This is a genomic window from Streptomyces atroolivaceus, assembly GCF_000717025.1.
In the GTDB taxonomy this organism is placed as follows: domain Bacteria; phylum Actinomycetota; class Actinomycetes; order Streptomycetales; family Streptomycetaceae; genus Streptomyces; species Streptomyces atroolivaceus.
In genome coordinates, this window is the sequence record NZ_JNXG01000004.1 from 338,862 (window position 1) to 383,338 (window position 44,477).

The 44,477-nt window shown below is 71.5% G+C and carries 38 protein-coding genes and 1 pseudogene (1 of these 39 only partly in view); 15 read left to right on the forward strand and 24 right to left on the reverse strand.

The window, feature by feature from the left end; genetic code table 11:
* Positions 1-874, forward strand: partial view of a choline/carnitine O-acyltransferase gene (locus OO67_RS13120; protein WP_244300165.1) — the 3' portion only. The gene continues 875 nt to the left of window position 1, outside the view; 874 of the gene's 1,749 nt are visible here — the last part of the coding sequence; the start codon falls outside the window, past its left edge; its stop codon occupies positions 872-874.
* 99 nt (positions 875-973) lie between these two features.
* On the opposite strand, the gene glnA is transcribed toward OO67_RS13120, so the two are convergent.
* Positions 974-2,383: a type I glutamate--ammonia ligase gene (glnA, locus tag OO67_RS13125; RefSeq protein ID WP_033299922.1), complete on the reverse strand. Its 1,410-nt coding sequence runs from the start codon at positions 2,381-2,383 to the stop codon at positions 974-976.
* Between the two features lie 222 nt (positions 2,384-2,605).
* Here glnA and OO67_RS13130 point away from each other — a divergent pair, with 222 nt between their 5' ends.
* Positions 2,606-3,073, forward strand: coding sequence for an RDD family protein (locus OO67_RS13130; protein WP_078597872.1), 468 nt, complete (start codon positions 2,606-2,608; stop codon positions 3,071-3,073).
* Positions 3,074-3,200: 127 nt separating this feature from the next.
* Here OO67_RS13130 and OO67_RS13135 read toward each other — a convergent pair whose 3' ends face one another.
* From OO67_RS13135 to lipB, 4 genes are all read right to left on the reverse strand, one after another.
* The gene (locus OO67_RS13135) at positions 3,201-3,908 is read right to left on the reverse strand and encodes a DUF4191 domain-containing protein (protein ID WP_033299925.1); all 708 of its coding nucleotides are present in this window, start codon (positions 3,906-3,908) and stop codon (positions 3,201-3,203) included.
* Positions 3,909-3,938: 30 nt separating this feature from the next.
* Complete coding sequence (locus OO67_RS13140) at positions 3,939-4,139, reverse strand: SCO2195 family GlnR-regulated protein (protein WP_033299926.1); 201 nt, start codon at positions 4,137-4,139, stop codon at positions 3,939-3,941.
* A 270-nt stretch (positions 4,140-4,409) separates the two neighbouring features.
* Positions 4,410-5,378, reverse strand: a complete 969-nt coding sequence (lipA, locus tag OO67_RS13145; RefSeq protein ID WP_033299928.1) for a lipoyl synthase — start codon at positions 5,376-5,378, stop codon at positions 4,410-4,412.
* A gap of 130 nt (positions 5,379-5,508) precedes the next feature.
* A complete protein-coding gene (gene lipB / locus OO67_RS13150) occupies positions 5,509-6,327 on the reverse strand; it encodes a lipoyl(octanoyl) transferase LipB (protein WP_033299929.1) in 819 nt (272 codons plus the stop codon).
* Positions 6,328-6,638: 311 nt separating this feature from the next.
* Between lipB and OO67_RS13155 the strand changes: the two genes are divergently transcribed.
* A complete protein-coding gene (locus tag OO67_RS13155) occupies positions 6,639-8,267 on the forward strand; it encodes an NsdA family TPR-like regulatory protein (protein ID WP_033299931.1) in 1,629 nt (542 codons plus the stop codon).
* Positions 8,268-8,315: 48 nt separating this feature from the next.
* Here the strand turns inward: OO67_RS13155 and OO67_RS13160 are convergent, their stop codons facing one another.
* Positions 8,316-9,635, reverse strand: coding sequence for an NAD(P)/FAD-dependent oxidoreductase (locus OO67_RS13160; protein WP_033299933.1), 1,320 nt, complete (start codon positions 9,633-9,635; stop codon positions 8,316-8,318).
* A gap of 185 nt (positions 9,636-9,820) precedes the next feature.
* Positions 9,821-10,720, reverse strand: a complete 900-nt coding sequence (locus tag OO67_RS13165) for a TIGR01777 family oxidoreductase (RefSeq protein ID WP_033299935.1) — start codon at positions 10,718-10,720, stop codon at positions 9,821-9,823.
* A gap of 81 nt (positions 10,721-10,801) precedes the next feature.
* Here OO67_RS13165 and OO67_RS13170 point away from each other — a divergent pair, with 81 nt between their 5' ends.
* On the forward strand, positions 10,802-11,329 hold the full coding sequence (locus OO67_RS13170; protein WP_033299937.1) for a GNAT family N-acetyltransferase: 528 nt from the start codon (positions 10,802-10,804) through the stop codon (positions 11,327-11,329).
* 35 nt (positions 11,330-11,364) lie between these two features.
* Here the strand turns inward: OO67_RS13170 and OO67_RS13175 are convergent, their stop codons facing one another.
* From OO67_RS13175 to OO67_RS13210, 8 genes are all read right to left on the reverse strand, one after another.
* Complete coding sequence (locus tag OO67_RS13175) at positions 11,365-11,886, reverse strand: DUF4240 domain-containing protein (RefSeq protein ID WP_033299939.1); 522 nt, start codon at positions 11,884-11,886, stop codon at positions 11,365-11,367.
* 83 nt (positions 11,887-11,969) lie between these two features.
* Positions 11,970-12,938: a helix-turn-helix transcriptional regulator gene (locus tag OO67_RS13180; RefSeq protein ID WP_033300034.1), complete on the reverse strand. Its 969-nt coding sequence runs from the start codon at positions 12,936-12,938 to the stop codon at positions 11,970-11,972.
* A 78-nt stretch (positions 12,939-13,016) separates the two neighbouring features.
* A complete protein-coding gene (gene aceE, locus OO67_RS13185; RefSeq protein WP_033299940.1) occupies positions 13,017-15,686 on the reverse strand; it encodes a pyruvate dehydrogenase (acetyl-transferring), homodimeric type in 2,670 nt (889 codons plus the stop codon).
* A 270-nt stretch (positions 15,687-15,956) separates the two neighbouring features.
* The gene (locus OO67_RS13190) at positions 15,957-16,580 is read right to left on the reverse strand and encodes a GntR family transcriptional regulator (RefSeq protein WP_033299941.1); all 624 of its coding nucleotides are present in this window, start codon (positions 16,578-16,580) and stop codon (positions 15,957-15,959) included.
* A gap of 148 nt (positions 16,581-16,728) precedes the next feature.
* On the reverse strand, positions 16,729-18,531 hold the full coding sequence (gene sucB, locus OO67_RS13195) for a 2-oxoglutarate dehydrogenase, E2 component, dihydrolipoamide succinyltransferase (RefSeq protein WP_033299942.1): 1,803 nt from the start codon (positions 18,529-18,531) through the stop codon (positions 16,729-16,731).
* Between the two features lie 56 nt (positions 18,532-18,587).
* The gene (gene lpdA / locus OO67_RS13200; protein WP_033299943.1) at positions 18,588-19,976 is read right to left on the reverse strand and encodes a dihydrolipoyl dehydrogenase; all 1,389 of its coding nucleotides are present in this window, start codon (positions 19,974-19,976) and stop codon (positions 18,588-18,590) included.
* 342 nt (positions 19,977-20,318) lie between these two features.
* Positions 20,319-21,866, reverse strand: coding sequence for a leucyl aminopeptidase (locus tag OO67_RS13205; protein ID WP_033299945.1), 1,548 nt, complete (start codon positions 21,864-21,866; stop codon positions 20,319-20,321).
* A 182-nt stretch (positions 21,867-22,048) separates the two neighbouring features.
* The gene (locus OO67_RS13210; RefSeq protein ID WP_033299946.1) at positions 22,049-22,837 is read right to left on the reverse strand and encodes an adenosylcobinamide-GDP ribazoletransferase; all 789 of its coding nucleotides are present in this window, start codon (positions 22,835-22,837) and stop codon (positions 22,049-22,051) included.
* Between the two features lie 87 nt (positions 22,838-22,924).
* On the opposite strand from OO67_RS13210, the gene OO67_RS13215 reads away from it, so the two are divergent.
* A complete protein-coding gene (locus OO67_RS13215; protein WP_033299947.1) occupies positions 22,925-23,698 on the forward strand; it encodes a hypothetical protein in 774 nt (257 codons plus the stop codon).
* Between the two features lie 4 nt (positions 23,699-23,702).
* On the opposite strand, the gene cobT is transcribed toward OO67_RS13215, so the two are convergent.
* Positions 23,703-24,806 (reverse strand): nicotinate-nucleotide--dimethylbenzimidazole phosphoribosyltransferase, encoded by a 1,104-nt coding sequence (gene cobT / locus OO67_RS13220; RefSeq protein ID WP_033299948.1) that lies wholly within the window; start codon positions 24,804-24,806, stop codon positions 23,703-23,705.
* A 148-nt stretch (positions 24,807-24,954) separates the two neighbouring features.
* Complete coding sequence (locus tag OO67_RS13225) at positions 24,955-26,157, reverse strand: bifunctional adenosylcobinamide kinase/adenosylcobinamide-phosphate guanylyltransferase (protein ID WP_033299950.1); 1,203 nt, start codon at positions 26,155-26,157, stop codon at positions 24,955-24,957.
* An 86-nt stretch (positions 26,158-26,243) separates the two neighbouring features.
* Here OO67_RS13225 and OO67_RS13230 point away from each other — a divergent pair, with 86 nt between their 5' ends.
* A complete protein-coding gene (locus OO67_RS13230) occupies positions 26,244-26,447 on the forward strand; it encodes a hypothetical protein (protein WP_033300039.1) in 204 nt (67 codons plus the stop codon).
* A gap of 86 nt (positions 26,448-26,533) precedes the next feature.
* Here OO67_RS13230 and OO67_RS13235 read toward each other — a convergent pair whose 3' ends face one another.
* The 3 genes from OO67_RS13235 to OO67_RS13245 all read right to left on the reverse strand — a co-directional run bounded on the left by OO67_RS13235 (position 26,534) and on the right by OO67_RS13245 (position 29,074).
* Complete coding sequence (locus OO67_RS13235) at positions 26,534-27,607, reverse strand: S1C family serine protease (RefSeq protein WP_033299952.1); 1,074 nt, start codon at positions 27,605-27,607, stop codon at positions 26,534-26,536.
* Positions 27,608-27,680: 73 nt separating this feature from the next.
* Positions 27,681-28,415, reverse strand: a complete 735-nt coding sequence (locus OO67_RS13240; RefSeq protein ID WP_033300040.1) for a class I SAM-dependent methyltransferase — start codon at positions 28,413-28,415, stop codon at positions 27,681-27,683.
* Between the two features lie 59 nt (positions 28,416-28,474).
* Complete coding sequence (locus OO67_RS13245) at positions 28,475-29,074, reverse strand: DUF3043 domain-containing protein (RefSeq protein WP_033299954.1); 600 nt, start codon at positions 29,072-29,074, stop codon at positions 28,475-28,477.
* A 295-nt stretch (positions 29,075-29,369) separates the two neighbouring features.
* Here OO67_RS13245 and OO67_RS13250 point away from each other — a divergent pair, with 295 nt between their 5' ends.
* The 5 genes from OO67_RS13250 to OO67_RS13270 all read left to right on the forward strand — a co-directional run bounded on the left by OO67_RS13250 (position 29,370) and on the right by OO67_RS13270 (position 35,894).
* Entirely contained in the window at positions 29,370-30,152 is a 783-nt protein-coding gene (locus OO67_RS13250; protein ID WP_033300042.1) for a PspA/IM30 family protein, read from the forward strand.
* A gap of 10 nt (positions 30,153-30,162) precedes the next feature.
* Positions 30,163-30,441, forward strand: a complete 279-nt coding sequence (gene pspAA / locus OO67_RS13255; protein ID WP_033299956.1) for a PspA-associated protein PspAA — start codon at positions 30,163-30,165, stop codon at positions 30,439-30,441.
* 138 nt (positions 30,442-30,579) lie between these two features.
* Positions 30,580-31,845, forward strand: coding sequence for a sensor histidine kinase (locus OO67_RS13260; protein WP_033299957.1), 1,266 nt, complete (start codon positions 30,580-30,582; stop codon positions 31,843-31,845).
* Positions 31,842-32,531, forward strand: a complete 690-nt coding sequence (locus OO67_RS13265) for a response regulator (protein ID WP_033300044.1) — start codon at positions 31,842-31,844, stop codon at positions 32,529-32,531. The genes OO67_RS13260 and OO67_RS13265 overlap by 4 nt, the downstream gene beginning before the upstream one ends.
* A 207-nt stretch (positions 32,532-32,738) precedes the next feature.
* Positions 32,739-35,894, forward strand: a complete 3,156-nt coding sequence (locus OO67_RS13270; protein WP_033299959.1) for an efflux RND transporter permease subunit — start codon at positions 32,739-32,741, stop codon at positions 35,892-35,894.
* A 100-nt stretch (positions 35,895-35,994) separates the two neighbouring features.
* Here OO67_RS13270 and nadA read toward each other — a convergent pair whose 3' ends face one another.
* Positions 35,995-37,182, reverse strand: coding sequence for a quinolinate synthase NadA (gene nadA / locus OO67_RS13275; protein ID WP_033299960.1), 1,188 nt, complete (start codon positions 37,180-37,182; stop codon positions 35,995-35,997).
* Between the two features lie 221 nt (positions 37,183-37,403).
* On the opposite strand from nadA, the gene erpA reads away from it, so the two are divergent.
* Complete coding sequence (gene erpA, locus OO67_RS13280; protein WP_033299961.1) at positions 37,404-37,760, forward strand: iron-sulfur cluster insertion protein ErpA; 357 nt, start codon at positions 37,404-37,406, stop codon at positions 37,758-37,760.
* Positions 37,761-37,864: 104 nt separating this feature from the next.
* Here erpA and OO67_RS13285 read toward each other — a convergent pair whose 3' ends face one another.
* Entirely contained in the window at positions 37,865-39,313 is a 1,449-nt protein-coding gene (locus tag OO67_RS13285) for a hypothetical protein (protein ID WP_033299962.1), read from the reverse strand.
* A 129-nt stretch (positions 39,314-39,442) separates the two neighbouring features.
* Positions 39,443-39,640: a hypothetical protein gene (locus tag OO67_RS13290; RefSeq protein ID WP_033299963.1), complete on the reverse strand. Its 198-nt coding sequence runs from the start codon at positions 39,638-39,640 to the stop codon at positions 39,443-39,445.
* A gap of 157 nt (positions 39,641-39,797) precedes the next feature.
* Here OO67_RS13290 and OO67_RS13295 point away from each other — a divergent pair, with 157 nt between their 5' ends.
* Positions 39,798-40,772: a carbohydrate kinase family protein gene (locus tag OO67_RS13295; protein ID WP_033299964.1), complete on the forward strand. Its 975-nt coding sequence runs from the start codon at positions 39,798-39,800 to the stop codon at positions 40,770-40,772.
* Between the two features lie 65 nt (positions 40,773-40,837).
* Here the strand turns inward: OO67_RS13295 and OO67_RS13300 are convergent, their stop codons facing one another.
* On the reverse strand, positions 40,838-42,220 hold the full coding sequence (locus tag OO67_RS13300) for a cysteine desulfurase/sulfurtransferase TusA family protein (protein WP_033299966.1): 1,383 nt from the start codon (positions 42,218-42,220) through the stop codon (positions 40,838-40,840).
* Positions 42,221-42,492: 272 nt separating this feature from the next.
* On the opposite strand from OO67_RS13300, the gene ctaC reads away from it, so the two are divergent.
* Positions 42,493-43,461 carry an aa3-type cytochrome oxidase subunit II gene (gene ctaC, locus OO67_RS13305; protein WP_033299967.1) on the forward strand — a complete coding sequence of 323 codons (969 nt, stop codon included), beginning with the start codon at positions 42,493-42,495 and terminating at the stop codon, positions 43,459-43,461.
* Positions 43,458-44,477 (forward strand): annotated as a pseudogene (locus OO67_RS13310) (cytochrome c oxidase subunit I); the annotation flags it as partial. The gene ctaC and the pseudogene OO67_RS13310, both read left to right, overlap by 4 nt.

Below are 44,477 nucleotides of genomic sequence, written 5' to 3' on the forward strand. Positions count from 1 at the left end.
GGCCGGCATCAACGTCGAGCACTGCGAGCTGGACGGGACGACCATCCTCAGCTTCACCGACGCGCTGCTCGGCACTTCGCCGGAGGAGCACTCCCGCCGGTCCGGAGCGCGTTCCCAGGGCGAGCCGGTGCCGCACCCCCTGGCCTTCGAGCTGGACGCGTCCCTGCGCTCGCGGGTGCGTTCCGCAGCCGAGGAGTTCGCCGCGTACGGGAGGGACACCGCCACCCGCACCGTGTCGTTCGACGACTTCGGCAGCACGGCCGCCAAGGCGCTCGGAGTGTCCCCGGACGCCTTCGTCCAGGCCGCGTACCAGCTCGCCCACCAGCGGGCCAAGGGCCACCTGGGAGCCACGTACGAGTCGATCGCCACCCGCCAGTACCGGCACGGCCGCACCGAGGCCATGCGCGTCGTCACCCCCGAGATGCCGGCCTTCGTCGCGGCGATGGACGACCCCGCAGCCGACCGCGACACCCGTCGCGCCGCCTTCCGGGCCGCCGCCGCGGCCCATGTGGCGCGGGCGAAGGAGTGCCAGGCGGGCGAGGCCCCCGAGCAGCACCTCTGGGAACTGGAACTGATCCAGCGCCGCCGCGGCGACGAACTCGGCGTGCGTGAACAGCCCGCGCTGTACCGCTCCCCGGGCTGGCTCACCATGCGGGACGACTACCTGAGCACGAGCTCGGCGCCGTCCGAGAACATCCAGTACTTCGGCTTCGGCTCCACGAGCAGCCGCTGCATCGGCGTCGCCTACGTCCTGCTGCCGGACCGCTTCAACCTCTACCTGAGCACCCCGCGCGCGGTGGCGGACCAGATGCACGCCTTCGCGGAACACCTCCACGAGGCGGTCGCGGAGCTGCGCGGACTGCTGGCGGACTGACCCGCGCACCGCGGATCCTGGGCACGTCGAAGGGCCGCCGCCCCAAGGTCTGGGGCGGCGGCCCTTCCGGCCGCGGGGGAGCCAGGGCTCCCGGACCGGCTAGAGGTCGAAGTACAGCTCGAACTCGTGCGGGTGCGGGCGCAGCTGGATCGGGGCGATCTCGTTGGTGCGCTTGTAGTCGATCCACGTCTCGATCAGGTCGGGCGTGAAGACGCCGCCGGCCTGGAGGTACTCGTGGTCGGCCTCGAGCGCTTCGAGCACCGCCGGGAGCGAGGTCGGGACCTGCTGGACGCCCGCGTGCTCCTCGGGGGCCAGCTCGTAGAGGTCCTTGTCGATCGGCTCCGGGGGCTCGATCTTGTTCTTGACGCCGTCCAGGCCGGCCATCAGCAGGGCCGAGAACGCCAGGTACGGGTTCGAGGACGGGTCGGGGGCGCGGAACTCGACGCGCTTCGCCTTCGGGTTGGAGCCCGTGATCGGGATACGCATCGCGGCGGAGCGGTTGCGCTGCGAGTACACCATGTTGACCGGGGCCTCGAAGCCGGGGACCAGGCGGTGGTAGGAGTTCACCGTGGGGTTGGTGAAGGCCAGCAGCGACGGGGCGTGCTTCAGGATGCCGCCGATGTAGTAGCGCGCCATGTCCGAGAGGCCCGCGTAGCCCTGCTCGTCGTAGAACAGCGGGGAGCCGCCGGACCACAGGGACTGGTGGACGTGCATGCCCGAGCCGTTGTCGCCGAAGATCGGCTTCGGCATGAAGGTCGCGGTCTTGCCGTTGCGCCAGGCGACGTTCTTCACGATGTACTTGAAGAGCATCAGGTCGTCGGCCGCGGCGAGCAGCGTGTTGAACTTGTAGTTGATCTCGGCCTGGCCCGCGGTGCCGACCTCGTGGTGCTGGCGCTCGACCTGGAGGCCGTTCTTGTCCAGCTCCATGGAGATCTCGGCGCGCAGGTCGGCGAAGTGGTCGACCGGCGGGGTCGGGAAGTAGCCGCCCTTGTAGCGGACCTTGTAACCACGGTTGTTCTCGACCGCACCGGTGTTCCAGGCGCCGGCCTCGGAGTCGATGTGGTAGAAGCTCTCGTTCGCCGACGTCTGGAAGCGGACGTTGTCGAAGACGTAGAACTCGGCCTCGGGGCCGAAGTACGCGGTGTCGGCGATGCCGGTCGAGGCGAGGTAGGCCTCGGCCTTCTTGGCCACGTTCCGGGGGTCACGGCTGTACTGCTCGCCGGTGATCGGGTCGTGGATGAAGAAGTTGATGTTCACGGTCTTGTCGCGGCGGAACGGGTCGACCCGGGCCGTCGTCAGGTCCGCGCGGAGCGCCATGTCGGACTCGTGGATGGCCTGGAAGCCGCGGATCGACGAGCCGTCGAAAGCCAGTTCCTCGGCCGGGTCGAAGGACGCCGCCGGGATCGTGAAGTGCTGCATCACACCCGGCAGGTCGCAGAACCGGACGTCGACGAACTTGACGTCGTTGTCGGCGATGTACTTCTGGACTTCGTCGGCGTTCTGGAACATCCAACTCCTCCTACTCCCGACCCGGGAAAGGGCGGGGTTGCAGCTCGTTTGTGTGGCCAGTGCGGTGGCACACGCTGGACCCGACCATAGGCAGACGGGATTTCTCCAGCATGACCCATTTGTTTCGCACAAGTTAACCAGGGTGCCTGTGAGCGGCACCTCGACGACGTGTTCGGTGCCCCGCCCGGCCTGGTGCAAGCACGGGCGCAGTACCGTGGACGGGTGGACAACAGGCAAGCAATCGGATCGTGGCTCTCGGGGCCGCGCGCGGCGGCCGAGCAGATGGGCGCCGACTTCGGTTACCGGGGCGAGCGCCTCGGTCTGCCCCAGGAAGGCCCGGGGTCCGTGGCCCCGCTCGGCCGGCGCTTCGGGGCCCTCTTCATCGACTGGGCCGTGAGCATGGTGATCGCATACGGACTGCTCGCTCGCGGTGACCAGCAGGCGGCCGGGAACTGGGCGCTCGCCGTCTTTCTCGTCATGAGCCTGCTGACGGTCGGAACCGTCGGCTCCACTCCCGGCAAGCGTCTCCTGGGGCTCCGCGTCATCGGTGAGGACGGCGGACGGCTCGGTGTCGTGCGGGTCGTGGTCCGGAGCGTGCTGCTCCTCCTCGTGATTCCCGCCCTCGTCTGGGACCGCGACAGCCGCGGCCTCCACGACCGGCTGGCCCGCGCCGTCCAGGTCCGTAGCTGAGACGCCCTCCGCAGCCGGGGCACCCGGAGAGCTGAGACGCCCTCCGCAGCCGGGGCACCCGGAGAGACGAAGAGAGCGGCCCCGGACGAGTGTGTCGTCCGGGGCCGCTCTCATGGCAGGTGCTCGGTCAGCGCATCTTTCCGCCGCGCGGCATCCGCATGCCCTTCGGCATCGGGCCCTTGGGCAGCGGCATGTTGCTCATCAGGTCGCCCATCGCCCGGAGACGGTCGTTGGCCGCGGTCACCTGCGGGCCGGTGAGGACCCGCGGAAGCTTCAGCATCGTGGTGCGCACCTTCTTCAGCGGCACCTGGCCCTCGCCGTCGCCGACGATGATGTCGTGCACCGGTACGTCGATGACGATGCGGGCCATCCGCCTCTTCTCGGCCGCCAGCAGGCTCTTCACCCGGTTCGGGTTGCCCTCCGCCACCAGGACGATGCCCGCCTTGCCGACCGCCCGGTGGACGACGTCCTGGCTGCGGTTCATCGCGACGGCCGGGGTCGTGGTCCATCCGCGGCCCACCCGGTCCAGCACCGCCGCCGCCGCGCCCGGCTGGCCCTCCATCTGACCGAAGGCCGCGCGCTCGGCACGCCGTCCGAAGATGATCGCCATCGCCAGGAAAGCCAGGACGAAGCCCAGGATGCCCGCGTAGACCGGGTGACCGATCAGGAAGCCGATGGCGAGGAGGACACCGAAGGTGATGATTCCCACACCCGCGACGACAAGACCCACCTTGGGGTCCGACCGCCTGGTCATCTTGTAGGTCAGGGCGATCTGCTTGAGCCGCCCTGCGTTCTCGGCGCTGTCCGCGCCTTCAGTGTTTGCCTTCCTCGCCATGTACCGAAGTTTACGTGGCCCGGGAGTGACCTAGGAACGGTGGTCGGCCACGGCCTTCAGCACATGTTCCGCCTCGACCCGGTCCTGCGCCCTGCGGCGGTCCTCGAGGACCGCCGTCCAGGCGTTGCGACGGGCGGTGCGCTGGCCGCTGCTCATCAGCAGTGACTCGACCGCGCGGAGTGCGGTGGTGACGGTCGGGATGGCGTTGGCTCGTACCGGTGCGGCCTGCATGGCGGGTGTTCCCCCTCGGAGCGGATGCGCGCGCCCGGCGCGCACTGGGTAGCGGGAAGCAATGACGACGGCGGCCGCGGGAGCCACCGTGCATGTACCTAGGGTCACTGCTTGGTGTTACCAGTGCATGACCGGTCGGTCAAACACCAATGAAACTCTGATTTCGGCGCCGCGCACGCCGACGCGGCCCATACGGGCCCCCGACCTGCGGGAGACGTAAGGGCCGCGTCGTTGCGGCTACTACTGCTCAGTATTCTCTTGTGCGCCGATTCACACGGCCGGCGCGGTCGCGGCGGTCGCGCCGCGGCGTTCCATCGCCTGCTGGAAGAGACGTCCCGCGCGGTACGAGGAGCGCACCAGCGGCCCCGACATGACGCCGGAGTAACCGATCGCGTCGGCCTCGTCCTTCAGCTCCACGAACTCATGCGGCTTCACCCAGCGCTCGACCGGGTGGTGCCGCGCGGAGGGCCGCAGGTACTGCGTGATCGTGATGAGCTCGCAACCCGCGTCGTGCAGGTCCTGGAGTGCCTCGCTGACCTCCTCGCGGGTCTCGCCCATGCCGAGGATCAGGTTGGACTTCGTCACCAGGCCGGCCTCCCGGGCCCGCGTGATGACCTCGAGGGAGCGCTCGTAACGGAAACCGGGCCGGATCCGCTTGAAGATCCGCGGCACCGTCTCGACGTTGTGCGCGAGTACCTGCGGGCGCGAGGAGAAGACCTCGGCGAGCTGAGCGGGCTCCGCGTTGAAGTCGGGGATGAGCAGCTCCACCTTCGTGGCGCCGCCCTCCCGCCCCGCGGTCTGGGCGTGGATCTGGCGCACGGTCTCGGCGTACAGCCACGCGCCGCCGTCCTCCAGGTCGTCGCGCGCGACGCCGGTGATCGTGGCGTAGTTCAGGTCCATCGTCACGACGGACTCGCCCACGCGGCGGGGCTCGTCACGGTCCAGCGCCTGCGGCTTCCCCGTGTCGATCTGGCAGAAGTCACAGCGCCGGGTGCACTGGTCGCCGCCGATGAGGAACGTCGCCTCGCGGTCTTCCCAGCATTCGTAGATGTTCGGACAGCCGGCCTCCTGGCACACGGTGTGCAGACCCTCGCCCTTCACGAGCGCCTGCATCTTCGTGTACTCGGGGCCCATCTTCGCCCGGGTTTTGATCCACTCGGGCTTGCGCTCGATGGGGGTCTGGCTGTTTCGGACCTCCAGGCGCAGCATCTTGCGCCCGTCGGGTGCGACACCGGACACTCCGGCACCCCTTTGCTTTCGCTGCATTGGATTCTTCGGCGAACACCAGGGTACGCCCGTGGTTAGAACGGTCTTACGTATGGCCAACCTGTGGCCGACAGGCCCTATTCCGACGGGCCCGCGCGGGGCCTCAGGCGGGGGCCGCGGCCCGCGGGGGCTCCGGGGCCCCGACGGTGCGGGGCGCGAGCTCCGCGTTCTCCAGGACGTCCCTCAGGTGCTTCTCCACGACCGGGAGGACCTCGGCGATCGTGATCTCGCGTCCCAGCTCGTTCGAGAGCGAGGTCACGCCCGCGTCCCGGATGCCGCACGGCACGATCCTGTCGAACCAGGTGTTGTCCGGGTTCACGTTCAGCGCGAAGCCGTGCATGGTCACGCCCTTGGCGACCCGGATGCCGATCGCGGCCAGCTTGCGGTCCTCGCGGCGCTGGCCGGCGTTGGACGGCGCGTACTCGGGGCCGTTCAGCCGGGGGTCGAACTCCTCGTCGTGCAGGCGGGGGTCGAAGTCGAGGGAGAGCCCGCCGAGCGCGGGGCGGTCCCCGACCGGGTCGCCGAGCACCCAGACACCGCTGCGGCCCTCGACCCGGCTGGTCTCCACGCCGAACTCCGCGGCCGCACCGATCAGCGCGTCCTCGAGACGACGGACATGGGCGACCACATCCACCGGGCGGGGCAGCTTCAGGATCGGGTAGCCGACGAGCTGTCCCGGTCCGTGCCAGGTGATCTTCCCGCCGCGGTCGACGTCGACGACGGGGGTGCCGTCCAGCGGGCGTTCGCTCTCCGTGGTGCGGCGCCCCGCCGTGTAGACGGGCGGGTGCTCGAGGAGCAGGCAGGTGTCGGGGACGGCGTCCTCGAACCGGGCGGCGTGCACCTCACGCTGCTTCTGCCAGGCCTCCTGGTAGTCGACCCGTTCCTCACCGAATCCCAGACGGACGAACCGCAGCTCACTCACTCGGGTGCCTCCCTACTCGCGGTGCCGGAGGGCCGGGGGGTTTCCCCGGAGCCGCGTCACCATGCATGTGCGCCCTCAGCCACTGTACGACCGCTCCGGAACACGGGATCCGGCAGGCTGCGCGCGGGCGGATTCCCGTCAGCGATCCGACAATCCTCACACGATCGGATGAATGTGGAGCGAAGGTCGTCGGCGCCACCGCCGGGGCGGTTAAGTTCGCGCCGTTCCATAACGGGCCCGCCCGCTCCCGATCGTGGGAGAGCCCGTAAGGGCTGCCCGCCCGGCGCCGAAGGCAGGAGACCTTACAGCTGATGTCGGAACGACCTCCGCAGCGCACCCCGAACCGACGGCTCGCTGCCCTCATCGCGGAGGCAGGGTTCTCCCATGCGGGCCTGGCCCGCCGGGTGGACCAGCTCGGCCTCGAACACGGGCTCGACCTGCGATACGACAAGACCTCGGTCACCCGCTGGCTGCGTGGCCAGCAGCCCCGGGGCACCACCCCCGCGCTGATCGCCGAGGTCTTCACCAGACGTCTCGGGCGCCGGCTCACCGCGCAGGACCTGGGTCTGGACGCGTGTGCGCCCGTCTACGCCGGCCTGGAGTTCGCGGCCACGCCCGCGGAAGCCGTCGACATCGTCAGCGGGCTGTGGCGCAAGGACTCGGGCAGCCACGCGGAGCTGCGCAAGATCGCGTTCACACCCGCCGGACTGGTCGTCCCCAGCCGGGACTGGCTCATCGGACGGGCCGACGAACGGGTCGGCCGGGGCGCACCGCCGGACCGCGCCGTCGGCACCACGGCCCTGCCCGCCCCGCGCACGTCCGCCGAGCCCCACGTGGCCAGGGCCCCGCACGGCCTCCACCAGGCCAACGGGGCCGGCACACTGCGGGCGCCCGGCGCCCCAGGAGCGACGCACGGAGCGGGCCTCCCGGGAGTCCGGGCCGGCGGCATCCGTGGGCCCGGCTCCTCCCGCCCGCCCGCCCCCGCGGCACCGCCCCCGGGCGTCCCTCGCCAGCGGCAGACCGACCGTGGCACCGGGCAGCGGGTCGGCAGCGGTGACGTCGCCGCCCTGCGCTCGGTGTGCGAGCTCTTCCGCACGCTGGACAACGCCTACGGCGGAGGCCACGCCAGGCAGGCCCTCGTCCGGTACCTGGAACACGAGGCCGAGCCCATGCTCCGCGGCAGCTACGGCGAGGCGCTGGGCCGCCGGCTGTTCTCCGCAGCGGCCGACCTGACCCGGCTGGCCGGATGGACCTCGTACGACATCGCGGCACACGGCCTCGCCCAGCGCTACTTCGTCCAGGCGCTGCGGCTCGCCCAGGCGGCCGGGGACCGGGCGTACGGGGCGTTCGTCCTGATCACGATGAGCAGGCAGGCGGTCTACCTCGGCCACGGCAGGGAGGCCGTCCAGCTCGCACGCGTCGCCCACCAGGGCATCGGCTCCTCCGCGCCGCCCGTCGTCATGGCCCTGCTGCACGCGGTCGAGGCCCGCGGACACGGCGTCCTCGGCGAGACCAGGGCCTGTGTCGCCGCCCTCGTACGGGCGGAACGCGCGCTCGGGGCCTCGCGTCCCGGGGACGACGTGCCGCACTGGGCCCGTTACTTCGACGAGGCCCAGCTGGCCGACGAGTTCGCCCACTGCCACCGCGACCTGCAGCAGTACCGCGTGGCCGCCCAGCACGCCGAGCGGTCACTCCAGCTGCGCGCACCGGCGTACGCCCGGAGCAGACTCTTCTGCCGGGTGGTGCTGGCCTGCTCCCGGCTCGGGCTGGGCGAGCTGGACCAGGCGTGCCTGCTGGGCGCGGAAGCGGCCCAGCAGGCGGTGGAGATGCGTTCGGTGCGCGCGACGGAGTACGTACGGGAGTTCGAGCACCGCCTGGAGCCGTACAGGGACGCCGTCGCCGTGCGGGGATACCGCGACCGGGTCGCCGCGCTGGGCTGACCCGGGACACTTCGTCCGGCCGGGCCGGGCCCGGCCGGGACGGGAGGGCTACGCGGCGGCGGGCAGCTCCGTCCCGTCCGCCTGTCCTGGGCGCACCCCCAGGTCCGTGAGGATCGCCGAGGCGGCGCGCCTGCCCGAGCGCAGTGCTCCCTGGACCGTGCTGGTGTCCCGGTGGTCGCCGCACACGTACAGCCCGGCGAGCAGCCGGACCGGCCGCCGGGGGTCGTGCGGCGGCGGCATGGCGGGGACGGCCTCCGGGTCGTGACGGGCGGCCAGCAGCTCCCAGTCGTCGGTGGGAGTGCCGTACAGCGCGGCGAGGTGCGCGCGCACCTCGCCGTCGAGGTCCCGCGGAGGAGGGCCGAACACCGTGGAGGTGATCAGGGCCCTGCCGCGCGGGGCACGCGAGGGGTCGACCTCGCTCATCACGGCGGTGTGGGCGACCGGCCCCGAGCGGTCCGCGTCCAGCAGCAGACGGCCTCCGGTCGTCGGCGCCGACGCCTCCGGGGCGGTGTGGTGCAGCACGGTCGCCGGGTGGAACGACGGCATCCGCAGGCCCGGCAGCAGTTCGGCGGCGGCTCCGGCGCCGGTGGCCAGCAGGAGCGAACGGCAGCCGAGCTCGCCGTGCTCCTTGGTGCGTACGGAGCTGATGTCGGCGGCCGTCACATGGACCCCGGTGCGTACGGTCCCGGGCGGCAGGGCGGCCGCCAGCAGCTCCGGCAGCGTCGCGGACCCGCGCGAGGGCACACAGAGGCGGCCGCGCGCGTAGTCCCGGAGGGTGAGGTCGGCCACGCGGCTCGACGTGCCGAGCCCGGGGTCGCCGAGCAGCGCCGAGAGCAGGGGGCGCAGGAATCCGTTGACGACCCGTGGTGAGAGGCCGCGCGCCGACAGCGCCCCGAGCGCGGCCTGGTCGGGCCGGGCCAGGATCCGGGACTCCGGAGTGGTGGCGAGGCGGGCCAGCCAGGCACCGAGCCTGGCCTGTTCGATGGCCCCGCCCAAGGGCGCGCGAGGGGCGCTCGACCGGGAGCGCACAGCGCGAAGTGCGCCCCTCGCGCTCCGCACGTCCCCGGCGCGGTACTGCCGCCCCCCGCTGTGGACGAGCACCCCTGGGGCGAAGTCCCGCAGCACCAGTTTGTCGAGCCCCGGGGTGGTCCTCAGCTCCGGATACGCGGAACTGAACAGCGGATTCAGATGATCGAGCCGGAACCCGTCCACCTCGTGGGTGGACATCCGGCCGCCGACGTGCGCGGCGGCCTCCAGGACGCTGACGTCCACTCCCGCGCTGATCAGCTGGTGGGCCGCCGACAGGCCGGCGATCCCGGCCCCGATGATGACCACATCCGCGTGGTCTGCTGTGTCTGCCCTGAGCACGTGCCCCTCCCCGAGTCGGTGCGACTGTGGGGGGCTATTGCCCCCGACAGGCCCCCGGAATGCCCGAGTTCGGGTCGAGGCTAGGCGGATGGCCGAGACAGGCGCAGTCGCGCGCACCCCGGGCACCGGAGCACGGGGTCGCACGGCGGCCCGGCGCCGGGGCCTCCGGGCAGGCCAGGCCGCCGTCAGCGCAGTGCGGCGCGGATGGCGTCGTCGATCCCGGGGAAGGCGAACGCGAAGCCCGAGTCGAGAAGTTGGCCGGGCAGCACCCGCTGGCTGACCAGGACGTCCCCCGCGAATTCCCCGAGCGCGGCCTTCAGCGCGGGCGCCGGCGCGGTGAACAGGGTGGGGCGCCGCAGCACCCGCCCCATCGCGGCCGTCACCTGGCCGTTGGTCACGGGGGAGGGGCCCGTCAGATTCACCGGACCGGACAGCGTCTCCGTGTCCAGGATGTGCCGGAGCGCCGCGATGTGGTCGTGCAGCGCGATGAAGCTCCAGTACTGCCGGCCGTTGCCCATCCGCCCGCCGAGCCCCGCCTTGAACAGCGGGAAGAGCCGCCCCCAGGCCCCGCCCCGCCGGGACACGACCAGACCGGTCCGGGCGTGGACCGTGCGCACGCCCGCCTCCTCGGCGGGAGCGGTGGCCTCCTCCCACTCCACGCACACGGACGGCAGGAAGCCCTCGCCGGGCGGTGCGCCCTCGTCGACGGCGCGGTCGCCGGTGTCCCCGTAGTAGCCGACGGCGGACCCGGACAGCAGCACCTTCGGCGGGGTGTCCAGGGAGGCCACCGCCTCGGCGACGGCCGCCGTGCCGAGCACCCGGCTGTCACGGATCTCCCGCTTGTACGCCTCGGTCCACCGATGGTCCCCGACCCCGGCGCCGGCGAGGTGGACGACCGCGTCGCAGCCGGCCAGGCCCGCCACATCGACGTACTGGCGCTTCGGGTCCCACTCCACCTCGTCGCCGGTGGCGGCCGGGCGGCGCACGAGACGCACCACCTCGTGCCCGTCGGCGCGCAGCGAGCGCACGAGCGCCGCTCCGATGAGTCCGGTCGATCCGCTGACGGCGATTCGGGAGTGCGGCATGCCGCCCATCCTGCCCCATGAGACCCCGGTCACGCGGAAACGGAGGCGGGGAAACAGGCCGCGCGTGGCACAGTGGCGCGCATGTCCGCACCGCAGCTACGGTCCCTCCGCCCCGTCCGTCCCGCCGTGCCCGAGGACGAGACCGCCCTCGGCGAGCTCGACCGGGCCACCTGGTCGACCCTCCACGCCGTGCAGCCGAGGCCGCAGCCGCCCTACGGGCCCTTCTTCGACGACCGGCACCCGCCCGGGGAGTTCCTGGTCGCCGAGGCCGTCACGGGCGCGGGCCCGGTGCGTGCGGCCGGCTACCTCCGGCTGGGCCGTCCCACCCCGCTCGCCTGCAACTCCCACGTCCGCCAGATACAGGGCCTCGCCGTGGCCGACTGGGCGCGGCGCCACGGCGTCGCGCGGGCGCTGCTGCGCGCCTCGTACGCCGAGGCGCGGCGGCAGGGCGCCGGACGGCTCACCCTGCGCGTGCTCGGCCACAACGACGCCGCGCGGGCGCTCTACGCGTCTGAGGGCTTCGCGGTCGAGGGCGTCCTGCCCGGGGAGTTCCTCCTGGGCGGACGGTACGTCGACGACGTCCTGATGGGCCGTTCGCTGACGGCCTGAAATCGGCCCTGGACCGGGTGCCCGCCGCCCGTGGCTCAGACAGGACCGAAGCGTTCCCAGAGCGCGGGGTAACGCTCCGCCAGTGCCGCGTCGTCGTCGAAGCCGAAGGGCGTGCCCACCGGTTCCGCCGGCTGCGGCGGCAGCCCGAGGTCGGGGGTGACCACGCCGGTGAGCTGCTCGTAGGCCTCGTCGGCGGCGTAGCCGAGGTCCTCGCCGTTCCCGTCGAGCTCCTCGTCGAAGTCCTCCAGCAGCTCGGCCAGGCCGTCAGGATCGTGCACCGCGCCTTCGAAGACCTCCCGGCCCTGTGCGATCAGCCAGCAGCGGAAGTCGTCGAACGCGTCGTCACCCGCCCCGCCGAGCAGCACGGCCGCCGCGCCCCACAGGTCCCAGCGGTACGCGCGGTTGTAGCGGGCCTCGAAATGCCTGGCGAAGTCCAGCACGGAGTCGGGATCGAGCTGCACCAGCCGTTCGACGAGCAGGTCGGCGTGGTCCTCGGGGTCGCCCTCGGCGGCCTCGCGGGTGCTGTCGATGATCTCCCAGAACTCCGTCTCGTCCATCACGGGTCCAGCATCTGCCCCGACGGCGGGCGACGCACGCCCAGACACCGAAATGAAGCCTTCGGCATCACTTCCGGGCCACTTCAGTGATAGAGGTCGCGCAGTCGTTCGGCGGTATCGGCAAAACGTTCGCGCAGGGAGGCGGGGGCGAGGACCTCGACGTCGGCGCCGAGGGTCAGCAACTGGCTGTACGCCACCTCCTCGGACTCGACCGGCAGGACGACCGTGCGCCGGCCGTTCCCGTCCGGGTCCGGGGCCCCGGCCAGTGCCTCGTCGGCGGCGGCCCGGTCCACGACGTGCGCCAGCCGCCGTACGCCCTCCTCCGACAGCCGCACGGTCACCTCGGTGCGCAGGATGGACCGGGCGAACTGCGCGGCCCGCTCCTCCCAGAAGCGCGGCAGGTCGAAGTCCTCGTCCCGTACGAAGCGGGTCTCCGTGACGGCGATGCCGGTGAACCGGTCGATCCGGTACACCCGGAAGTCGTCCCCGGCGCGGGCGCACAGGTACCAGACCCCCGCCTTCAGGACGAGTCCGTACGGCGCCAGCTCCCGCTCCACCTCGCCCGACGGCCGGCGGCGGTAGCGGGCCCGCAGCAGGCGGTCGTCCCAGACGGCCTCCGCGACGGCGGGCAGCAGTCCGGGGGCGACCGGGTCGTGGTACCAGCCGGGGGCGTCCAGGTGGAAGCGCTGGGCGGCGGTGTGCGAGGCGTCCCGGAGCGAGGGGAGCAGGGCTGCCGAGACCTTGAGCCGGGCGGCCGAAGCGGCGTCGTCGAGCCCCATCTCGCGCAGGGCGGTGGGCAGCCCGGACAGGAAGAGGGCCTCGGCCTCGTGACGGGCCAGCCCGGTGAGCCGCGTGCGGTAGCCGCCCACGAGGCGGTAGCCCCCGGCCCGGCCGCGGTCGGCGTACACCGGCACGCCCGCCTCGGAGAGCGCCTGGGCGTCCCGGGTCACGGTGCGCTCCGACACCTCCAGCTCGCCGGCCAGTTCGGCGGCGGTCATGGAGGGCCGGGACTGCAGGAGCAGCACCATCTTGATCAGCCGGGCAGCACGCATCCGACCATTGTGCGGCGGGCCCGGCGAGTACGGCGTGGGCGGGTACCGGGCGAACCGGTAGCCGCCCACGCCGTGGACTCACATCCCGTACTTCTCCCGGGCCTCCTTGACCTTCGAGGCCGGGATCTCGCCGCGGCGGGCCAGCTGGGCCAGCGCGGCGACGGCGACGGACCGGGCGTCGACGCCGAAGTGGCGGCGCGCCCCCTCGCGGGTGTCGGAGAGGCCGAAGCCGTCCGTGCCGAGCGAGGACCAGTCCTGCTCGACCCACTGGCTGATCTGGTCCGGGACCGCACGCATCCAGTCGCTGACCGCGAGGACCGGGCCCGGTGCGCCGGAGAGCGCCTGGGTCACGTACGGCACGCGCTCCTCGCCGCGGAGCAGCGCCTCGTCGGACTCCAGCGCGTCACGGCGCAGCTCGCCCCACGAGGTGGCGGACCAGACGTCGGCCGTGACACCCCAGTCGGCGGCCAGCAGCTCCTGGGCCTCCAGGGCCCAGTGGATCGCCGTACCGGAACCGATCAGCTGGAGGCGCGGCGCGTCCGCCTCGGCGGGCGTGCCCTCCTTGAAGCGGTACAGGCCCTTGACGATGCCCTCCTCGACGCCCTCGGGCATCGCGGGCTGCTGCTTCGGCTCGTTGTAGACCGTCAGGTAGTAGAAGACGTCCTCGGCGTCCGGGCCGTACATCCGGCGCAGACCGTCCTTGACGATCACCGCGATCTCGTACGCGAACGCCGGGTCGTAGTTGAGCGACGCCGGGTTCGTGGACGCGATCAGGTGGGAGTGGCCGTCCGCGTGCTGGAGGCCCTCACCCGTCAGGGTCGTACGGCCGGCCGTGGCGCCGACGATGAAGCCCTTGCCGAGCTGGTCGGCGAGCTGCCACATCTGGTCGCCGGTCCGCTGCCAGCCGAACATCGAGTAGAAGATGTAGAACGGGATCATCGTCTCGCCGTGCGTCGCGTACGACGAGGCGGCGGCGATGAAGTCGGCCATGGCCCCGGCCTCGGTGATCCCCTCGTTGAGGATCTGGCCGTCCTTGGCCTCCTTGTAGTACATCAGCTGGTCGCGGTCGACCGGCTCGTACGTCTGGCCGAGCGGGGAGTAGATGCCGGCCGAGGGGAACAGCGACTCCATACCGAAGGTACGGGCCTCGTCCGGGACGATCGGGACCCAGCGCCTGCCGGTCTCCTTGTCCCGCATCAGGTCCTTCACCAGGCGGACGAACGCCATGGTGGTGGCCATCTCCTGCTTGCCGGACCCCTTGTACAGGGCCTTGAAGGCGCGCTCCTCCGGCTGCGGCAGCGCCACCGTGTGCACCCGGCGGGCGGGTGCCGGACCGCCGAGGGCGGCACGGCGCTCCTGGAGGTAGCGGACCTCGGGGGAGTCGGCGCCCGGGTGGCCGTAGGGAACCAGCCCGTCCTCGAAGGCGCTGTCCGGGATCGGGAGGCCGAGCAGCTCGCGCATGCCCTTGAACTCGTCGATCGACAGCTTCTTCATCTGGTGGTTGGCGTTCTTGGACTCGAAGCCCTTGCCGAGCGTGTAGCCCTTGACCGTCTGGGCCAGGATCACGGTCGGCGCGCCCTTGTGCTCGACGGCCGCGCGGTAGGCCGCGTACACCTTGCGGGCCTCGTGGCCGCCGCGGGAGCTGTAGAAACACTCGGCGATCTTCGCGTCGCTCAGCAGCTTCGCCAGCTCGGCGAGCGCGGGCTCGGAGCCGAAGAAGTGCTCGCGGATGTAGGCCACGTCGCGCGTCGCGTACGTCTGGAACTGCGCGTCCGGGACCTCACGGAGCCGGCGGATCAGCGCACCGGTGGTGTCGAGCTGGAACAGCTCGTCCCAGGCGTTGCCCCAGAGCGTCTTGATGACGTTCCAGCCCGCACCGCGGAACGCGCCCTCCAGCTCCTGGACCACGCGGAAGTTGGCGCGGACCGGGCCGTCGAGACGCTGCAGGTTGCAGTTGATGACGAAGGTCAGGTTGTCCAGCTGCTCACGGGCCGCGAGGGCGAGGGCGGCGGTCGACTCGGGCTCGTCCATCTCGCCGTCGCCCAGGAAGGCCCAGACGTGCGAGTTCGACGTGTCCTTGATGCTGCGGTTGGTCAGATAGCGGTTGAAGCGCGCCTGGTAGATCGCCGAGAGCGGGCCGAGACCCATCGACACCGTGGGGAACTCCCACAGCCAGGGCAGCCGCCGCGGGTGGGGGTAGGACGGCAGGCCGTTGCCCCCCGACTCCTGGCGGAAGTTGTCGAGCTGCTGCTCGCTGAGGCGGCCGTCGAGGAAGGCGCGGGCGTAGATGCCGGGCGAGGCGTGGCCCTGGATGTAGAGCTGGTCGCCGGAGCCGTCACCTTCCTTGCCGCGGAAGAAGTGGTTGAAGCCGGTCTCGTACAGCCATGCCGCCGAGGCGAACGTGGCGATGTGGCCTCCGACGCCGTACCGGGCGCCACGGGTGACCATCGCGGCCGCGTTCCAGCGGTTCCACGCGGTGATCTTCGATTCCATCTCCAGGTCGCCGTCGAACTCGGGCTCGGCGGAGGTGGGGATGGTGTTGACGTAATCGCTCTCCAGCAGCTTGGGCAGCGCGATACCGGCGCCCTCCGCGTGCTGGAGCGAACGCCGCATCAGGTACGCGGCGCGGTGCGGGCCCGCTGCCTTGGTGACGGCGTCCAGGGAGGCCGCCCATTCGGCGGTCTCCTCGGGGTCGCGGTCCGGGAGCTGGTCGAGCTCGCTCGGAAGCTTTGCTACGGGGTCGGTCATGATCGCCGCCTTCCGGAGTGGAGGGGGGTGGAGAAGGCCCTGACTGGCAGGACAGGGCGATCGGGCCGGTGGGCCCGCGACTGAACTGTAAGTCGCCGATCGATGATCGATCAAAGGGTGAAGGGCAAAACTTCTCGATATGAAGAAAAGTGGCATGCGGTGCCGCGAAAGAGGGCACGGAGTGACGGGATCAAGGGGGCGAAACGGGCGCTGACCTGCACGGTGGAGCGCCCGGTGACGCAGATGGGCGCGTCTGCCCGAGGGTCGCTCTCAGGCGCGCGGCGCGCACCCGAGGACGTGCTCCTTCACCATCACCGCGATCTGCGGGTCCCGCCGCAGGAACGCCTCGATGAGGGCCTCGTGCTCCTCCGCGTACGACTTCTGCACGGTGCCCAGCCAGCGGATCGACAGGGCGGTGAACACCTCGATGCCCAGGCCCTCCCAGGTGTGCAGCAGGACGGCGTTCCCGGCGGCCCGCACCATCTCCCGGTGGAAGGCCACGGTGTGCCGCACCTGCGCCTCGCCGTCGGCCAGCCGGTCCGCCTCGTACAGTGCCGCCACGTGCGGGGCGAGTGCCGAGCAGTCCTCGGCGAGCGCGGGGGCCGCCAGCTCCGCCGCGATCTGCTCGAGCCCGGCCCGTACGGGGTAGCTCTCCTCCAGATCGGCCGCGGTGAGATTGCGTACCCGGACGCCCTTGTTGGGCGCCGACTCGATCAGCCGCAGTGTCTCCAGCTCCCGCAGCGCCTCCCGTACGGGCGTCTGGCTGACCTCCAGCTCGGTCGCGATACGGCGCTCCACGATCCGCTCACCCGGCTTCCAGCGCCCGCTGACTATCCCTTCCACGATGTGCTCGCGGATCTGCTCGCGCAGCGAGTGGACGACGGGCGGGGTCATGAGTGGCTCCTTCGGGGCGAACCGGTGCTGCCTGCGCCGACACGGCGGCCGGATACGACCGGTGGTGCCTAGACAATACGGCGGCGCCCCCGTCCGGAAGTGTTCCGGACGGGGGCGCCGCTGGTGAGGCTGGTTACAGCTGTACGGCTCAGAGACCGAGCTCGACCTCGAACTCGCCCGCCTCGAGGATCGCCTTGACCGTGGTCAGGTAACGGGCGGCGTCCGCGCCGTCCACCAGACGGTGGTCGTAGGAGAGCGAGAGGTAGGTCATGTCGCGGACGCCGATGACGGTGCCCTCGGCGGTCTCGATGACCGCCGGACGCTTGACCGTGGCACCGATGCCCAGGATGGCCGCCTGGTTCGGCGGCACGATGACCGTGTCGAACAGCGCACCGCGCGAACCGGTGTTGCTGACGGTGAAGGTCGCGCCGGACATGTCGTCCGGGGTGAGGCCGCCACCGCGGGCCTTGCCGGCCAGCTCGGCGGTCTTCTTCGCGATACCGGCGATGTTCAGGTCGCCCGCACCCTTGATGACCGGGGTCATCAGACCCTTCTCGGCGTCCACGGCGATGCCGATGTTCTCCGAGTCGAAGTACGTGATGGTGCCCTCGTCCTCGTTGATCCGGGCGTTGACGACCGGGTGGGCCTTCAGCGCCTGGGCCGCCGCCTTCACGAAGAACGGCATCGGGGACAGCTTGACGCCCTCACGGGCGGCGAAGGACTCCTTCGCCTGGTTGCGCAGCTTCATCAGCCTGGTGATGTCGACCTCGAGGACCGAGGTCAGCTGGGCCTGCGAGTGCAGGGCCTTCATCATGTTGTCGCCGATGACCTTGCGCATGCGGGTCATCTTGACCGTCTGACCGCGCAGCGGGGACGCCTCGACCTTCGGCGCGGCCTTGGCCGCGGGAGCGGCGGCGGCCGGAGCCGGAGCGGCTGCGGCGGCCTTGGCGGCCTCCGCGGCGGCGACGACGTCCTGCTTGCGGATGCGGCCACCGACGCCGGTGCCCTTCACCGCGCCCAGGTCGACGCCGTTCTCGGAGGCGAGCTTGCGGACCAGCGGCGTGACGTACGCGCCGTCGTCACCGGCGGACGCGGCCGGAGCGGCCGGAGCCGGAGCGGCGGGGGCCGGGGCGGCAGCCGGTGCCGGTGCGGCAGGGGCGGGAGCCGGGGCGGCCGGAGCCGGCGCCGGGGCAGCCGGAGCCTCTGCCGGAGCCGGCGCCGGGGCAGCCGGAGCCTCTGCCGGAGCCGGGGCGGCCTCCGCCGGGGCGGCCTCCGCCGGAGCGGCGGCCGGGGCCGGGGCGGCCTCCGCCGGGGCGGAACCCGGAGCACCGATGACGGCGAGCTTGGCGCCCACCTCGGCGGTCTCGTCCTCGCCCACGACGATCTCCAGGAGAACGCCGGCGACCGGCGCGGGGATCTCGGTGTCGACCTTGTCGGTGGAGACCTCGAGCAGGGGCTCGTCCTCCGCGACCTCCTCGCCGACCTCCTTCAGCCAGCGGGTGACGGTGCCCTCGGTGACGCTCTCACCGAGCGCGGGGAGGGTGACGTCGGTGCCGGAGGCGCCACCGGCCGGAGCGGCGGCGGGCGCCTCCTCGGCGGGTGCTTCGGCGGCGGGCGCCTCCGCGGCGGGCGCTTCGGCGGCGGGCGCCGGGGCCTCCTCGGCCGGTGCGGCCTCGGGCTCGGCGGCCGGAGCCGCGGCCTCGGACGCGCCCGAGCCGTCGTCGATGACGGCCAGCTCGGCGCCGACCTCGACGGTCTCGTCCTCGGCGACCTTGATCGACGAGAGAACGCCGGAGGCGGGCGCGGGGATCTCGGTGTCGACCTTGTCGGTCGAGACCTCGAGCAGCGGCTCGTCGGCCTCGACGCGCTCGCCCTCGGCCTTCAGCCAACGGGTGACAGTGCCCTCGGTGACGCTCTCGCCGAGCGCCGGAAGGGTTACGGAAACCGACATGGTTTCAGTTGCTCCTTACAAATGTGCGGAAGTGGTCGGTCGTCCCCGGGACTGGATCAGTCGTGGGAGTGGAGAGGCTTGCCGGCCAGGGCCAGGTGGGCCTCGCCCATCGCCTCGTTCTGCGTCGGGTGGGCGTGGATGAGCTGCGCGACCTCGGCCGGCAGCGCCTCCCAGTTGTAGATCAGCTGGGCTTCGCCGACCTGCTCGCCCATACGGTCACCGACCATGTGGACGCCGACCACGGCGCCGTCCTTGACCTGGACGAGCTTGATCTCGCCCGCGGTCTTCAGGATCTTGCTCTTGCCGTTGCCCGCGAGGTTGTACTTGAGGGCGACGACCTTGTCCGCACCGTAGATCTCCTTGGCCTTGGCCTCGGTGATGCCGACGGAGGCGACCTCGGGGTGGCAGTACGTCACCTTCGGCACGCCGTCGTAGTCGACCGGCACGGTCTTGAGGCCGGCCAGCCGCTCCGCGACCAGGATGCCCTCGGCGAAGCCGACGTGCGCCAGCTGGAGGGTCGGGACCAGGTCGCCGACGGCCGAGATGGTCGGGACGTTGGTCTGCATGTACTCGTCGACGAGGACGTAGCCGCGGTCCATCGCGACACCCGCCTCCTCGTAGCCCAGACCCTGCGAGACCGGGCCGCGGCCGATCGCGACCAGCAGCACCTCCGCCTCGAAGGTCTTGCCGTCGGCGAGGGTCACCCGCACGCCGTCCTGCGTGTACTCGGCCTTGTCGAAGAAGGTGCCGAGGTTGAACTTGATGCCGCGCTTGCGGAAAGCGCGCTCAAGAAGCTTGGAGCTGTTCTCGTCCTCGACCGGGACCAGGTGCTTCAGACCCTCGACGATGGTGACCTCGGTCCCGAAGGACTTCCACGCCGACGCGAACTCGACGCCGATGACGCCGCCGCCCAGGACGATCGCGGACTTCGGGACGCGGTCCAGCTTCAGCGCGTGGTCCGAGGAGATGATCCGGTTGCCGTCGATCTCCAGGCCGGGCAGCGACTTCGGCACGGAGCCGGTCGCCAGCAGCACGTGGCGGCCCTGGACACGCTGGCCGTTGACGTCCACCGAGGTGGCCGACGAAAGGCGGCCCTCACCCTCGATGTAGTGCACCTTGCGCGAGGCGATGAGACCTTGCAGACCCTTGTACAGGCCCGAGATCACGTCGTCCTTGTACTTGTGGACGGCCTCCATGTCGATGCCCTCGAAGGTGGCCTTCACGCCGAACTGCTCGGCCTCGCGGGCCTGGTCGGCGATCTCGCCGGCGTGCAGCAGCGCCTTCGTGGGGATACAGCCGTTGTGCAGGCAGGTGCCGCCGACCTTGCCCTTCTCGATCAGTGCGACGTCCAGGCCCAGCTGAGCTCCGCGCAGGGCCGCGGCGTAACCGCCGCTACCACCGCCGAGGATCACTAGGTCGAAAACGGTGCTGGCGTCGTTCGCCACGTCACGTCCTCCATGCATGTGCGCCGTATGCCGGGCCCCGTCGCTGGGGTGTGACCGGCCGGTCGGCTGGTGTGCGGCCGCTTGCGTTATTCGGCCCTGTGGTGGGGGCCCTGTCCTGCCGAGAACCCATCTTCGCACTTGTTGAGGGCGGACGGGACGCTGGCCCCTGCTCCGGGCCGGACGAAGATCCGGCCCGGCCGGTTACCGATCCGTACAGATGTCCGGAAAAATGCCGGTCGGAGCCACCCGGGTGAACACCCGCGGCCCCGGACGTATGCCCGGGGCCGCGTGCGCCGCGAGCGAACCCCGCGTGAGGGATCCGCGCGGACGCCTGCTCAGGCCTCAGCCGAGGTCGCCGGCCGCGGTGCGCTCCGCGAGCCGCACCAGTGTGCGGACCGCCGAGCCGGTGCCGCCCTTGGGCGTGTAGCCGTACGGCGCGCCCTCGTGGAAGGCCGGGCCCGCGATGTCCAGGTGCGCCCAGGCGATGCCCTCGCCCACGAACTCCTGGAGGAACAGACCGGCCACGAGGCCGCCGCCCATCCGCTCACCCATGTTGGCGATGTCCGCGGTCGGGGAGTCCATGCCCTTGCGCAGGTCGGCGGGGAGCGGCATCGGCCAGGAGGCCTCGCCGACCTCCTCGGCGATCTCGTGGATCGACGTACGGAACGCGTCGTCGTTGGCCATCACGCCGAAGGTGCGGTTGCCCAGGGCCAGGACCATCGCGCCCGTCAGGGTCGCCACGTCGACGATCGCGTCCGGCTTCTCCTCGGAGGCGCGGGTCAGGGCGTCGGCGAGCACGAGCCGGCCCTCGGCGTCGGTGTTCAGCACCTCGACGGTCTTGCCGCTGTACATGCGCAGCACGTCGCCGGGGCGGGTGGCGTTGCCGGAAGGCATGTTCTCGGCCAGGGCCAGCCAGCCGGTGACGTTGACCCGGAGGCCGAGGCGGGAGGCGGAGACGACGGCGGCGAACACGGCGGCGGCACCGCTCATGTCGCACTTCATCGTCTCGTTGTGGCCCGCCGGCTTGAGGGAGATGCCGCCCGAGTCGTAGGTGATGCCCTTGCCGACCAGGGCGAGCGTCTTCTCCGCCTTGGGGTGGGTGTAGGAGAGCCTGACCAGCCGCGGGCCGTGGGTGGAGCCCTGGCCGACGCCGAGCAGGCCGCCGAAGCCGCCCTTGACGAGCGCCTTCTCGTCCAGGACCTGCACCTTGATGCCGTGCTCCTTGCCGGCGGCGCTGGCCACGGCGGCGAAGGACTCGGGGTACAGGTCGTTCGGCGGGGTGTTGACCAGGTCGCGGGCCCGGTTGATCTCCTCCGTGACCGCGACGGCGCGCTCGGCGGCCGCCTTGAAGGCCTTGTCACGCGGCTTGCCGCCGAGCAGGACGACCTCGCCGAGGGGGAGCTTCGCGTCGTTCCCGCCGGCCTTGGCCCCCTTGGGGGCGAGCCTGTTCTCGCCGCCCTGGTAGGCGGTGAAGGCGTAGGCACCCAGCAGGGCGCCCTCCGCGACGGCCCCGGCGTCCTCGGCGGACTCCGTCGGCAGCGCGAAACCGGCCTTCTTCGAACCCTTCAGCGCGCGCCCGGCGCTGCCCGCGGCCCGGCGCAGTGACTCCGCGTCGTACGCGTCGTCCTTCGCGGGGACCGGACCGAGCCCGACCGCGATGACGACCGGGACCTTGAGGCCGGAGGGGGCGGGGAGCTTGGTCACTTCGCCCTCGGCACCGGAGGCGCCGAGGGTCTCCAGGACGGTGGCGAGCTTTCCGTCGAACGCCTTGTCCACGGCCTCGGCGCCCGGTGCGACGACCGGCCCCTTGGCTCCCTTGGCGAGGCCGACGACGAGTGCGTCGGCGCGCAGCGTCGCCGCACCTGAGGTGCTGAGAGTGAGAGCAGTCACGGTGGTGAATTCTCGCTTCCGTTGAGTTGTGTGCCGGTCTGTGTTGGTCGAGAGGGTGGCCGACCGTGCCCGGCGCATCGCAGATGCCGCCGTGATGCGCCGGGCACGAGCCTACGCGCGCCCGTGCTCCCGGTTCACGGGGGCGGGGCCGTCCGGGGAGGAGCGCCGCCGGTGCGGGTCCGCTAGCCCAGGGACAGCGACAGCGCCAGCAGGGCCACCGTGGCGGCCGTCTCCTCCACCGCGCCGAACACGTCGCCGGTCACTCCGCCGAAGCGCCGCACGCAGTGACGCAGCATCACCTGCGCGGCTCCGAGGCCGGCCAGGGCGGCGAGGGCGTGGTGCAGGGCGGCGCCGGATCCGCCCTGCAGCGCACCGGCCGCCGCGCTGCAGGCGACCACCGCGCAGGCCACGGCCGCCGCGCCCCGGGGAGGGACGGTGCCCGCCACCGCCGCGCCGAGGCCCTCCGGCCTGGCCGGCGGGACGCCACGGCGCGAGGCCAGCGTGAGCGCGAGCCGGGCCGTGACGGCGGCGACGACGGTGCCCAGGGCGCCTTCGGCCCAGCCGCGGCCGTACAGCTCGAAGAGCGCGGCGACCTGGGCCAGCAGCACGAACAGCAGGGTGATCACGCCGAACGGGCCGATGTCCGACTGCTTCATGATCCGCAGCGCGTCCTCGGCGGGCTTGGCGCTGCCGAGCCCGTCCGCGGTGTCCGCGAGCCCGTCCAGGTGCAGCCCACGGGTCAGTGCCGCGGGCAGCGCGGCGGAAGCGGCCGCCGCCAACAGGGGGCCGGACCCGCCGAGCAGGAACAGCACTCCGGGGAGGGCCGCGAGCAGCCCCACGGCGAGCCCGGCGAGCGGGGCGCACAGCATGCCGGCGCGGGCGGCCCCGCGGTCCCAGCGGGAGACGTGGACGGGGAGCGCGGTCAGAGTGCCGAAGGCGAATCGCAGGCCGTGGCTGTTCAGGGAGGTCACCGCGCGCAGGCTAGCCGGTGCGGCACCGCGCCGAAGCGGGCAAAGTGGCCCGAAAGCCGTACGGGCGGGTCCTCGGGTGGAGGTGGCATGGGTCACTGGTTCCAGCAGAACATCGTCGAACCGGGCAAGCTCCCGCTCCTGCTCGCCCTGAGCGCCTTCGTGCTCACCTTCGCCGTCACCCGGATGATCACCCGGATGATCAGGGCCGGGAAGGGGCCGTTCCGCAACATCACGCCCGGCGGTGTGCACGTCCATCACGTGGTGCCCGGTGTGGTGCTGTCGGTGGTCGGCGGCTTCGGCGCGGTGGCGAGCGGTCATCACGGTCTCGCCGCGGGGATCTTCGCGGTGGTCTTCGGGGTGGGGGCCGGCCTGGTCCTCGACGAGTTCGCGCTGATCCTGCACCTCGACGACGTGTACTGGACCGAGGAGGGCCGCCAGAGCGTGGAGGTGGTCGTCCTCACCGCCTCCCTGGTCCTGCTCGTGCTCGCCGGATTCTCACCGCTCGGCGTGGACGAGCTGAGCGGCGAGGAACAGCAGAGCAGGCTCGGCGTCGTCCTGACCTACCTCTTCAACTTCGGGCTCGTGCTGATCGCCCTGTTCAAGGGCAAGGCCCGGATGGCGGTGGTCGGCACCCTCATCCCGTTCATCGCGCTCATCGGCGCGATCCGGCTGGCCCGGCCCGCGTCGCTGTGGGCGAAGCGCTTCTACCGCCGGCGCCACCGGGCCCGCGCCAGGGCGGTGCTGAGGGCCTATCACCACGACGTCCGCTGGGCGGGCCCCCGGCGCAGGTTCCAGGACCTGATCGGCGGGGCCCCGGACAGGACCCCGCTGCCGGGCCCGGGCCCCGGCGGGGAGACCTGAGGGCTCAGGCAGTCGCCTCCGCGGGCTCCGCGTCCCCCGGAGGCTCCTCCGCATCCGCCACGGCGGCGTCCGGCGCACGCTCGGGGAGCTCCGCGGCCAGAGCGGCCGCGGCCTGGACGAGCGGCAGAGCCAGCAGGGCCCCGCTTCCCTCGCCCACGGTCACCCCATGGTCCAGCAGAGGGGTCAGGGCCATCCGGTCCAGCGCCTTCAGCTGCGCCGGCTCGCCGCTCACCTGCCCCGCCAGCCACCAGTCCGGCGCACGGAACGCCGCCCGCTGGGCCACCAGCGCGCAGGCCGCCGAGACCACTCCGTCCAGCACCACGGGCATCCGGCGCACCGCGCTCTGCAGCAGGAATCCCGTCATGGCGGCCAGGTCCGCACCGCCCACGGCCGCCAGCAGCTCCAACTGGTCGCCGAGTACCGGCCGGGCCCGCCGCAGCGCGTCCCGGATCGCCGCGCACTTGCGCATCCACGCCAGGTCGTCGATGCCCGCGCCACCGCGCCCGGTCACCACCGAGGCGTCCGTGCCGCACAGGGCCGCGATCAGCGTCGACGCCGCCGTCGTACCGCCGACACTCAGGTCACCCAGCACCACGAGGTCCGTGCCGGAGTCGGCCTCCTCGTCGGCGATGCGCATACCGAGCCGCACGGCCTCCTCGGCCTCCTCGGGCGTCAGGGCGTCCTCGACGTCGATCCGGCCGCTGCCGCGCCGCACCCGGTGGCGTACGACGGCGTCGGGCAGCAGCTCCGGATCGCAGTCCAGACCCGCGTCCACGATCCGCACCGGCACGGAGAAGCGGCGGGCCAGCACGGCGACGGGGCTCGCACCGTCCAGCGCCGCCCGGACGAGCTCGTGGGCGGTCCCGGCAGCCCGGCCGGAGACCTCCAGCTCCGCCACCCCGTGGTCGCCGGCGAACAGGACGACGCGTGGCTGCTCGATCGCCTTGACGGGCACCGACTGCTGGGCGGCCGACAGCCATTCACCCAGCTCGTCGAGCCGGCCGAGCGCGCCGACGGGAACGGTCAGCCGCTCGCGTCGTTCCTCGGCGTCACGCCGCACGCCCCCGTCGGGGCGTTCGATCAGGTCGGAGAAGTCGTCCAGATTCACGGGGGTCTGCCTCGCGGGTCGGCGCTGGGTGGGCCGGAACCCGCCGGAGGGCTCCTGTGCGGAACAGTACCCGGCACTCCCTCCCGCATCCCTGGTGCGCACCCCCCGGCCCGGCCCCGCAGCACCAGGGCCCGCACCCGCCCCCGCCTCAGCCCCGCAGCACCAGCGCCTGCCCCGCCACCACCAGCAGCACCTGCTCGCACTCGGCGGCGAACGCCGCGTTCAACCGGCCCAGTTCGTCCCGGAAACGCCGCCCCGAGGCCGTCGCGGGAACCACGCCCGAGCCGGTCTCGTTGGTCACGGCGACGACCGTACGACGTGTCCCGCGTACCGCGCGGACCAGCTCGGCGACCCGTTCGCGCAGCTTCTCCTCCCCGCCGTCCGCCCACCTGCCGTCGTCCCACGCCTCGACCCGGTCCATCGCGTCCGTCAGCCACAGCGACAGACAGTCGATCAGCAGCGGCGGGCCGTCCTCCGCCAGCAGACCCGCCAGTTCGCAGGTCTCCTCGGTGCGCCACGCGGCCGGCCTGCGCTCCCGGTGCAGCCCGATCCGGGCCGCCCACTCGGCGTCCCCCTCGCGGTGGCCGCCCGTAGCCACGTACACCACCTCGGGAAAGGTCTCCAGGCGCTGCTCCGCCTCCACCGACTTCCCCGACCGGGCCCCGCCCGTGACCAGGGTGCGCCGGGGCACCTCGGCCACCGCGTGGTACGCGCCCACCGGCAGCGTCGTCCCGTCCGGAACCGCTCGCGCCCCGCCGGCCGCGAGCCGGCGGTCGAGCTCGTCACCGGGCGGCGCGTCGTGGTCCAGGTGGACGGCGATCACCTCGGTGGTGGCCACGACGGCCTCGACGGCGCGCAGCCGGGCCACCGCGTCGGGCCGCGTGATCACGTCGCACACGACCATGTCGTACGGCTCCGCCACCCGGTCGGCCAGACCGGCGGGGGAGGCCCCGGGCGGCAGGTAGAGCAGGCGCTCACCCTCCGGCGACGTCACCTCGTAACCCGTACCGGGTGCGTCCATCGCCACGGCCCGGACCCGGTGCCCGCTGATCAGCGTCAGCTCCTGGCCGTCCGGGACCCGCCCGGCGGGCGGGAGCGAGGCGGGCAGCTCCACCGCGGGCCCGTCGTGAGGGTGGGTCAGCAGCACCTGCCGCACGGCGGCGAGCGAGTGACCCGCGCGGGCGGCGGCGAACACGGCGCCCGGGGTGAGGTCCAGCAGCAGCGCGTCGTCCACGAGCAGCGCGGTCGCGGCGCGCGCCCCCACGCCGCGGGAGGACGCGCAGACGGCGCAGGGGCAGTCGGGCCGCGGCAGCCCGTCGGGGGCTCCGGTGCCGAGCAGTGTCAGTTCCACGCTCTGATCCTCCCGTGTCCATGTACCACCTGCGCGCCCGGGACACCCACTAGTCTTCGGGGAGCAACGTGACCCAGGAGGCGGACATGGCGTGGACGTGGCGGTTCGAGAAGTCCGACGGTACGGAGACGGAGCCGGCGCTGCAGCCGGAGGAGTTCACGACCCAGGGCGACGCGGAGTCCTGGATCGGTGAGTTCTGGAAGGAACTCCTCGAAGGCGGCGCGGACCAGGTGACGCTCTTCGAGGACACGACGAAGATCTACGGCCCGATGAGCCTCCAGGCCGACTGAGGCCCGTCGGCCCGCCCGGGCCCCGGCGCCCGGGCGGGTCCTCCTCGCCCGCCGGGCCGCGCGGCCGTTCCGCCGCCGACCGGCTCTCAGATCTCGCCCAGGGTGACCTCGGCGGTCTTCGCCGCGTCCCCCCGCGTGTACGTCACCCTGATCCTCTGGCCCGGCCTGTCGTCCGCCAGGGCCTCCGAGAGCGAGGTGATCGTCGTGACCGGGGTGTCGCCGATCCGGGTGATGACGTCCCCGACGCGCATGCCCGCCTCATCCGCGGCCCCGCCCTCCTGGGCGCTGACGATCGCGACGCCGGCGGGCTGGTACCGGTCGTCGACGACGGTGCGGCCCGTGATGTCCAGCGCCGCCCGGCCCGAGTCGGTGACCTTTCCTGACTCGATGATCTGGTCGGCCACCGTCCGCACCATCGAGACCGGGATGGCGAAACCGATCCCGGGCGCCGCGCTGCCGCCCAGCTGGGGATCGGTGGCCGCGAGGGTCGGGACACCGATCACCTCGCTGTCGAGGTTCACCAGCGCCCCGCCGCTGTTGCCCGGGTTGATGGCCGCCGAGGTCTGCACCATGTCGGCGAGCGTCGCCCCCGTACCGCCGCCCGAGCCGCTCTCGCTGACGGTCCGGCCCACGGCCGAGACGATGCCCTGGGTGACGCTGCTGGACAGGCCGAGCGGTGAGCCCATCGCCAGGACGATCTGACCCACCTCGACCTCGTCGGTGTCGCCGAACTCCGCGGCCCGCAGACCGTCGGGGACGTCGTCGAGCCTGACGACGGCCAGGTCCTGCTCCGGATAGGAGGAGACCAGGGACGCCTTGAGCACCTTCTCGCCGGTGGCGACGCTGACGTCGAAGCTCTTCTCGTCGCCCACGACGTGGGCGTTCGTGACGATGTGGCCCTTGTCGTCGTAGACGATGCCCGAGCCGAGGCCCTCCCCGGCGCCGATCTGCACGACGGAGGGGAGCACGTCCTTGATGACCGCCCGGTACTGATCCTCCAGGTCCCCGGCGGCCCGGGGCACCGCCTGCTGCCGGACCGGTGCGGAGGACGGGGCGGGGCCCGGCCCGGCGCAGCCGCCCGCCAGGGCGATCGCGCAGGCACCGGCGGCCAGGGGCGTGAGCGAGCGGCGTGCCCGGCTGCGGGGATGGGTTGCGTCCATGCCCGGAGTATCGCCAGGGCCGCCCCCGGCGGCCCGTGCTGGTGGGCCGATCAGGCGTACGCCGCCGGAGGCGTCAGCCGCGTACCCCGCACAGGTGCAGCAGCGCCGCGATCCCGCGGTACGGATCGGTGCGCCCGGCCCGGTCCTCGGCGGCGAAGACCCGGGCCAGCTCCTCGGGACCGGGCAGCCCCGCCTCGTTGCTCACGTTGTCCGTGAAGACCCGTACGCCGTACCAGGCGTGCAGCGGGGCGGCGATCCCCGCGAGTGTGGCCCGCAGGGCCTCGAGCCGGTCCGCCCGGACGTCGAGACCGAGCCTGTTCGTGTACGTGTCCGTGTCGAACGCGGCCAGGGCCGCGCCGAAGTCGCCCGCCGTCCCCGGCCGCATCGCGAGCGCGTCCGCGTTCCGTACGAGCAGCGACAGCAGACCGCCGGGCGCCAGCATGCGGGCCAGGCCGGCCAGCATCGGGTCCGGCTCCGGGACGTACATCAGCACCCCGTGGCAGAGCACCACGTCGAAGCTGCCGGGCAGGAAGTGGACCCCGGTGTCCCGGCCGTCGCCCTCGATGAGGCGCACCCGCTCGCGGATGCCCTCGGGCTCGGCGGCGAGGGACTCCCGGGCGGTGTCCAGCATCGCGCCGTCGGACTCCAGGCCGGTCACGGAGTGCCCGGCCCGCGCCAGGCGCAGTGCCTGCGTGCCCTGGCCCATGCCGACGTCGAGCACCCGCAGCCGCTGCCCCACGGGGAAGCGGGCGGCTATCTGCTCGTCGAGCTGCCGGGCGACGAGCTCCTGGCGGACCGTGTTGCGCAGGCCGCCGAGCCCGTCCAGCCACTGGGAGGACACCCCCGTGAAGCCGGGGGTCTCCGTGCTCAGGGCCGCTCTCCCCGCTTGACCTGCGGCTTGGGCAGACGCAGTCGGCGCATCTGGAGCGTACGCATCAGGCCGTAGGCCACCGCGCCGCGCTTGGGAGTGTCCGGGAAGCGCTGGGCCAGCTGCTTCTTGAGGCGGAACCCGAGGCCGATGGAGTCGACGACGATCAGCACGATCACGCCGAGCCAGAGCAGCAGCGAGATGTTCTGGATGTTCTGGACCTGGATGACGCTGAGGATCAGGATGACCACCGCGAGCGGAAGGAAATACTCCGCGATGCAGAAGCGCGAGTCCACGAAGTCACGGACGAAGCGCCGCACCGGCCCCTTGTCACGCACCGGCAGGTAGCGCTCGTCGCCCGATGCGAGCGCCTCCCGCTGCCGGGCCATGTCGGCCCGGCGCGCTTCGCGCTGGCGCTTGGCGGCCTCCTTGCGGTCTGTCGGCGCGCCGCTGGAGGCACGTCGGCGCTGCGTCTGGGCCTCGCTGCGCTTGGGGGTGGGGCGACCCTTGGGAGCCTGGGGGTCGCGGGGCGTCTTGGAGAGGTCCGCCGTCACCTTGCCGGTGGGGGCCTTCTCTTCCTTGGAGCGGCTACGGAACACAAAACCCAAGGGTACGGGGTCGGCCGGGACTACCGGAGACCGGCCGGGAACGATCCGGCAACGGCCTGCGCCCTGAAAAGTGTTCCGACAGGGGCAGAACGGACGTTGCCGACGCATCCCTGATGTTCGTCTACTCCCTGCGCGGGAGCGGCCGCCGGCGTCAGTCGTCCTTGCGGAGGAGCACATCCGTGCTCGAACAGTGCGGTAATGGAGACAGGGCCCGTACTGTGGGTTCTGTTGGAGTGCTGGAGCTCAGTCCGTCAGAAGGGGGCGCGCGAAGCCCATGAGCGGTGTCATGAAGCGTATGGGAATGATCTTCCGCGCGAAGGCAAACAAGGCCCTTGACCGGGCCGAGGATCCGCGCGAGACCCTCGATTACTCGTACCAGAAGCAGCTGGAGCTGCTCCAGAAGGTACGCCGCGGCGTCGCCGACGTGGCGACCTCGCGCAAGAGGCTGGAGCTGCAGCTGAATCAGCTGCAGGGGCAGTCGTCGAAGCTGGAGGACCAGGGCCGCAAGGCTCTCGCGCTCGGCCGCGAGGACCTGGCCCGCGAGGCGCTGTCGAGGCGCGCCGCCCTTCAGCAGCAGGTCACGGACCTGGAGACGCAGCACCAGACGCTGCAGGGTGAGGAGGAGAAGCTCACTCTCGCGGCCCAGCGTCTGCAGGCCAAGGTCGATGCCTTCCGGACGAAGAAGGAGACCATCAAGGCCACCTACACCGCGGCCCAGGCCCAGACCCGGATCGGCGAGGCCTTCTCGGGCATCTCCGAGGAGATGGGCGACGTCGGCCTGGCGATCCAGCGGGCCGAGGACAAGACCCAGCAGCTCCAGGCCCGCGCGGGCGCCATCGACGAACTGCTGGCCTCCGGGGCCCTCGACGACGCCTCCGGCACGGCGAAGGACGACATCGCCGCCGAGCTGGACCGGATCTCCGGTGGTACGGATGTGGAACTGGAGCTGCAGCGCATGAAGGCCGAGCTGGCCGGGGGTTCCGCCGGGCAGCAGCAGGCCATCGAGGGCGGCGCCGAGGACGCGGCACCGCAGCAGCAGCAGTCTCCGCACAGGTTCGACAAGCAGTGAGGGCGGCGTCATGATCGTACGGATCATGGGGGAGGGCCAGGTCGTACTGGCCGACAGTCATGTCGCCGAGCTGAACAAGCTCGACGACATACTCCTCGCGGAGATGGAGAGCGGTGACGGACCAGGCTTCCGCACCACGCTCCACGCGCTTCTGGACAAGGTGCGCGAGCTCGGCTCGCCGCTCCCCGACGACTCCCTGGAGCCGTCCGAACTGATCCTGCCGGCACCCGACGCCACCCTCGAAGAGGTGCGCTCCATGCTCCGCGACGACGGGCTGATCCCCGGCTGACCGGCCACCTCCGCACTCCGACGACGCCCCGCCCGGCCCGCCCGGCGCGGGGCGTCGTGCTGTCCCGCCCCGTGCCGTGACGACGTCCGGAGACCGTACGGACCGCCGAACCGGCGGCAGGCCGTACCGTGGTCCGACGTGACCACCCTCGGAACCGGGTTCGCGCGCGCCCGACGCTGGCTGCGCGGCCATCCCCTCGCCTTCGACGGTGGCCTCGCCGCGGCCGTGCTCGTCTGCATGGTCTGCGCGTCGTTCGCCGAGCCGAATCCGGGCCACGGGCCGGTCTTCGGAGTCCGGACACCCGGCCCGTCCAGCGTGCTGCTGATGGTGCTCGGGGCCGGGGCGCTCGTCCTGCGCCGCCGCGAGCCCATGGCGGTGCTCGCCGTCACCGGGCTGCTGTCCGCCGCCGAGTTCGCCCTGACGGATCCTCCCGCCCCCGTCGTGATGAGCGCGGTCATCGCGCTCTTCACCGTCGCGGCCAGCACCGACCGCCCCACCACCTGGCGGGTCGGCCTGCTGACCATGGGCGTGCTGACCGTGACCGCGATGGTGGCCGGCACGACGCCCTGGTACAGCCAGGAGAACCTCGGCGTCCTCGCCTGGACGGGGCTGGCCGGGGCCGCCGGCGACGCGGTCCGCAGCAGACGCGCGTTCATCGACGCGATCAGGGAACGGGCCGAACGCGCGGAGCGCACCCGCGAGGAGGAGGCCCGCCGCAGGGTGGCCGAGGAGCGGCTGAGGATCGCCCGGGACCTGCACGACGTCGTCGCCCACCACATCGCCCTGGTCAACGTCCAGGCCGGGGTCGCGGCGCACGTCATGGACAAGCGCCCCGACCAGGCGAAGGAGGCACTCGCCCACGTGCGGGAAGCCAGCCGCTCCGCCCTCAACGAGCTGCGGACCACGGTCGGGCTGCTGCGCCAGTCCGGCGACCCGGAGGCGCCCACGGAACCCGCGCCGGGGCTCGCCGTCCTCGACACCCTGGTCGACACCTTCCGTAACGCCGGGCTCCCCGTCGAGGTGGCCTGCACCGACCCCGACAGGCCGCTGCCCGCGGCGGTCGACCTCGCGGCCTACCGGATCATCCAGGAAGCCCTGACCAACGTGCGCAAACACGCGGGTGCCGGTGCCAGGGCCGAGGTGAGCGTCGTACGGGTCGGGCGGACCGTGGAGGTCACCGTGCTCGACGACGGCCGGGGGGCGGATCCCCGGCCGCCGTCGGCCGACGGCGGCCGGCACGGTCTGATCGGCATGCGCGAACGCGTCACCGCACTCGGCGGCAGGCTCACGGCAGGGCCCCGTTACGGAGGCGGATTCAGGGTGCATGCGATCCTGCCCGTCGAGTCCCGCACACACGCTCCGGAAGTACCGGGCGCGGCGGGGACGACGGGGGGATGCGCGTGACGCCCATCAAGGTGCTGCTCGCCGACGACCAGGCGTTGCTGCGCAGCGCGTTCCGGGTGCTGGTCGACTCCGAGCCCGACATGCGGGTCGTCGGTGAGGCCGCCGACGGGGCGGAGGCCGTGGCCCTGGCCCGTTCGACGCTCGCCGACGTGGTGCTGATGGACATCCGGATGCCGGGCACCGACGGGCTCGCCGCCACCCGGATGATCAGCGCCGACCCGGACCTGGCGGGCGTGCGGATCGTCATGCTCACCACCTTCGAGGTGGACGAGTACGTCGTCCAGTCCCTCCGCGCCGGCGCCTCCGGCTTCCTGGGCAAGGGGGCGGAACCGGACGAACTGCTCAACGCCATCCGGGTCGCCGCCGCCGGTGAGGCGCTGCTCTCCCCGGCCGCGACCAAGGGCCTCATCGCCAGCTTCCTCGCCCAGCCGGGCAGCGCCGGGGAGGGACCCGAGGGCGCGGCGTACTCCGAGCGCCTCGCCGCGCTCACGGGGCGCGAGCGAGAGGTGCTCGTCCAGGTGGCGGGCGGGCACTCCAACGACCAGATCGCCGACCGGCTCGTCGTCAGCCCGCTCACCGTGAAGACCCATGTGAACCGGGCGATGGCGAAGCTCGGCGCACGGGACCGGGCCCAATTGGTCGTCATTGCCTACGAATCGGGCCTGGTCCGCCCCAGGGTGGAGTGACGGGTGTAGTCCCGGCTACTCCAGCTGCGGTATGCGCGAGATAAGAAAGCAACCCGGGGACCGACGATCTCGCGCACGGAACCGGCGATCGTATAGGTGGCGGGCTGTGTCCCCTGTGATCACCGAAGCGAGCTCCGCAGTGAGCGCCGACGTGGGCACCGAGCAGCCGCCCATCTGCCGCGTAAGCCACAGAAGAGAGACCCACCCATGTCCTGGCTGTCCAGATTCAGCCTCGCGCAACGGGCCCTGATCGGGCTGATCTCGATCGTCGCGCTCGTTTTCGGAGCGATAGCGATCCCGCAGCTCAAGCAGCAGCTGCTGCCCACCATCGAACTGCCGATGGTTTCGGTGCTGGCGCCCTACCAGGGTGCGTCCCCCGACGTGGTCGAGAAGCAGGTCGTAGAACCCCTCGAGGACGCCATCAAGGCCGTCGACGGGGTCGAGGGTGTCACGTCGACCGCCAGCGAGGGAAGCGCCGTCATCATGGCGACCTTCGACTTCGGCGACGAGGGCACGAAGCAGCTCGTCGCCGACATCCAGCAGGCCGTCAACCGTGCCCGCATCCAGCTTCCCGAGGATGTGGACCCGCAGGTCATCGCCGGTTCCACCGACGACATCCCGACCGTCGTCCTCGCCGTCACCTCCGACAAGGACCAGCAGGCGCTCGCCGACGAGCTGGACCGCACGGTCGTTCCCGCCCTCGAGGACATCGAGGGTGTCGGCCAGGTCGCCGTCGACGGAGTGCAGGACCTCCAGGTCGCCGTCGTACCCGACGACAGGAAGCTCGCCGCGGCCGGCATGAACGCCGGTTCGCTGGCCCAGGCCCTCCAGGCAGGCGGCGCCACCGTCCCGGCCGGTTCCTTCTCCGAGGCGGGCAAGAGCCGCACCATCCAGGTGGGCGGCCCCTTCACCTCGCTCCAGCAGATCGAGGACCTGAAGGTCTCCGCGGCGGACCCGGCGTCGGGCAAGCCGGGGAAGCCGGTCCGTGTGGGTGACGTCGCCACGGTGAAGCAGGAGCCCGCCACCGCGGTCTCCATCACGCGTACGAACGGCAAGCCGAGCCTCGCCGTCATGGCGACGATGGACAAGGACGGCAGCGCCGTCGCCATCTCCGACGCGGTCCAGGACAAGCTGCCGGACCTGCGCGAGGACCTCGGCGCGGACGCGGAGCTGACCGTCGTGTCCGACCAGGGCCCCGCCGTCTCCAAGGCGATCTCCGGCCTGACCACGGAGGGCGCGCTCGGCCTGCTCTTCGCGGTCGTCGTGATCCTGGTGTTCCTCGCGTCGATCCGCTCGACGCTGGTCACCGCGGTCTCCATCCCGCTCTCCGTGGTCCTCGCGCTGATCGTGCTCTGGACCCGTGACCTGTCGCTGAACATGCTGACCCTCGGCGCGCTGACCATCGCGATCGGCCGCGTCGTCGACGACTCGATCGTGGTCCTGGAGAACATCAAGCGGCACCTCGGCTACGGCGAGGAGCGCCAGTCGGCGATCATCACCGCGGTCAAGGAGGTGGCCGGCGCGGTCACCTCGTCCACGCTCACCACCGTCGCGGTGTTCCTGCCCATCGGTCTGGTCGGAGGCATGGTCGGCCAGCTCTTCGGTTCGTTCTCCCTCACGGTCACAGCGGCCCTGCTGGCCTCCCTGCTGGTCTCGCTGACCGTGGTTCCGGTCCTCTCGTACTGGTTCCTGCGGGCCCCCAAGGGCACCGACACCGACCCGGACGAGGCGCGCCGCAAGGCCGAGGAGAAGGAAGCCGCCAGCCGGCTCCAGCGGATCTACGTCCCGGTGCTGCGCTTCGCGACCCGCCGCCGCGTGACCAGCATCGTCATCGCGCTCGTGGTCCTGTTCGGCACCTTCGGCATGGCACCCCTGCTGAAGACGAACTTCTTCGACCAGGGCGAGCAGGAAGTCCTCTCCATCAAGCAGGAGCTGACTCCGGGCACCAGCCTGGCCGCCGCCGACGAGGCCGCGCAGAAGGTCGAGAAGGTCCTCGCCGGCGACGACGGCGTCGAGGACTACCAGGTCACCGTCGGCTCCTCCGGCTTCATGGCGGCCTTCGGCGGCGGTACGGGTGCCAACCAGGCCTCCTACCAGGTCACCCTCAAGGACGCGGCGGACTTCGACGCCACCCAGGACCGGATCGACGAGGCCCTGGGCAAGCTCGACGGCATCGGCGACACCACGATCGCCGCGGGTGACGGCTTCGGCAGCCAGGACCTGAGCGTCGTGGTCAAGGCCGCCGACGCGGACGTCCTGAAGAAGGCGTCCGAAGCGGTACGGGGCGAGGTCGCCGAGCTCGAGGACGTCACCGATGTCCAGAGCGACCTGGCCCAGAGCGTCCCGCGCATCTCGGTCAAGGCCAACGACAAGGCGGCCGACGCCGGATTCAACCAGACGACGCTCGGTGCGGCGGTCGCCGGCGCGGTGCGCGGCACCCCGTCCGGCAAGGCGATCATGGACGACACCGAGCGTGACGTCGTCATCAGGTCCTCGCGCCCGGCCACCACCATGGCCGAGCTGAAGGCGCTGCCGCTCGGCCCCGTGAAGCTCGGCGACATCGCCGACGTGGAACTGGTCCCCGGCCCGGTCACGATGACCCGGATCGATGGTCAGCGCGCCGCGACGATCACCGCCAAGCCGACCGACGACAACACGGGCGCGGTCACCGCCTCGCTCCAGACGAAGATCAACGCACTGGACCTCCCGGAGGGCGCCACCGCGACCATCGGTGGTGTCTCCGAGGACCAGAACGACGCCTTCATGAAGCTCGGCCTGGCCATGCTGGCGGCCATCGCGATCATCTTCATGCTGCTGGTGGCCACCTTCCGGTCGCTCATCCAGCCGTTGATCCTGCTGGTCTCCATCCCCTTCGCCGCGACGGGCGCCCTCGGCCTCCTGATCGTCACCGGCACCCCGATGGGCGTTCCGGCGATGATCGGCATGCTGATGCTGATCGGCATCGTGGTGACCAACGCGATCGTGCTGATCGACCTGATCAACCAGTACAGGTCGCAGGGCATGGGCGTCGTCGAGGCGGTCGTGGAGGGCGGTCGTCACCGTCTGCGCCCGATCCTGATGACGGCACTCGCGACGATCTTCGCGCTGCTCCCGATGGCGCTCGGCGTCACGGGCGAGGGCGGCTTCATCTCGCAGCCGCTGGCGGTCGTGGTGATCGGCGGTCTGATCACCTCCACGCTGCTGACCCTGCTCCTGGTGCCGACGCTCTACGCGATGGTCGAGCTCCGCAAGGAGCGCCGCGCGAAGAAGAAGGCGGCCAAGCGCGAGGCGAAGTCCGGCGAGAAGGCCCCGGAGACGGCGGAGGAAGCCACCTCCCCGGAGCCGGAGGCCGCGAAGGCCTGACACATCGGCCCCCGGCCACGGAGAAGGCCCCCGACGCCGCACTGCGGCGTCGGGGGCCTTCTCCTTCGGGGCCGGGCCGGTGGACGCGGCCCACCACCGCCTACGGCAGCGCCAGCATCCGCTCCAGCGCCAGCTTGGCGTACTTCTCCGTCTCCGCTTCCACCTGGATCCGGTTGACCAGGTTGCCCTCGGCCAGGGACTCCAGGGTCCACACCAGGTGCGGCAGGTCGATCCGGTTCATCGTCGAGCAGAAGCACACCGTCTTGTCGAGGAAGACGATCTCCTTGTCCTCGGCGGCGAAACGGTTCGCCAGCCGGCGCACCAGGTTCAGTTCCGTGCCGATCGCCCACTTGGAGCCGGCAGGAGCCGCCTCCAGGGCCTTGATGATGTACTCCGTCGAGCCCACCTGGTCCGCGGCGGCCACGACCTCGTGCTTGCACTCCGGGTGCACCAGCACGTTGACGCCCGGGATCCGCTCCCGTACGTCGTTGACGGACTCGACCGAGAAGCGCCCGTGCACCGAGCAGTGCCCGCGCCACAGGATCATCTTCGCGTCGCGCAGCTCCTCGGCGGTCAGGCCGCCGTTCGGCTTGTGCGGGTTGTAGAGGACGCAGTCCTCCAGGGTTATCCCCATGTCCCGCACGGCCGTGTTCCGGCCGAGGTGCTGGTCCGGCAGGAACAGCACCTTCTCGCCCTGCTCGAAGGCCCATTCCAGGGCCCGCTTCGCGTTGGACGAGGTGCAGATGGTGCCGCCGTGCCTGCCGGTGAAGGCCTTGATGTCGGCGGAGGAGTTCATGTACGAGACCGGCACGACCTGGTCGGCGACCCCGGCCTCCGTCAGCACGTCCCAGCACTCGGCGACCTGCTCCGCGGTGGCCATGTCGGCCATCGAGCAGCCGGCGGCGAGGTCCGGCAGGACGACCTTCTGGTCGTCGCCGGTCAGGATGTCCGCGGACTCGGCCATGAAGTGCACGCCGCAGAAGACGATGTACTCCGCCTCGGGCCGCGCCGCCGCGTCCCGGGCGAGCTTGAAGGAGTCGCCGGTGACGTCCGCGAACTGGATGACCTCGTCGCGCTGGTAGTGGTGGCCGAGCACGAAGACCTTGTCCCCGAGCTTCTCCTTGGCGGCACGAGCCCGCTCCACCAGGTCCGGGTCGGACGGGGAGGGCAGGTCACCGGGGCATTCGACCCCGCGCTCGCTCCGCGGGTCGGCCTCGCGGCCGAGCAGCAGAAGGGCGAGGGGTGTCGGCTGGACATCCAGGGGCTGGGCGGTGGTCACGACACGCACCCTTTCTTTTCTGCGGAACGCCTTTTCGTCTAATTGACGCTATCTATCATAACCGCTTCATGTCAGCTTGACGATGCCGATAGCGTCGATGTGACGCATCCCCCCGCGCATGCGGTGTGCGAGCATGAAGGGAACAGACACGCGCCTGGCCCGGAATGAATCCGCGGCCCCGATGGTTGGACCGTCGGCAAGCAGTCCGTACAACCCCGGGAGAGAAGCAGATGTCCGTATCGGACGAGACCACCACCGTGAGCGACGGCATCCTCCTGTCCGACGCCGCCGCAGCCAAGGTCAAGACCCTGCTGGAGCAGGAGGGCCGGGACGACCTCGCGCTGCGCGTCGCCGTTCAGCCCGGAGGCTGCTCGGGCCTGCGGTACCAGCTCTTCTTCGACGAGCGCTCGCTCGACGGGGACGTCGTGAAGGACTTCGACGGCGTCAAGGTCGTCACCGACCGGATGAGTGCCCCGTACCTGGGCGGCGCCTCCGTCGACTTCGTGGACACCATCGAGAAGCAGGGCTTCACGATCGACAACCCGAACGCCACGGGCTCCTGCGCCTGCGGTGACTCCTTCAGCTGAACCCCGAGCCGTACCGACAGCGGCGGCGCTCCCGGATCCGGGAACGCCGCCGCTGTCGTCCGCGCGTACGGAACGCGGGTGGGCGGAAGCCAGGTGCGCGGGACTCAGGCGCGCGGCACCGTCTCGCCCGACTCCGCGTCCACCACCTTCCGGCCGTCCAGCGGCGCGTCCAGCGTCACCGTCCGGGTCAGCTCCTTGGCGATCATGATGCAGGCCTTGCCGGGATCCGGCTTCGACTCGGTCACGGTGACCCGTACCGTGCCGCCGTCCTCCGTGGCGCGTGCCGCATACGTGCTGCACACGCCGCCCCAGAACATCACCTCCAGCGTCCGGCCGTCCGAACTGTACGAGGTGACGTCCGGGCCCGTGCCCGTGCTTCCGGGGTCCTTCGTGGGCTCCGGGGACGGCTCGGCGCTCGCCTCCGTCACGTGGTCCGGGTCCACCGCCACCTGGGCGACCGTGTGCCCGGGGCCGCCCCCTTCGGGCCGTACGGAGAAGAGCCACGAGGGCACGAGGATCTGCTCGCCGTCCGCGTACCGCGCCGCGAGCCCGAACTCGGCCTTCTCGACCGTCGCCGTGGCAGCCGGCTGAGTGGCGCCGCAGTCGGTCTTCGGCGGCGCAGGATCCCCCTCCAGAGGTGCTGGGGTCGCGCAGCCGCCGATGCCGGACTTCGCGGCCCGCCCGCTGTCCGCGTTCAGCCGCTCCAACGCGTCGTCCGCGCCGGTCACCGGATAGCTGTCACCCTTCTCCAGGCTCTTCAGATGCCCGCTGCCGCCGACGATCTCGCCTCCGGCGCCCACCTGGATCCCGGTCGACCAGCCGTACGTCGGCAGCCCGCCCACCACCGGGTCGGCGTTCACCACGCGTACGGAACCCATCAGCTGGTCCGCGTCGAGCGCGGCGCCGTCCTGGCCCACGGCCTTCAGTACCGGGGCCGCCGCAGCCCTGGCGGCCTTCTCGCTCACCGGCGAGCCCGTACCGGTGCCCGGCGACGTGTCCTTCGAGCAGGCCGCGGCCGACTCGCAGGCGTCCGGGCCGCCGGAGCCGTACCGGGCGAAGGTCCAGGTGCCCGGAGCCTGCTTGGTCACCCGCAGGAACGGCCCTGAGCCGTCCCCGTCACTGCCCACCTTCCAGGCCGTGCCCTCGGTGCGCGGTGTTCCCCGCACGCCGAGTGCCTTCGCGAGGCGTGCCACCTCGGCCGCGGTCACCGTGCCCGTCGCCCGGTGGACGGCGGCCTCGTCCGGGCCGTCGGGCAGCTCTCCCGAGGCGCGGTGGACGGTCCCGTCGCCATGGGGATCCGGCTCACCCGGTGCGATGCCCCGCGAGGGCGCGGAGGGCCCGCTCTCCGCCGAGACGTCGAGCGAGAGCAGCGGGGGAGAGCCGGTACCGGGGTCGGGAAGAAGGCCGGGGGCGGCCTCGCCCGAGGTGTTCGACGCCCAATAGGCGCCGCCCCCGCCGGCCAGCAGCACCGCTGCCGCCACCGAGGCCACGGCGAGGGGCGAACGCCGCCGCCGGGAACCGGTCACGTCGTTCTCGGATTGCTCGGTGCTCACCGGATCGCTCCTTCGACTGCGTAGCCGCCACAGGCTCATCGTCCGTCCCCGGATGGGGGACGACGGTGGGACGGAGCAGAGGGGCGCGCGGTTCCCCGGCTATGCGGGGGAACCGCCCCGTGCGGCCGGTCAGTCCCCGTAGTCGGACATGGCGTCGATCAGACGGGCGGACGACGGCGGCACCGTGACGCCGTGGATGCGGGAGGGTTCCACCGGCTTCGTGGCGGTCTTCGCGGGTACGACCCAGTGCGGCGCCATCCGCGCGCAGTCACCGCGCAGCTCGGCCAGGCTCATCTCGGACTCACGCGGAACGATGGTGTTCGACATATCCGCACCGTACGCACGGTAGCGCTCGGGTAGAAAGACCTACTATCGGGTAGTTTTGGCCATTCGGGCACGCTGGTGTTACCGGGTAGCGTGAACTGTCATGCCGTCCCGGAGGGGGCCTCGCGCGTCCCTTCGCCTTCCGCAGGAGCAGCTCCCCGTGCGCATTGCAGTCACCGGCTCCATCGCCACAGACCATCTCATGACCTTCCCCGGCCGATTCGCGGACCAGCTGGTCGCCGATCAGCTGCACACGGTCTCGCTCTCCTTCCTGGTGGACAACCTCGACGTGCGCCGCGGCGGTGTCGGGGCCAACATCGCCTTCGGGATGGGCGTGCTCGGTACGAAGCCGATCCTGGTCGGTGCCGCCGGGGCCGACTTCGACGACTACCGCGCCTGGCTCGACCGGCACGGCGTCGACACGGACTCGATCCGCATCTCCGAGGTCCTGCACACGGCGCGCTTCGTCTGCACGACGGACTCCGACCACAACCAGATCGGTTCCTTCTACACGGGCGCGATGAGCGAGGCCCGGCTGATCGAGCTCAAGAGCGTCGCCGACCGCGTGGGCGGCCTCGACCTCGTCTCCATCGGGGCCGACGACCCCGAGGCGATGCTCCGGCACACCGAGGAGTGCCGCTCGCGGGGCATCCCGTTCGCCGCCGACTTCTCGCAGCAGATCGCCCGGATGGACGGCGAGGAGATCCGCATCCTGCTCGACGGTGCGACGTACCTCTTCTCCAACGAGTACGAGAAGGGGCTCATCGAGTCCAAGACCGGCTGGAGCGACGAGGAGATCCTCTCCAGGGTCGGCCACCGCGTCACCACCCTCGGCGCCCGCGGCGTCCGCATCGAGCGGGCCGGCGAGGACCCCGTCGAGGTCGGCTGCGCGGAGGAGGAGCGGAAGGCCGACCCGACCGGCGTCGGCGACGCGTTCCGGGCGGGCTTCCTCTCCGGCCTCGCCTGGAACGTGGGCCTGGAGCGCGCCGCCCAGGTCGGCTGCATGCTCGCGACCCTGGTCATCGAGACGGTCGGCACCCAGGAGTACACCCTGCGCCGCACCAACTTCATGGACCGCTTCACCAAGGCCTACGGGGACGAGGCGGCCTCCGAGGTCAGGAAGCACCTCTCCTAGCAAGGGCAGCGGAAGCCCAGGGGCTCACAGGAGCGCCTCACCGGCACACAGGAGAGCTCACGGGCTCACCGGAGCCGGCGGACCACATAGGCCGAGCCTCGGTCCGCCGGCTCCTCGCCCACGTACTCCTGCTCGCGCATCGCGCACCAGGCCGGGATGTCGAGGCGTGCGGCCTCGTCGTCCGAGAGCACCGTCACCGTGCCGCCCACCGGTACCCCTCCGATCACCTTTGCGAGCTCGATCACCGGGATCGGGCAGCGCCTGCCGAGCGCGTCGACCACGAGCGAGGTCCGGGGCGCGGGGGCGGCGGCCGCCGGAACAGGAGCGCCGAGCTTCTCCCGTACGTCGGACACCACGCCCGGGAGCGCACCGAGGAAGCCGTCGACCTCCTCGTCCGTCGTCCCGGCCGGAAGGGACACGCGGACGTTTCCCTCCGTGAGCACCCCCATCGCCTTGAGGACGTGGCTGGGCGTCAGGGTGCTGCTCGTGCAGGACGATCCGGACGACACGGAGAAACCGGCCCGGTCCAGCTCGTGGAGCAGTGTCTCTCCGTCGACATAGAGACAGGAGAAGGTGACCAGATGCGGCAGTCGCCGGACCGGGTCGCCGACCACCTCCACGTCGGGCACCAGTGACCCGACCGCCGCCCGGATCCGGTCCACCAGGGCGCGCAGCCGTACGGCCTCCGCCGCGGCCTCCGCGCGCACCGCCCGCAGCGAGGCCGCCGCCGCCACGATCGCCGGGATGTTCTCGAAGCCGGGGGCCCGGCCCGACTCCCGCTCGTCGACGGGACCTCGCGGTGCGAACCGGACCCCCTTGCGCACGGCGAGCAGCCCGACCCCGGCCGGCCCGCCCCACTTGTGGGCGCTCGCGGCCAGCAGTGACCAGCGGCCGGGCACCGGTCCCCAGCCCAGCGACTGCGCGGCGTCCACCATCAGCGGCACGCCCGCCGCGGCGCAGATCTCGGCGGTCTCCGCCACCGGCTGTTCGGTCCCCACCTCGTGGTTGGCGGACTGCAGACAAGCCAGGGCGGTGTCCGGGCGGAGGGCCCGGCCGTACGCCGCGGGGTCCACCGCCCCGGTCCGGTCCACCGGGACCTCGCTGAAGGAACCACCCTCCGCGGCGAGGGCCCCGGCGCAGTGGATCACCGAGGAGTGCTCGACGGCGGAGAGCACCAGGTGGCGGCCGACACGCCGACGCCCGGCGAGAGCCCCGGCCACCGCCGAATGCACCGCCCGGGTGCCTGACGAGGTGAACACCAGCTCGTCCGGACGGCAGCCGACCGCCTCCGCCGCGGCCTCCCTGGCCGCGTCCAGCAGCAGCGCGGCCCGTCGGCCCTCGCGGTGGAGCCGGGCTGGATCGGCCCAGCCCTCGTCCAGGGAGGCAAGCAGCGCCTGGCGGGCGACGGGGTGCAGGGGGGCGGAGGAAGCCGCATCGAAGTAGGGCACACCGTCACGCTAGCCCGCAGGGGGCGTGACCAGGCGACCGGCCGCCGTGGTGGCGGGGGAGAGGGGGCGTCAGATGGCGGCCGGAGGCTCGCATTCCATCCCTTCGGGGTGTCGTGCGGCGCGTTGGGCACCCTCCCCGCGCGGCCCCAAATAGCGTCCAGTAGGGTTTGGTCCGCATAAACATCCAAACCCCTGCCCGCGTCAGGGCCGGCGACCGACCAAGTGAGACGGCCGCGCCGACCGTGCGGGCGAGACTCTCGGGAAGGCGCTACGTGAGTCCCAACGGCTCCGACCGCTCGTCGCGGCGCCCGATGCGGCGGAAGCTGCCGCAGGTGCTGACTGCGGGCCTGGTCCTGGCGACGGCCTCCGGTTGTTCATACAACTGGGAGGATTTCCCCCGCCTCGGTATGCCCACCCCGGTAACGGAAGAGGCCCCTCGGATCCTCTCCCTCTGGCAGGGCTCGTGGGCGGCAGCGCTCGCCACGGGCGTCCTTGTCTGGGGGCTGATCCTGTGGAGCGTCATCTTCCACCGGCGAAGCAGGACCAAGGTGGAGGTACCCCAGCAGACCAGGTACAACATGCCTATCGAGGCGCTGTACACAGTGGTCCCCCTCATCATCGTCTCGGTGTTCTTCTACTTCACCGCGCGCGATGAATCGAAGCTCCTCGAGCTCACTCCGAAGCCCGCCCACACCATCAACGTGGTCGGCTACCAGTGGAGCTGGGGTTTCAACTACATCGAGAAGGTGGAGGGCCAGCCCTCCGCCGGCGACGAGATCCCCAAGGAGCTCGACGCCATCCCCGACAAGTACCGCAAGGACTTCCCCGAGGGCGCCGGCGGCGTCTACGACGTGGGCATCCCCGGTACGCGCAACCCGCAGAACGGCAACCCGGGCCCGACCCTGTGGCTGCCGAAGGGCGAGAAGGTCCGCTTCGTGCTGACTTCGCGTGACGTCATCCACTCCTTCTGGGTGGTGCCGTTCCTCATGAAGCAGGACGTCATTCCGGGCCACACCAACTCCTTCGAGGTCACGCCGAAGAAGGAGGGCACCTACATGGGTAAGTGCGCCGAGCTCTGCGGCGTCGACCACTCCCGGATGCTCTTCAACGTCAAGATCGTCTCTCCCGAGCGTTACCAGCAGCACCTCAAGGAGCTGGCGGAGAAGGGTCAGACGGGCTACGTGCCGGCAGGCATCGAGCAGACGGACCCGGCCAGGAATGCGGAGACGAACAAACTGTGAGCATCCTCAATGAATCCCAGGGTGCCGCGGCAGCAGACCTCTCGTTCGAGGACGAACTGCCGGTGCGGCGCAAGCAGCCGGGGAGTGCCGTCGTCAAGTGGCTGACCACCACCGACCACAAGACGATCGGCACGATGTACCTGGTCACATCGTTCGCCTTCTTCTGCATCGGTGGCCTCCTGGCGCTCTTCATGCGCGCCGAGCTGGCCCGTCCGGGTACGCAGATCATGTCGAACGAGCAGTTCAACCAGGCGTTCACGATGCACGGCACGATCATGCTGCTGATGTTCGCGACGCCGCTGTTCGCAGGATTCGCGAACTGGATCATGCCGCTGCAGATCGGCGGCTTCGGCACGATCCTCGGGTCGGTCAACTTCATCACCACGATCATCTGCATGCGCGCCCCCGGCATGACGATGTTCCGCATGCCGATCTTCACCTGGAACGTCCTGCTGACCGGTGTCCTGGTCCTGCTGGCCTTCCCGGTCCTCGCCGCCGCGCTCTTCGCGCTGGAGGTGGACCGTAAATTCGGCGCACATATCTTCGATGCGTCCAACGGTGGCGCATTGCTCTGGCAACACCTCTTCTGGTTCTTCGGCCATCCAGAGGTGTACATCATCGCGCTACCGTTCTTCGGAATCATTTCCGAGATCATCCCGGTCTTCAGCCGCAAGCCGATGTTCGGTTATGTGGGCCTGATCAGCGCGACGATCGCCATCGCCGGCCTTTCGGTGACGGTGTGGGCTCACCACATGTACGTCACCGGCGGTGTGCTGTTGCCGTTCTTCTCCTTCATGACGTTCCTCATCGCGGTTCCGACCGGTGTGAAGTTCTTCAACTGGATCGGCACGATGTGGAAGGGGTCGTCGGTGGTCTGACCGGCGTGATCCTGGCCTCGCCGCCGCTGGACTTCCACATCTCCGACTCGTACTTCGTCGTCGCGCACTTCCACTACGTCGTCTTCGGCACCGTGGTCTTCGCGATGTTCGCCGGATTCCACTTCTGGTGGCCGAAGT

Coding starts and splice junctions, on each gene's coding strand:
- OO67_RS13180 (WP_033300034.1), bottom strand. CDS start 12,938: ATGCGTGCTGCCCGGCTGATCAAGATGGTGCTGCTCCTGCAGTCCCGG.
- aceE (WP_033299940.1), bottom strand. CDS start 15,686: ATGACCGACCCCGTAGCAAAGCTTCCGAGCGAGCTCGACCAGCTCCCG.
- OO67_RS13155 (WP_033299931.1), top strand. CDS start 6,639: ATGTCGGAACGACCTCCGCAGCGCACCCCGAACCGACGGCTCGCTGCC.
- OO67_RS13290 (WP_033299963.1), bottom strand. CDS start 39,640: ATGTCGAACACCATCGTTCCGCGTGAGTCCGAGATGAGCCTGGCCGAG.
- erpA (WP_033299961.1), top strand. CDS start 37,404: ATGTCCGTATCGGACGAGACCACCACCGTGAGCGACGGCATCCTCCTG.
- OO67_RS13165 (WP_033299935.1), bottom strand. CDS start 10,720: ATGCCGCACTCCCGAATCGCCGTCAGCGGATCGACCGGACTCATCGGA.
- OO67_RS13135 (WP_033299925.1), bottom strand. CDS start 3,908: ATGGCGAGGAAGGCAAACACTGAAGGCGCGGACAGCGCCGAGAACGCA.
- sucB (WP_033299942.1), bottom strand. CDS start 18,531: ATGTCGGTTTCCGTAACCCTTCCGGCGCTCGGCGAGAGCGTCACCGAG.
- OO67_RS13140 (WP_033299926.1), bottom strand. CDS start 4,139: ATGCAGGCCGCACCGGTACGAGCCAACGCCATCCCGACCGTCACCACC.
- glnA (WP_033299922.1), bottom strand. CDS start 2,383: ATGTTCCAGAACGCCGACGAAGTCCAGAAGTACATCGCCGACAACGAC.
- OO67_RS13170 (WP_033299937.1), top strand. CDS start 10,802: ATGTCCGCACCGCAGCTACGGTCCCTCCGCCCCGTCCGTCCCGCCGTG.
- OO67_RS13235 (WP_033299952.1), bottom strand. CDS start 27,607: ATGGACGCAACCCATCCCCGCAGCCGGGCACGCCGCTCGCTCACGCCC.
- pspAA (WP_033299956.1), top strand. CDS start 30,163: ATGATCGTACGGATCATGGGGGAGGGCCAGGTCGTACTGGCCGACAGT.
- OO67_RS13175 (WP_033299939.1), bottom strand. CDS start 11,886: ATGGACGAGACGGAGTTCTGGGAGATCATCGACAGCACCCGCGAGGCC.
- OO67_RS13215 (WP_033299947.1), top strand. CDS start 22,925: ATGGGTCACTGGTTCCAGCAGAACATCGTCGAACCGGGCAAGCTCCCG.
- OO67_RS13230 (WP_033300039.1), top strand. CDS start 26,244: ATGGCGTGGACGTGGCGGTTCGAGAAGTCCGACGGTACGGAGACGGAG.
- OO67_RS13250 (WP_033300042.1), top strand. CDS start 29,370: ATGAAGCGTATGGGAATGATCTTCCGCGCGAAGGCAAACAAGGCCCTT.
- OO67_RS13270 (WP_033299959.1), top strand. CDS start 32,739: ATGTCCTGGCTGTCCAGATTCAGCCTCGCGCAACGGGCCCTGATCGGG.
- OO67_RS13190 (WP_033299941.1), bottom strand. CDS start 16,580: ATGACCCCGCCCGTCGTCCACTCGCTGCGCGAGCAGATCCGCGAGCAC.